Genomic DNA, 57,671 nt, shown 5'->3' with positions numbered 1-57,671 from the left:
CAACATGATGAGCAAATGATTATATCCGCCGCGATGGATTTATCTGCAGTACGCCTACGTGATCCCGCAGTGGATCAATATTCAACGCCATTTCTTTATCTAAAAGGTTTCCATGCACTACAAGCTTATCGTATTGGACACTGGTTATGGAACGAAGGGCGTAAAGCGCTGGCTATCTATTTACAAAATCAAATCTCAGTCTCTTTTAGCGTAGATATTCACCCCGCAGCACGTATTGGTTGTGGCATTATGTTGGATCATGCAACCGGGATTGTCATTGGTGAGACCGCTATTGTTGAAAATGATGTATCGATTTTACAATCAGTGACATTAGGTGGAACAGGAAAAACCTGTGGTGATCGTCATCCTAAGGTCCGTGAAGGAGTGATGATCGGTGCCGGCGCAAAAATACTGGGGAATATTGAGATTGGGCGGGGGGCTAAAATTGGTGCGGGCTCAGTCGTATTACATCCTGTCCCTCCCCATACCACCGTCGCAGGTGTTCCGGCGCGTATTGTGGGTAAACCAAATAGTGATAAGCCATCTTTCGATATGGATCAAAACTTTAACGGTATGATTTATGGTTTTGAATATGGTGATGGAATTTAGTTTTTGATTAACTAACAGTCATCTTTGATGAAAAGGCTCGGTGTAATAATACATACCGCGCCTTTTTTTATACTGAATTTAATTCAATAAATCATATTGTTACAAATAAAGCCTAAACCTATAAATTTTACAGTTAATCTCTCAGCATGGCTCCGGGATAACCGAGCTGGCGCCATGCCTCAAATACTACCACGGCAACAGAATTAGATAAGTTCATACTGCGACTATCGGCTAACATAGGAATACGTATTTTTTGTTCAATCGGCATGTTATCTAAAACATCAGGGGGCAAGCCGCGAGTTTCTGGACCAAACATTAAGTAATCCCCATCGCGATAATTCACATTACTGTGGCTTGGTTTACCTTTCGTTGTTAGTGCAAAAATACGAGCCCCAGAAGACGATTGAGCATTGTCTGAGCTGAGCCCTTCACTGGTTAGAAATGCTTGATAATCATGATGGTGATGTATATCAGCAAATTCACTATAATCAAGCCCAGCCCGGCGTAAGCGTTTATCATCCCATGTAAAACCTAATGGGTGGATTAAGTGCAAGCTAAACCCAGTATTAGCACAAAGACGAATAATATTTCCGGTATTGGGTGGAATTTCAGGTTCGAAAAGTACGATATGTAGCATAGATTTTCTGGCAGAGATAAACCCTGCGTATCAATTAGAGTTCGACAATAAGGTGATTTTACGCTGAAAGTTGCTATGCTGCATTGATTAAATTCGATAAAAAATATCCCATTAAATTAGGTTTTAACGGGATATTTTGGTAATGAGAATAATAACTGGCTATATTATTGAGGGTTATAGCCGTTTGGATTCTTATGTTGCCAACGCCAAGTATCATCAGCCATATCTTGAATCGAGTATTTGGCTTTCCAACCAAGATCGTTCAATGCTTTTTCTGGGCTTGACCAACATTCGGCAATATCTCCTGGACGACGATCAGCCAGTTGATATGGAATTGGTTTACCTGCCGCTTTCTCAAACGCAGCGATCATTTCTAATACGCTAGTGCCTTTGCCGGTACCTAAGTTATAAATATGCAGTCCAGATTGTTGGCTGACTTTATTAAGCGCCGCAATATGGCCATCAGCTAAATCCATGACATGGATATAATCACGCACACCTGTTCCATCGATTGTCGGATAGTCAGCACCAAAAACAGTTAGTTTTTCGCGGCGACCTACAGCAACTTGTGCGATATACGGCGTCAAATTATTAGGAATACCGCTTGGGTCTTCCCCCATCAAACCAGAGGCATGTGCTCCCACTGGATTGAAGTAGCGTAACAATGTAATGGACCAATCTTGTTCCGCAATATGTAGGTCGGATAAAATTCGTTCCACCATATATTTACTGGTACCGTATGGATTGGTGGTCCCGCCCACTTTAGAATTTTCAGTTAATGGAACTTCTTCTGGATCGCCATAGACGGTAGCAGAGGAGCTAAAGATTAAACTTTTGATCCCGGCCTGCTGCATACTCTGTACTAAAACCAGCGTACCATTAACATTATTATCATAATATTCAATAGGTTTACTTACTGATTCACCGACAGCTTTTAAACCAGCAAAATGAATGACTGAGGCAATGGAATGAGCTGCAAAAATGGAATCAATTAAGGCTTTATCTCGGATATCACCTTGATAAAAAATCGGTCTGATGCCAGTAATTGTTTCAATGCGGGATAAAACTTCCAGATTAGAATTACAGAGATTATCTAAAATAACAGGCTGTATTCCTTGTTCTATCATCTGAATACAGGTATGACTACCGATAAAGCCCAGTCCACCGGTGACTAACACCATTGTTTTATTCATTATCAATTTCCCGAGTCTATTTTTTGTGGCTACTTTAAGTCGTTATATTGCAGATAGACGGTCAAGGGCTAGAGAGTCTCTCGAGAAGATAACCGTGAAATAGGTATTTTTCGAGAGACTGAGAATAGCTTAATAACCGTCTATCAAATAGTGCAATAAACCCGATAAAATGCTATCGATTGGATTAATGACTATTATTAATACTCATAAACATAATTATAATCATCTGATCTTGCATCAATACCATTCAAGATCACACCCGTTATTTCGATATCATTTTGTTTAAAGCGTTTTAATGATAACTCAATATCTTTGACGGTATTTACACCATAGTAAGCAATTAATAATGAGGTACCGACATATTTACCAATCACCGCAGCATCAGTTATCGCAAGTATTGGTGCGGTATCAATCACGACAATATCATATTGTGATTTTAGATTATCTAACATGTCTTTAAAGCGTTCGCTCATTAACAGCTCAGAGGAATGAGTGACATTCTTACCACGACAAATTACATCAAGATTTTCGATTACATTGTGATGGATAACGGGTTTATTGCTGTCCATTTGTGACAAATACTCAGATAAACCCAATTTGTTATCTAAACCAAACGCTTTATGAATTCGACCTTTACGTAAATCGGTATCAATAAGCAGGACTTTTTTACCCGCATTGGCTAAAACAACCCCCATATTTGAGGTGATAAAGCTTTTACCTGCACCCGGTGACGCACTGGTGACCATCACGAGATTATTGCCTTGATTCATTACTGAGAAATATACGCTGGTACGTAATGAACGAATGGCTTCTACTGCGGTATCTGCTGGGTTCTCTAATGCTAGTGGCTGCATATTTCCATTCATAATCAATTTTTTCTCATGACTAGAAAATGGAATAGTGGCATATACGTTGACACCTAGAGCATCAATATCTTCGGTACCTTTGATTTTATTATTAAATAGTTCGCGGGCAATGACATACGCACAACCAATAATAAAGCCTAAGATCAGTGACAGCGCCAGAATTAATGATTTTTTCGGGGCAACCGGCTGAGGTTGTGATTCTGCGGAGTCAATCACGCGAACATCGGCAGTAATCCCTGAGTTCATCACACTGAGTTCTTGTTGCTTACCTACAAGCTGATTATAAATTGCTTGCTCAGATTCAACATCACGCGTTAAACGAACAATCTGTTGTTGAGTATTCGGTAATTTTTGAATATTTTTACTGATCAGCGCTTTTTCATTTAATAGTTTTTGGCGTTTATCAATCAGAGATTGGTAAGCTGGGTGATTACGGGTATAGAGTTGTTGGATTTCAATCTCTTTGAAGGTTAACTCATTAAGTTTATCTTCAACTTGTAACGCACTTTCTAACGCCGATTTAGCTTCTAAAGATAAATCAATAGATTCATTCTTTTTACGGAACGTGTTTAGCTGGTTTTCATAATTATCCAGTTTAGCTTTAACTTTAGGTAGATAATCATCGAGGAAAATTAAGGTATTATTAGTAACTTCTTTTTTACGATCAGTATTTTGTGCGACATAGTTTTGAATAATACTGTCTAAAATTCTTATATTTTCAGTTTTATCCGCGCCTTTAATCGTCAGGCTAATAATGCCGGTCCCTTTACCAACTTCAGATAAATTAAGCGTATTACGCAGTTCATCAATAGTTGAGTAACGGCCGTTTTTGGTCAGTGTGAATTCTTCGCCAGTTTCTGCTTCGATAGAAGATATTAATAGGCTGATATCATCATGCTGAACTAACTCGCCAATCTTTCCTTTTAAAACAATAGTGTCTAATTTTAGTGAAAATTGATTATCGCCAAGATAGGTTAAAGTAGCGGGTTCGCCAACTAAGGCATCTGGAATCGAATAATGAGTAATATTGATCTGCGGATTATTGCCCCACAGTTTATTAAAGAAGCCATCGGTTGAAACTTGAGTATCTAGGTTAAGGTCGGTAACTGTTTTGCCTAAAACCATACGCGATTTGATGACTTCAATTTCTGAATCAACTTGATTTCCGCCACCAGAAAACGGGGATAAATCACCCATTTGATCAAAAAATGATACTTGGCTTTGCTTATCAAATTGTAAGGTGGCATTAGCTTGATAAATAGGTGTAGCTAAAAAGCTATAAGCTGCCCCAAGCAGTAAAAAAACCAGTGTTACAAACCCAATAATTAAATAATGGGATTTAAGAACTTTAAATAAGGCGAGCAAATCAATTTCATCTGCTGCTGTCGAAGGTGATTTTGTTGTGTTCATAGTTATTTAATCATATCAATAAAAAAAGGACAAAGGCGCAAAGGCAATCAGACTAGATTTTGCCTTTCCATTGATGAGCGGCCTTTTCCATTAAAAGGTAGACATGCTCGAACATTTCATCGCTGCGTTTATGCGGATCGGGAATTTCTGTTTTATTTAGCCATTGGCCGAAGAGCATCACCTTACCACGGGTTTCCGGAAACTGGGCATGAACCTTATCGATATGGCTATTTTCCATCACCAAGATTAAGTCAGCTTCACGGCAGAGTTCATTAGTTAAACGGCGCGACTGATGGTTATTCAAGGGTAAATTATGCTGTTGAGCAATCCGAATCGTACTCTCATACGCAGGCATATCATTTTTAGCGATAATACCTGCAGAGTGTACTTTTTTGTCTGGGTATAGATTTTGCAGTAACCGCTCCCCGGTAGGGGAACGGCAGATATTGCCCATACAAACTACTAATATATTGTTAAACATATAATCGATTACCAATCTTTAATTCGTTTAGTACCTTCAGTTAACTGATTATAGGCAGCGATGGTCGGTAACAATTGAGTAATCAGACGGTTCCATCTTACGATTGGAGCAGCTGTTACATAGACTAAATCGTAAGGTTTTAATCTAAACTCAGTACCCATAACTAACGAGGTGGCATCAGATAAATCTAACTGATAGATAGCCGCCATTTTTTTCGGTAATAAATCATCCAGCTGTTTATCTCCGGAGGATTGATTTTTTAATGGGCGAATAACAAACACACCCGTTGCATTCGCGGTATTTTGATCAATACCATTTGATTTACTTAATGCTTCGGTGATACTCATTCCAGCACGGTCGATAGTTAATGTTGATGGTTGGCCGACTTCACCCATTACAAACACTTTTTGTCCATCATTACGTGGTACATAAAGCACATCGCCAGGTAGCATCAGATAGTTTTGAGTTTGATCGCCATATTGAACTAAGGACTGTAATGAAATTTTAATTTCTTGCCCATTACGTGTGAGCACCACATTATCCCAATCGGCTTTTTCTGTTAATCCACCAGCATTATTAAATGCTTCTAATACCGTCAATGGTACGTTAGTGATTGGCAGTGTCCCTGGCTTAGCTACTTCACCAGAAACATACATTTTTTGTGAGCGGAACGCTGAAATACTAACGTCGATTTGTGGTGATTCAATATAAGTTGCCAAGCGGTTACTGATTAATGAGCGAATTTCAGTGACTGTTTTACCAATAACGTTGACTGAACCAATATAAGGGTAATAAATAGTACCGTCAGAATGTACCCAGTTACCAGAATCAGCAGCACTACGGTATGAACCGGCAGGAATAGTTAACTCAGGGTGATCCCAAACAGTAATATTCAGGACATCGCCGACACCAATACGATATTCATAGCTTGCCAATTGTTGTTCTAAAAGAGTATTAGGTTTGGCAATATCGTGTGGAATATACAGTTCGTCTAATAATTGTGGCGATATAGGATAGATATCAACAAATTTTGAAATATCACGGTCGCCAGTATCAACAACATTCTTGCCCGTTGTTGACATATAGACACCCGGGGTGACGGTACAGCCCGTCAGTGCAGTTAGCATAAAGACAGCAACAGAAAGGCGTTTCATAAACACTCATTATCCATTTAATTAAATATAAAAAAACTTAAATAGTGTATTAATCTATCTAAATTCGTATAAATCAGTATGGGGTATTCCTTTCTAGCCGATTGGCAAATAAAAGGTATATAACCCATTTGTGGCCTAGAGTCTGACGTAAATTGCGTTTTATGGCAAAACTTTTTAGTACCAAAATTGTTGATAAGGAATTAGTTTTAAGCATTTCCATAACAGGCCGATGAACTTTAATCACCTTAATCTAGGCAATTCAATTGAATGAGATAATACCGCGCTTAAAATTCGACTTAATCGCATGGTAATACTCAGGTTCTTAATGCATCGAAGTTTAGGATTTATCCTTATCGTTTTTTCAGTACTTTTTATTTTAGTACTTTTATTTCAGCACTTTTATTTGAGTATAATAGCAGAAAATTTATTTTATGACTTAACGAATATTATCTTAAATGAGTGTCTATTCAAATAAGATAGCCAACATTATATACATTAGACTGATTAGTTTTAATAAATAGGTAAATTTTAATAAATATGCGGGATTAGTTTCCAGTATCTTGAGTATTGACACCTTAGCTAGAGATTTTATTGGTAAATCTCGTGGGATAATAAAATTGGAGCGATTAAATAAGACCACAGTATAAAACTGCGGTCTTATTTATTATCAATAGGTTACCATTTAAAAGGAACGGTGACAGCAACTGAGACACCGACATCATTATGTGTATCAGTATCTGTTTTGGATAACCAAACTTTTGAGTCAGTAATTACACGGTCATTGAAATTATACCACCAGCCAACATCAACTCCTTTGATAGTATCATCTTTAGGAAAGGCTTTATTTTGCCATTGGCTTTGAGGATTAACTGTCGCGTACATTACTCGGGTACTAACGCGCTGATGATCATCTAAAGTATATTCGACTTTACTGGAAATCATGCGTCCATCACCGCCCATCGCATGGCCTAATGGATAGCCTTGTTGATAATATCCTGCGTGATAAACAAAATGTCTATACATCACACCCTTATTACTCCATTCAGTACGGGTATTGGCACCTTCAATATACCAATTTAATGGCTGGCCGTAGAGAGAATGGTGGCCTTCTATACCTGCCATATAAGCATTATGGGACGGTAAATAACCGGCTTCATCTTCGCCAATATATTGCCCATAAACACTTAGAGGAAGCTCAATAAGAGGAAAGAGTTTTAATTTAAAATCAAAACCAGCTAGTTGATTGCCGGGATCTTTTTTGACATCACCGGTATTTGAGCTACCTGTTGTTGCATCCCAAAACGATTTCCAATTGGATGGGCGCCCATCACCGGACCACATCATTACACGAGAGCCGCCTAATTCAAGATAATCGGTAGGATTCATGGTCATTCGTAAACCGAGCAGCTTGACACCGGATTGTACGGGATATTGTTTTATTTGCCCGGCAGTTAATTGGTATTGCCATGAACCAATCCAAGACAACCATTTGGAATCAAATGGGCTTTGATCTGCACGTTGCATCAAAAAACCGGTAACTGGTCGAGCAGCATCAGTTCGAATTAAGCTACCATCATAGCCAGGACCCCACCATTGAGGTATTTCACCGAAGGCCAGCCATTGATTCCAAATTTTAACGCCCCCGTATGATCCATTGAGATTATAATCCGAACCATTTTCTACCCGAAGATCGCGTTCTGCATTGGCTTTTAGATTTAAATCAACGTTATCAGTACTATAATTGCCTGCTAAGGTATAACGGAAGTCGCTATATTCGCTATCAGCAAAGCCTTGTGGCATTGATGGATGGCCAGAGGAAAGATAGGTTTGTAATTGTAGGGTATTTTTATTTCTATTAAGTTGTTGTTTTATGCGCTGTATAACGTTTTTTTGTTCATCATTAGAGATATTGGCGTTATCCAATGAACGGGTTATTTCTTGAGATGAAAGCGGCCAAGTTGATAGACTGATTTGAATAACATTACGCTCAGATAACCAAGCTAAATCATTACGTAAGTTATTATCAGGGAGTACCAGCCCACTAGCGATTGCACTACTATTAATCGCTCCGAGTAAAGCGAAGAGTGCAAGTTTGTTCAATTTGTATATTTTCATTCGTTTTTCCGCTTACTTAAGTCAATAACCCCGTATTAATTAGTTTAATAACAGGTCAATTAAAGATAATGAAGTTGGATAAATTTATATTCTTCTAATGATACTTGAGAGTAGAGTATATCTATATTAAGGAAAACTACTAAATTATTTATTGTAATAAATCATAGCAAATATAAAGTAAAAGATAATGAAATCTTTGATTTTTACTGTATAGATTTATCAATCATAAGGATTTATTTCCTGATAAATTATAGTGATTAAGATAATAACATTATTTTTTTAATCTCTATGGGATCAAATTTGTCAAATAATATCAAATGAAATTGATATCTTGTTATTAGCTCATACAATAAGTAATCATATAAGTATTACTATCTAAATTTGTATAAAAAACTATTGTCGATAGTTAATGTTAGTTTTTTTCGCCATAAATATAAAAATATACTCTTTTTTTGGTATAAAATAATAAAACGATAAAGTTACTGAAGAGAAATTATTCTTCAGTAACTTTATATGCAGTTTAATAAATGTCTAACAGATAATGGCGCAGTTATTTATCGCCTATATTCTGAGCTAGGTTATTGATAATATTATCGACCATGCTCCGGTAGCCAAATAACTAATCGTAAGCCTCCTAGAGGGCTATCTTCTGCTTTTACCCAGCCTTTATGCTGAGATATTGCTGTTTCTACAATAGCGAGACCTAAGCCTGTCCCCCCTGATTCACGGTCTCGAGCTTCATCTGTCCGGTAGAATGGACGAAATATTTGCTCGCGATCTTCGGGGCTAACACCAGGGCCATCATCATCGACAGTAACCATAATGCCACTATTGCTTTGTTTAAATTCGACCGCAATATGGGTATTAGAGTAGCGTAACGCATTACGGACGATATTTTCAAACGCGCTACCAATCGCCGATGGATTACAATAAATTGACCACGGTCCTGGTGGTGAGGTCACATCTAATGTTTTATGCATTTGCTCAGCTTCAAAGCTAGCATCAGCTAAAATATCTCCCCACAAATCATCAGCAGTGATATTTTCACGCAAGATTTCATTTTTATGCTGGCTACGAGATAACACAAGTAAATCATTGATCATACTATCTAAACGGAGCGTTTCAGTCTCTATACGCTGTAGCTCTCTACTTTCCCCATGCCGACGACGCAATAATGCAGTGGCTAATTGTAAGCGTGTCAACGGCGTTCTTAGCTCATGAGAGATATCAGAAATCAAACGTTGTTGTGCACTGACCATACCATCCAATGCACTGATCATTTGATTAAAACTGTAGCCCGCGGAGACAAATTCTTGAGGGCCGGATTCTAATTCTGGATGTGGGCGCAGATTACCTTTCGCGACATCATCAGCTGCCATTTTTAATTTACGAGCTGGTTTAGCTAAACTCCATGATAACCATAGTAATAGAGGTGCACTGATCAGCATTGTCGCGATTAATAACAGCAAGGGTCGGTCAAAGAGCAGGTTGATAAAGTCAGATTGCGGGCTATTTGCTGGGCGTACTAGATAGAGTTGATAGTGATCTTCACCATCACGAATTGAAAATGGACCTAATATTTCAGCACGGCCATATTTTTTCTTTTTGGGATAGTCAGCATTATCAGATTGGCCAATAAAATTACGGATCACTTGGGTTTCACTAGGAAGGGCGCCGATAACGCGACCTTCACTGGTGACAATAATTAATCGCTGTCCGGGAGGTGCCCATTTTTGAATAGCCGTTGAAATTCGTCGCCACCATAAAAGATCATTTAACGGTGCTTGAGCTAGTTCAGCCTCGATATGTTGCTCTAGCATTTCACCTTGTCGTTGTTCACTTTCTAATAGATTAGTTAGCTGACGTGAATCAAGTTTTGGCACCATTAGTACCAGCATGAGTACTAGCGCTAAAGTAAACCAGAAAATAGCGAAAATTCTCGCGGTTAGGCTGCTGATCATCATTTGCCCCCGAGACATTCGGCCTGATTAAAGCTAAATGAGTAGACGGTGTATATTAAACTAACCACAACAGTGATTTTAAGCATATGTATTATATACCTATATTGAAATTATATTGTTGAAGCCAACATCTTGTTGCTAAGACAGCGTATTGAAACAGCTGTTGACTGAGCCGATTAATGGTTGTGTTTGGCTACTGAGCCACAGTAAATAATTAGGCTTGATATAATATTTTTAAATAATGCATGTAGAATAATGGCGTTAAAAATAAAAACCCCTTCCACTGGAAGGGGGATGGTTAATTTGTTGACACCATTAAATATCCACGACCTCTTAGCGTTTTAAACCAGGAAAGGCCATCTGAGCGCTCAGGTAATTTGCGGCGCAAATTAGAAATATGCATATCAATAGCACGGTCAAATGGTGTTAAACGTTTACCGAGAACTTCTTGGCTTAAATGCTCACGCGAAACAACTTGCCCTAAATGCTGTGCCAGTAGGTACAATAAGGTAAATTCAGTACCGGTTAAATCGAGAATTTCATTATCAAAGCTCGCTTCTTGACGACCTGGATTTAATTGAAGTTTATCGACTTGTAATATCGGGGTGCTCCCGGTATCTGTTTGGGTTTGTTCACTCCAATTAGAGCGTCTTAATAACGCGCGTATACGTGCCACTAATTCGCGGTCATTAAATGGTTTGGCTAAATAGTCATCAGCCCCAAGTTCAAGACCAAGGACTCTGTCTAACTCACTGCCACGTGCCGTTAACATAATGACCGGGGTCTGATGTATTTGGCGTAGTTCTTTTAATGTTTCGATACCATTTTTTTTCGGCATCATGACATCGAGTAATAATAGGTCGATAGATGCGTCTATTTGTTGCAGTGCCTGTTCACCATCATGGGCAATAACAACATTAAAACCTTCCATTTCTAGTAGTTCTTTTAACAGCGACGTGAGTTCACGATCGTCATCAACTAATAGGATTTTATGCATGAATTAATTCCTCCTGCTGCCAAAATACGATAACAATCACCACGATTCCATGACTTTACGTTATTTTACATGCTCTGACGGTAGTTTGCAGCCGCGGAGGTATAGTTGTCTACATCGAATCAACAGCACCGCCGAGAAAACAGAGGTCAAGAATGCATAAAATAGCGACGCTAGCCTTGATGTCACTGTTAATTGTTGGACCGACGGCCGCTTTAGCAGATACTACCGACAGCCTAATAAATAGTGACACTCATCAAGCTACAAACAGTACCACTGAACAGATAAATAATCGTCAGCTACAGTCTCAGCACGATTCATCTTCTGAATTATTGTCTGGTAATAGAGTGAGTATCAGTCAATATCATCGTGGCGTGATGCGTGGTTATCAAGATAATGCAAGTACGTTTATGTTTAATGGTATCACGTTAAACGAAAAACAACGTCAGCAAATGCGAGATTTAATGGCTACCTTGCGCCTGTCTCGTCAGGATAATCCAGATCTTATTCAAGATCGTGAAATTATTCGTAAATTGGTGACAGCAGACACATTTGATGAATCGGCAGTACGTGCAGAAATAGAGAAGCAGTTACAACGCGATGTTGAACATCGAATTAATATGGCGCGAGTTCATCATGAATTATATCAGTTATTAACGCCAGAACAAAAAGCGCAATTAGAACAACAGCATCAACAGCGTATGAAACAGTTTCAAGCTTTACAGCAGTAAATTAATGCCCTTTTTCTCTCAATTGTAGTAGCACTAGCAACATCTAAGTTTTTCCTTGCCATAGACACCATCCCTGTCTTTTATAGCCCCTTTTAGGGGCTTTTTTTTGTCTAATTAATGGCATGCAAACAGTTAATTTTTGTTATGTAATTTCATCTTAACTTAAATATATTAATTTTTACTCTGCCATTTTTGTTCACATATTGAGAATATTGTGTAATTGATATTCTGTTTATTTTTGACGATTATCTTATTGTTATTTGGCGAGAAAATCGTAGTCTTTGATACGCAAAAATATACTGTCTTGCGAAGTCCAAGGATAAAATAAAATTATGAATATGAAACCTCTTGTTGCAATAGCTTTTTCTGCCGTGCTACTTACAGGTTGTAAGGGAATGGATAGTGGGATGTTAGCCAACTCAGGTATGCAGTTATTTCAAGCGGCAACACTGAGTGATAATGATATTAAACAGCTAACTGATCAGGCATGCCAAGAAATGGATGCACAAAATAAGATAGCGCCTTCTACAAGTGAATATGCTAAGCGTTTAGAAAAAATATCTAAGGCATTAGGCAATAATATTAATGGCACCAAAGTTAATTATAAAGTTTATCTGACTGACGATGTTAATGCATGGGCAATGGCCAATGGATGTGTTCGTGTTTATAGTGGTTTAATGGACCAAATGAACGATAACGAAGTTGAAGGTGTTTTGGGGCATGAAATGGGCCACGTTGCACTTGGTCATACTCGTAAGTCTATGCAAGTTGCTTATAGTGCTGTTGCCGCTCGTAATGCCGCCGCTGCTGCAGGCGGAATAGCTCAGCAACTGAGTAACTCTCAGTTAGCTGATTTGGGGCAAAAATTAATTAATTCTCAATTCTCTCAACATCAAGAAAGTCAGGCGGATGATTTCTCGTATGATTTATTGAAAAAACGAGGTGTTAACACTGAAGGGTTAGCAACAAGTTTTGAAAAGCTGGCGAAAATGGACAACAGCGATAGCAGTATGTTTGATTCTCATCCGCCATCTAAAGAGCGTGCTCAACATATTCGTGATCGTATCGCAGCAGATAAAAAAAATTAATTCTAAATAAGACTAAAAATTGAATATAGCAGTGCCATTGGCGCTGCTTTTTTATGTCTTTTTTCTGCATATTATCTGAGCTTCAGAAGAGAGAGCAATTTTGAGGTAATCGATTATTTTAATTTATCTTTGATACCAATATTTATATGTTTCTAGTAGATAAAGAAAGATAAATAGAGAGATAAAGGCGCGGTTGCTCTCATTTTAGTCGATGGGTGAAATATTCTTTTTTCTTTCGTCACTCATGATGGTTAAATGTTATGATCTATTTGTTGTTACTTTGTGGTACTAAACTTGCAGTTTATGGCATTAAACTTACGATAGATAGCTGGCGGTGTGTTATACAATATTATCAATATTTACCGCTTGGTTTATTCTACTCGTATTGAAACAGTACAGTAATATAATTTGTGGTTGTAATCACACAGTGAAATGAATAGGGCAGTTATATAAATAACTCACTGTAGAATTATCGAAAGGCATTATTTGTGATTTTTATAGGATTTACATTGCGTTTAATTGATCAATGAAATCACGTCGCAGAATATAATAGCAATGCGGAGCCATTACTCGCGATGATTTTGTATCCTATAATTTTTTAATCTTGATCACAATAAAATGAAAAAGGTTGATTGAAAGCAGGTGCATGGGCAATGATTTGCCGTATTATATCTTAGGGTGAATCAATTCAGCACTGACGATTTATAACGCTTAAATAGGCGCATTCATCCCGAGGCGCTTTTCATAGATTTGCAATTCACATTAATAAGTCAGAGGTCATCATGGTCCAACAGATCAAAAGAATCGGTGTATTAACAAGCGGTGGCGATGCGCCAGGAATGAACGCAGCTATTCGTGGTGTGGTGCGTGCAGCTCTAGGCGAGGGATTAGAGGTTTTTGGTATTTATGATGGATACCTTGGCCTGTATGAAAACCGAGTGAAACAACTCGACCGTTTCAGTGTATCTGACATGATTAACCGTGGCGGTACTTTTTTAGGATCTGCGCGTTTCCCTCAGTTCCGTGATGAAAAAGTACGCCAAGTAGCGATTGAAAATCTGAAAAGTAATCAAATTGATGCGCTGGTAGTTATTGGTGGTGATGGGTCTTATTTGGGAGCAAAAGCACTGACTGAAGCTGGTTTCCCCTGCGTTGGTTTACCGGGCACAATTGATAATGATGTCGCGGGCACCGATTATACGATTGGTTATTTTACTGCATTGGAAACCGTAGTAGAGGCAATTGATCGTTTAAGAGATACTTCTACATCTCATAAACGTATCTCTATTGTCGAAGTTATGGGGCGTTATTGCGGTGATCTTACGTTATCTGCAGCAATAGCAGGTGGTTGTGAATTTTTAGTATTGCCAGAAAGTGAAATGGAATTTAATCGTGAAGAGTTACTGGCTGAAATCAAAGAAGGCATCGATAAAGGTAAGCGTCATGCTATCGTTGCAATTACCGAACACGTTTGTGATGTAGATGAACTGGCTCGTTATATTGAAGCTGAAACTAAACATGAAACTCGCGCAACAGTATTAGGTCATATTCAGCGTGGTGGTTCGCCAGTCGCTTATGATCGAATTTTGGCATCGCGTATGGGCGCTTATTCGATTGAGCTACTGCTTGATGGTTATGGTGGCCGTTGTGTCGGCATCCAAAATGAAAAATTAGTTCATCATGATATTATTGATGCAGTAATGAACATGAAGCGTGTATTTAAGAAAGATTGGTACGAAACTGCGAAAAAATTGTATTAATTTTTATCATCTTGGTTTCCTCATGGCGATATTTTAGCCTGATCCGTTGATAATAAATGCATGACTCTGATTGCAAATCTGACCTGTGTAGCACCGAATAGTGCACAAATAGTACTGATTCAGCGCTACGCAGGTTCGATTCTTTCCTATTATTTCTGTTTACTCCCTTGATTTTATATTCCTCGATTGAATAAGACGGCTATTTTTATTATTTCCCGAGAGTGATGGATTCTGTCAGCCTTAAATCTCAATAACGATAATGGGGATTGGGATAATGACGGCATGTTGGCGAGCGAAAATACAATTATTAGCGTGGATATTATTATTAATAACGACAGGTGCATCGGCGAAAAATATCCAATTACTTAATGTTTCTTATGATCCGACTCGCGAGTTATATCAACAATATAACCAGGCTTTTAGTGATTATTGGCAACAAAAAACCGGTGATACAGTGACGGTTCGTCAATCCCATGGCGGATCAGGGAAGCAAGCAACATCCGTAATTAATGGTTTAGAGGCAGATGTTGTCACATTGGCGTTAGCTTATGATGTTGATGCGATAGCCAATACAGGGCGTATAAATCCAAAATGGATATCTAGATTAGCTGATAATTCAGCACCTTATACTTCTACAATTGTTTTCTTAGTACGCAAAGGCAACCCTAAAAATATTCAAGATTGGGATGATTTAATCCGTAATGATGTAGCTATTGTAACGCCTAATCCAAAAACGTCGGGTGGTGCTCGGTGGAACTATTTGGCTGCATGGGGGTATGGATTAGCGCAAAATCAAGGTTCTCAACAGAAAGCCCAGCAATTTGTTAAGCAGCTGTATCAAAATGTAGAAGTGTTAGACCCCGGAGCGCGAGGTGCGACAAACAGTTTTGTTGAGCGTGGTATTGGCGATGTATTAATTGCTTGGGAAAATGAAGCACTGTTAGCGATTAATCAATTAGGCGAGAGTGGACAATTTGAAATTGTTACGCCGAGTATTTCGATTCTTGCTGAGCCGACTGTCGCCGTGGTAGATAAAGTCGTTGATAAACGTCAACGCCGTGACGTTGCTGAAGCTTATTTAGAATATCTATATTCCCCTATTGGACAGGAAATTGCGGCTAAGAATTTTTACCGACCACGCGATAAAGCGATCGCAGAAAAATATAAGCACCAATTTACAGCATTGAAATTATTGACGATTGATCAGGATTTTGGCGGATGGAATAACGCGCAAAATATTCATTTTTCTAACGGTGGAACATTTGATCAAATTATTCGGCGCTAGTTTTAGTCTCAGTGAGAGTAAATAAGGTACAAGGAATAATGAAAAAAGCGGCTAAAGAGGAGCCGCTTTTTTATAAATTACGTCAGTAAGCCGCGTGTATTATTTGGCTTTTTTCGCTTCTGCCGCTGCTTTTACGATCACTGCAAAGGCATCGGCTTTCAGTGATGCACCACCGACTAATGCGCCATCAATATCAGGTTGAGTGAAGAGTTCTGCTGCATTTGCCGCATTCACTGAGCCGCCGTATTGAATTATAACTTGTTCAGCAATTGCCGAATCTTTTTTCGCAATATGGTCACGAATAAATTTGTGCACTGCTTGTGCCTGTGCTGGCGTCGCTGATTTGCCGGTACCGATAGCCCAGATAGGTTCATAGGCAATAACTGCGCCGTTGAAAGCTTCCACGCCGAGCGAGTTTAGTACAGCATCAATTTGACGCGAGCAGACTTCTTCAGTTTTGCCAGCTTCGTTTTCTGCATCAGTTTCACCGATGCACAGAACAGGAATTAGACCTTGTTCTTTAAGAATCGCAAATTTTTTGGCGATAAATTCATCACTTTCATGATGATAAGTACGGCGTTCTGAATGACCGATAATGATATATTTAGCACCGATATCTTTCAGCATTTCAGCAGATGTTTCACCGGTAAATGCGCCTGAAAGATTAACATCAACGTTCTGAGCTCCGAGTGCGATTCGGCTGCCAGCTAACGCATGTTTTGCTTGGTTCAAATAGATTGCTGGTGGTGCGATAGCCACGCCACAGCCATCAACGCTGCTTAATTCTTTACGCAGACCTGTGATCAGTTCGTTCACCATATGGGTACTGCCGTTCAGTTTCCAGTTACCCATCACTAATGGATGTCGCATGTTTCTTCCTCCAACCAGAGAGTTGTTATGATTAATAAATTGATATCCACCCCAGGTTAAGTGGCTTGGTATTTAGACGCGTTTAATATGATATCTATTTCAAACATATTAGAGAAGCGTATCCATACTTTCCGTCCACTCAAATTATTTAGGATAAATAGACTGAGTACAGTATAGAGACGATAAAAAAGAATAGCTTTGCTTTTTGTCATAATCATGACTATTCAAACTGTCATTAGCGTCTATTAGATTAATTTATAAACAGTTTAATAGGTTCAACGGCAAAGGTCAGGATATTATCGGTACTTTTAACTAAAATATAACGTATAGCGCCGAGTCTAGTTTCATCAGCTTGATTATGATTATTGGTTGCCATAAAGTTTTTTAATACTAAATTGAGTTCGGGCGCTTTATCCAGAGGGATGGTCGGATCGACTTGATGAATAAGCGCAATCATATATTGCTCAGCCAGTTTTAAGTCGGCTTGTGCTTGAATCGGGTCATCTGAAGGTAGCAAAGTCAGTTGCAGACTTTTTATTTTTTCGCTGCCCCGTTCTAGAACAGCAGAAGAGTAAAATCGCGGATTTATGCGCGTCGCTGCTCGGATATAGGGGGTAGAGATATCATTATTGGCGATAACTTTATATTCATATAACGGTGTTGCTGGATTGTTAAGATTAAATTTTTCGCGGAAAATAGGGATTGTTTCAGTAAAAGATGGGGCGTCCGGTGACAAATAGGCGACTTCCACATTGCTATCCGGCAGTCGTGGGATCTCCTGCGCTTGACTCAACAGTGGCAAACAATAGATAAAAGCGGTTATTATGGCTTTTATTGTGTGGTGCGCTAATTGGCTCATCATATTCATTTTTTCGCTTTTAATGGCAAATTGACTCGATATTGGAACCCTTTCTAATGACATTACAACAATGGGCATTTTCATTCAAAGGTCGGATAGGTCGCAGGCCTTTTTGGGCGGGTATCGCCCTGTGTTTTATTTTGATGGTCATTATTACCTCATTGCAAACAGCTTTCTCATTGCCCAATACGCTGATTATCCCTTTATTAATTCTAGTATTGTATCCACTTGCTGCAATATTTACTAAGCGTTTGCATGATAGAGGCAAACCTGGCGGCTGGACGGCACTGATTTTTATCGCTTTTTTATTATTTTCTCTAGATGTTAGTCAATTTGCGCCTATCTGGCAGTGGGGAATAGGTCGTTTTTTACCGCTATTTATCACGGTGATTATGTTGCTGGATTGTGGAACATTTCATGGAATGGCCTCTGAGAATCGCTATGGTGAAAAAACGCAACCCGTTGATTATTTATCGTAAAGATTATCCGAATGGCCATTTAGGCTCTCAGTGAGTAGAGAGCCTTATTAAATAGAGCATCCTGTGCTATAAGCAAAAATTCTAACAATATTAAATAATATTACCAATATTGTTCACTGCTAATATGTCCTGGTTTACGGCGTAAATGTTTTTTCATCTCACGGGTTGATTGTAAGATATCTCGGGTATCTCTGACCATTTCGGGGTTTCCACAGAGCATTACATGGCTATTTGAGGGAGAAATAGATAATCCAGCCGCAGCTTCTAAGTTGCCATTTTCAATTAAAGCAGGAATACGTCCCATCAGTGATGAGCCCGTTTTTTCGCGGCTCACGACGGTGACTATTTTTAGCTTGCCTGCATACGATTGTTGTAATTGTTCCATCAGTGGTAGATAACTTAAATCTGAGGAGTAGCGGACTGCGTGAACTAATACAATATGTTCAAAGCGATCTAGATCCTTACCTTGTTGTAATATTGAGAGAAAGGGCCCAATTGCAGTACCTGTTGATAGCATCCATAACGTTTTACATTCAGGTATTTCATCTAAAATAAAGAATCCAGCGGCATCTTCAGTAATTTGTAGAGAATCTCCTGGCTTTAAGGTGGCCAGTCTAGGGCTTAGGCGTCCTTCCGGTACAATGACAAAGTAGAATTCTAAGCGTTCATCGTCGGGTGAATTAACATAAGAGTAGGCTCGCTGAATACGTTCTCCTTCTATATCTAAAGCTAATTTTGCATATTGGCCGGCAATAAACGGTTTTATCGGCGCATTTAGCGTTAGACTGAAAAGTGTTTCTGTCCAGAATCGTGTCTCAATTATTTTTCCTGTGACCCAATTTGCCATATCTTATTCACCTTCTATGAGTTTAATATCTTACTGATTGCTTGAGTAGCTCTCGTGTTTTCATGCTGTGCTGCATTTAACACCGCATTTAATACTATGCTAGATAGTGTTCTCAGGTTATCGATTATGTGTGGCAGCTTATTATTCTGTTTTTATAGGTTTAAGTTAGTGAAATATGTACAGTTATCTTGACAGGTATGGCTGAAAAAGCTGACAAATCAAGATAAAATAAAATTGAAATAAAACAGTAGCCTATCTCGATAATTTTTTAAATTTTGTTATCTTAGTGCTAACCAACTAATACCCTAGGGTACTACATCATCAATAGGTGCTTATAAATTAATATCAGGTTGAAATAGTCTGCGGGCTAAATTAACTCGGGGAATTGATTAATATAAGTCACAAATAGAGGGTGTACCTCAAAAAAGGGTATTAGATTATTTATGCTTAAATAATCGAAATTAATTTCCGGAGTTTTAAATAACCGACAAATATATTGTTTGGGGATTGCGTACGTCGTTTCATACGGGGCATGAGTAATAATAGCCCATGATGATAAACGTAAACTAGTAATTAAGAGTACGGCAAATAGTGTAATAAAGGTGCGAGCCAGTGCAACGAGCCGTGATTATGTTTATTTAAATCGCTCCACTGGTATTGTTCATTCGATGACTGAATAAATTTTTCCGAGATAGCAATGAGAAAGTTAGAAAATTTTAATCTGCTAGTAATGTTAATTGCCTTAGTTGCGGTTGGGCAAATGACGCAAACTATTTATGTGCCCGTAATTGCTGATATCGCTAAATATTTTGGTGAGCCTTCAGGTTCTGTACAGCGAGTTATGGCTGCATATTTGTTTGCATATGGTTTTTCGCAGCTATTATATGGGCCTTTGTCCGATCAAATTGGTCGCCGTCCAGTTATTTTGGCGGGGTTAACTATTTTTTTAGCCGCCACCATAATGGCTATTTTGGCACCTTCGCTAAATTTATTAATCGTGGCTAGTGGGTTGCAGGGATTAGGTACCGGGGTTGCTGGTGTAATGGCCAGAACCATGCCGCGTGATTTATATAAAGGTACGGCGTTACGTTATGCCAATAGCTTATTAAATATGGGTATTCTAGTGAGTCCATTAATTGCACCGATGATAGGTGGAGTGGTAGCACATATTTGGGGCTGGCATGCCTGTTATATTTTCTTATTATTACTGGGCTGTGCAGTTTTAGTCAGCATGTATCATTGGCTGCCCGAAACTCGACCGGTTTCTCCTGAAAAACGTAAGATGTTGTCGTCTTATCATTTATTGCTTTCTAATGGCTCATTCACCTCTTATTTGGTGATGTTAATCGGTGGATTAGCCGGCGTTGCAGTTTTTGAAGCCTGTAGTGGCGTGTTGATGGGGGCTGTTTTAGGGCTAAACAGTATCACGGTCAGTATTCTATTCATTCTGCCCATTCCTGCGGCTTTTTTTGGGGCGTGGTATGCAGGTCGAGAAAGTAAAAGTTTTTATACTCTGATGTGGCATGCTGTATTTTGTTGTTTACTGGCGGGAATACTGATGTGGATCCCCGGTTGGCTTGGGTTTATGAATATTTGGACCTTATTAGTACCGGCGGCGGTTTTTTTCTTTGGTGCCGGAATGCTATTCCCGTTAGCAACTACCGGGGCGATGGAGCCATTTCCTTATTTAGCCGGAGCTGCCGGAGCTTTGGTTGGTGGTTTACAAAATGTCGGCTCTGGTATTGCAACGTGGCTATCTGCGCTATTACCGCAAAATGGTCAATTTAGCTTAGGTATGTTGATGTTTTCTATGTCTATCTTGATTCTATTGTGCTGGTTACCTTTAGCACATCGAATGGATAGAACGGAGAATATGATTTAAATACATTTATTATTCTTTTGATAAAAAAACAGGTGGCTAAATAAGCGACCTGTTTTTTTTTAATTGATGCCAATTACAGATGCTTGATTAGGCGCGATCTTCCCATTCTTGTGCTCGAGCCACGGCTTTTTTCCAACCTTCGTATTTATAATTACGTTCAGTAGTTTCAATACCCGGTTTAAATACTTTCTCAATAGTTGCTTTGGTTTTCAGCTCATCCAAATTATTCCAGAAGCCAATCGCTAGGCCTGCCAGGTAAGCAGCTCCTAATGCAGTACTTTCACGGACTTGAGGACGTTCAACTGAGGTGCCTAAAATGTCTGCTTGGAATTGCATTAAGAAATTATTTGCCACCGCACCACCATCAACTCGCAGGAATGCTAAACGGGTTTCTGAATCAGCTTGCATGGCATCAAGTACATCGCGAGTTTGATAAGCGATAGATTCTAACGTCGCACGAATGATGTGATTACGGTTAGCGCCACGGGTTAAGCCAAAAATAGCCCCACGTGCGTATGGATCCCAATAAGGTGCACCTAAACCGGTAAAAGCAGGAACAACATAGACACCGTTGCTATCTTTTACTTTGGTCGCGAAATATTCGGAATCTTCAGCTTCATCAATCAGTTTTAACTCATCACGTAGCCATTGAATAGAAGCACCACCAACAAATACCGCACCTTCTAAAGCGTAATTAACTTCACCACGCGGGCCGCAAGCGATAGTGGTTAGCAGGCCATGGTTTGAACGAACTGCTGTGTCGCCGGTGTTTAATAGCAAGAAACAGCCAGTACCATAGGTATTTTTTGCCATGCCCGGCTGAACACAAAGTTGACCATAAAGTGCGGCTTGTTGGTCTCCCGCAATACCGCAAATTGGGATACGTGTGCCGCCTTTACCCCCAATATTGGTTTGCCCGTATACTTCTGAAGAGGCACGGACTTCTGGCAACATAGCACGCGGAATATTGAGTGCTTTCAGAATTTTATCATCCCACTCCAGATTACGAATATTGAACATCATGGTACGAGAAGCATTGGTGTAATCAGTGACATGTACACGCCCCTGGGTCATTTTCCACACTAACCAAGTATCTACGGTACCGAATAGCAATTCACCTTTCTCAGCGCGTTCACGTACACCTTCAACGTTGTCGAGGATCCATTTTAATTTGGTGCCTGAGAAATAAGGGTCGACGACTAGCCCTGTATTTTGACGAATATACTCTTCTAAATCGCGATCATTCTGTTTTAGGTGGGTACAAAAATCGGCGGTACGACGGCATTGCCATACGATAGCGTTATACACTGGTTTGCCTGTGGCTTTTTCCCACACAATCGTGGTTTCACGCTGATTGGTAATTCCGATACCCGCGACTTCATCGGTACGAATATCCGCTTTAGCTAATACTTCAACTAATGTCGAGCTCTGTGATGCCCAAATTTCCATTGGGTCATGTTCAACCCAGCCGGGCTTAGGATAAATCTGCTCAAATTCACGCTGAGAAATACTGATAATATTTGCATCGTGATCAAGAACCACGGCCCGCGAACTGGTTGTTCCTTGATCAAGAGCGACAATATATTTTTTTTCGATATTTGTTTCTGTTGTCATAATAATGAACCTGTTCCGGTAATAAATAAAAATAATTAAGCTTGTTTGTCAGTGGCGCTTTTTTCTTCCGACTCACAAACCATACAAGGTAAATGGCGACCGATAAGTTTGCGGTAACCGAATGCGCCAATTAAGCCACCAACAATTGGTGCAATTAATGGGATCAAGAAATAAGGAACTTCACGTCCACCGGTTAGCGCTATATCCCCCCAACCCGCGAAATAAGCCACGACTTTTGGTCCAAAGTCACGCGCCGGATTCAGTGCGAATCCGGTCAATGGGCCAAATGAGCCCCCAATGACGGCAATTAGGATCCCAATTAATAGAGGTGCGAGTGGTCCGCGAGGAACTCCGTTACCATCATCAGTTAATGCCATAATCAGACAAACCAAAATAGCTCCGATGATGACTTCGACAAAGAAGGCTTGTCCTTCAGAAATCTGTGGTGCTGGATAAGTTGAGAAAACACCGGCAGTAAATAAACTTTCTTGGGTTCCCCGGACGATATGATGAATCTGATCATAATCCAGAAATACATTGTAATACATGGAATAAACAAGCGCAGCTGCGCAAAAACCACCTAACATTTGTGCAACAATATAAGGCACAACTTTACGGCGTTCAAAACAAGCAAACAGCCAAAGAGCAATAGTGACGGCAGGATTAAGATGGGCGCCTGAAATACCGGCGGTAAGATAAACGGCTAAGGCAACGCCAAAGCCCCAGATGATACTAATTTCCCACAAACTTAATTGTGCACCAGCGATACGTACTGCGGCAACACACCCTAGACCAAAGAAAACGATTAAGGCCGTCCCGAGAAACTCGGATATACACTGGCCTGTGAGTGTAGTAGAAGTCATTTGGCTCATATGTTTCTATCCTACGAAAATTAAAATTATTGTATGTTTTTTTAAGGTTCAGATTTTATAAAGTAGACCCTTAGGTGTGAATTTATCGTTAATGAGCGTAAACGAGAAATAGCGAAATTGAAATCTGTGTGTTACATCAAAAAAATGTTCGAAAACGCACCAAAATGGTGATCTATACGACTATTGTTATGAGATCCGACCAGTGTTTTGCAACAGAAGAAATACGATATAAGAGGGATGTAGCTGGACAGGAACCGATAGGCTACTTACAATCGTTTTATTACCGATAAAGGGGACGAAAAGAATGTCATTTGAAGTATTTGAGATGTTAGAAGCAAAAGTACAACAAGCAATTGATACTATTGCATTATTACAGATGGAAATTGACGAACTGAAAGATAAAAACAGTTCATTGGCTCAAGAAGTTGAGGCTGCAAAATCAGGTAGTGAATCTTTAGTACGTGAAAATGAGCAGTTAAAACAGGAACAACAAGCTTGGCAAGAACGTTTACGCGTATTGTTAGGCCGCATGGAAGAAGTTAAGTAGTTAATTATATACAAGATAGTTATCGTAAAAGATAAATATCTAAAAAGACCAAAAATATAAGGGCGATATTTCGCCCTTTTTGCTGTCAGTCTTCTCCGCTCAATAGCGACTAAATAATTTCTTCAGAATCGAAATCTTCATCTTCATCATCAACCGCTAACGGTTCTTCAGATAAAATAATCCCAGTATTATCTGCGTACAGATAATCACCAGAGAAGAAGGTGACGCCACCAAAATTTACACGAACATCACTCTCGCCAATGCCTTCATCAGGGCAACCGGCAGGAATAGCAGCGATGGCTTGAATACCAATATCGAGATCCATTAATGCATCAACTTGGCGTACCGCTCCATAAACGACAATACCTTCCCAACCGTTTTCAGTAGCAAGACGAGCAAGGTTTGCATTCACTAATGCTTTACGCACTGAACCGCCGCCATCAACAAGTAGAATACGTCCATCACCGTCTTCTTCGAGCAAATCATACAGTAATCCATTATCTTCAAAACACTTCACTGTGATGATTTGGCCACCAAATGAAGTACGTCCACCAAAGTTGGAAAAAAGAGGTTCTACCACATTGACGCTTTCTTGGTAGATATCGCAAAGCTCGGAAGTATCATATTTCATAGGTTTAAGGTCTTTTGGCTGCAAGGGGAGAGATAGTATATCCCTTTCTGTCTGCTGTTGGCAAAATCATCAATTAAAATAGATAAGGGGGAGGAATTATCATCAGATTTAATCTATCCGTCAGACTTTAAGGCGCGGGTATATAAGCTCAACACCTTAAAGAATGGCGGAGGAAAAAATCAATTTAAAACGAGGCCAATAGAGAACAGTAAGTTGGTTAGCAAGGCTAATTTTACCATATTGACTAACATCGGACGCATGCCTTCTGTGGTAGGGTCATTGAGCACTTTACGGACATGATTCAGTAACAAAGGAACCGCGAGTAAAAATAACCAGCCGCTCCAGCCATGCAAATAAATGAGATTAAAAAAGATTAAGCATAAAATGGCACTAATAATAATAATCGCATGGTAAATCCGAGAGCCTTGGACGCCTAAACGAACCGCTAAAGTATTCTTACCGGCCTTAATATCGTTTTCGATATCACGCATGTTATTGATATTCAATACCGCGACAGACAGTAATCCACAGGCAGTTGCCGGTAAAATAGTAACAATATCGAAACTATTCGCTTGTAAATAATAAGTACCAATAACACTGAGCCAACCAAAAAAGATTAGCACAGAAATATCACCCAGCCCAAGATAGCCGTACGGCTTTTTACCCACGGTATAGGTTATTGCGGCAACGATAGCCACCAGCCCAAGCACGAGGAATCCAAGTGCATCTTCTGGTTTTTCACAGGCAACGATAATCAGTAATAAACCAGAAAAACAGGCTAATGAAATGGTTATTTTTAGCGCTTTTTTCATGTCTTCCTGAGTGATAATGCCTTTTTGCATCCCTCTCAGTGGACCAATACGCTCCGCGGTATCTGAGCCTTTGACAGCATCGCCGTAATCGTTCGCTAGATTCGATAGAATTTGTAAAATGCCCGCGGTGATAATAGATAATAAAGCAACCGGCCATTTAAAGTTATCTGTCCAGTAAGCCAGCGCAGAGCCAGTTACGATAGCAATAACTCCAAGAGGCAGTGTTTTAGGTCGTAAACTTTCTAGCCACGCTTGTTTGCGACTGGTAGCAGTTGATGAGCTCATTCGATAGATTCACAGGTTCGTTATTAATGGTATGTTTTATAAAATAAATGATGGGAGGCAATTGCCTCCCATCAGAATTATAAATGATAAACGTGAGATAGTCAGATTATAAAATAAATCGACTCAAATCTTCATCTGCCACTAATTCATCCAGATGTTGTTTCACATATTCTGCATTAATTTCTATGGTTTCTCCACCCAGCTCGCTGGCATCATAGGAAATATCTTCCATCAAACGCTCAAGTACAGTGTGTAGACGACGAGCACCGATATTTTCAGTGGTCTCATTGACTTGCCATGCTGCTTCAGCAATTTTACGAATACCTTCGGTGGTGAAGGTGATATTTACGCCTTCAGTAGCCATTAATGCTCGATATTGCTCGGTTAGTGAAGCATTTGGTTCGGTCAGTATACGTTCGAAATCATCGGTAGTGAGCGCTTGTAGCTCAACACGAATAGGCAAACGACCTTGTAGCTCGGGGATAAGATCTGCCGGGCTAGAGACTTGGAATGCGCCTGAAGCAATAAACAGAATATGATCTGTTTTAACTACCCCATGTTTGGTTGATACGGTACAGCCTTCAACCAAAGGAAGCAGATCACGTTGTACGCCTTCGCGAGAAACATCAGGGCCAGATGATTGACCGCCACGTTTACAGATTTTATCTATCTCATCGATAAACACGATACCATGCTGCTCAACGGAATCGATGGCTTGCTGTTTCAGCTCTTCAGGATTGACTAATTTTGCCGCTTCTTCTTCAATCAGCAGTTTAAACGCTTCTTTGATTTTCATCTTGCGCGGTTTTTGTTTCTGGCCGCCAAGGTTTTGGAACATAGATTGTAATTGATTAGTCATTTCCTCCATGCCTGGAGGTGCCATAATTTCAACACCCATAGATGTTGCAGCGACTTCAATTTCAATTTCTTTATCGTCTAACTGGCCTTCACGCAATTTTTTGCGAAACGATTGGCGTGCCGGAGATTGTTCATCTGACGGCTCATTTTGCCCCCAGTTATTTTTAGCCGGTGGGATCAATACATCTAAAATTCGTTCTTCGGCTAATTCTTCTGCGCGATAACGATTTTTTTCAATTGATTGATGACGAACCATTTTGACTGCGGCATCGGTTAGATCACGGATAATTGAATCGACTTCTTTACCGACGTAACCCACTTCAGTGAATTTTGTGGCTTCAACCTTAATAAAAGGTGCATTGGCTAATTTTGCTAAGCGACGAGCAATTTCAGTTTTACCAACACCAGTAGGACCAATCATCAAAATATTTTTAGGGGTTACTTCATGGCGTAAGGCTTCATCTAATTGCATACGGCGCCAGCGATTACGTAGAGCAATCGCGACAGAACGTTTTGCTTTGTTCTGGCCAATAATATGGTTATCTAGTTCGCTGACAATCTCGCGTGGAGTCATTTCGGACATACTATCAATCCTTATGATTTTGAAGAAATTTCTTCAAAGTTTACATTATGGTTGGTGTAGATACAGATATCGCCAGCAATCGAAAGTGCTTTTTCTGCGATTTCACGGGCAGTAAGGTCTGTATTCTCAAGCATTGCACGAGCTGCGGCCTGTGCATAAGGACCACCTGAACCTATAGCAATCAAATCATTTTCTGGCTGCACGACATCACCATTACCGGTGATTATCAGAGAAGTGCTTTCATCAGCAACCGCTAATAAGGCTTCCAGTTTACGTAGCATACGGTCAGTACGCCAATCTTTGGCTAGCTCTACCGCAGCTTTAGTTAAGTGCCCTTGATGAAGTTCGAGTTTACGCTCAAACAATTCAAAAAGAGTAAATGCGTCAGCGGTGCCGCCTGCAAATCCTGCAATGACTTTGTCATTATATAATCGACGTACTTTACGGACATTGCCTTTCATGACGGTATTACCCATCGTCGCCTGTCCATCACCACCGATTACGACTTGGCCATTACGGCGAACACTTACGATTGTAGTCATGAGTCAGCCCCTGGTTTCTCAAAAAATTACGCGGCTATTTTTTTAGCTACGATAGCCGCTACGATACATTAAAGAAATAGATGGGGGAGCGAGGGAGATTTTTCAACCCCCACTAGCGCGAAGAATACACCCGGATACGCCAACATCGGATGCACGGGAACGCATTTTATCGGCAGTTTCTTTGCTATAAGGGCCCATCACGATACGATGCCAACCACCTCCAGAGCTAATTCGGCTTTCAATTCCTGAAAATGCCAATGTAGCGCGAACACTTTCTGCTTGATCTGTTGTACGGAAAGAACCACATTGCACCAGCATTTTTTGGATATTTTCAATCGGTTTTTTCTCCGGCTTTACAGCTGTCGCAACTTGCTGCTGAGCAGGGCGGTTTTCAACCTTGGGTTCAATTCTGATTTCAGGTTTTTTTACCGTCGCAGTGGGTGCTGGCGTCGGCTCATTAATAATTACCTGAGAGCGAGGAACTGGTTGCCCATTATAAGGAATTTCTGACAACGTCGTGACTGGACGGCGTCTGTCTGAATCTATTTGCTCCAATAATTGACGCTGTTCTGCGGTTAAATCTGATGGGCGTACGATATTCGCCCCACCGCTATTTAGCTCGGGAATACTTGGAATATCGACACCACGGTTTTCCAGCTCTTTAATATAACGCCAGCGTTCTTCAGGTTTTGGCGGCAAGGTATTTGCTGGTTTTGCCGATTTAATGGCTTCAACCGTTTGGGGGATATCTTGTTTTTTATTTTGGGTTATAAAAAACAGCCCGCCAATAAACATGACGACGATCACCACCGCAACAGCTAATGTTGTTTTAGATAATCCTTGAGGCTGTTTCTTTTTGCCCGGTCCTTTTTTTCGGCGGGCGGCGGTGCGCCCGCGAGCTACGTAATCTCTCTGTGCCACAATGTTAATTCACTGAGTTATTAATAATAAATGTTATATACGGTGACACATGTTACTTAACCTGAGTCATTTTGCCTAGCTTTTAGGCGCTTGAGCACTCCCGCGAATAATTAAATCGGCATCTAACAAGCAAGAACCGACATTAATATTATGCCCTTGTATTTGATCTAACAGCAATTTCATCGCCTGACTACCAATTTCAAAACGCGGTTGGCCAATAGTGGTAAGCGGTGGATCACTGTATTGTGAGAGTTTTAAATTATCAAAACCAACCACAGATAAATCGTTTGGTAATTTAAGCCCCATATGCTTGGCTTGCCACATTGCGCCCAGTGCCATCATATCATTATGGCAGAAAATCGCCGTAGGAGGTTCTGGCATCGTAAGCAGTCTTTTAGTCGCTTTAGCGCCACCTTCATGGCTGAAATCACTACGGATAATATAATCTTCACGCACTTTATCGCCAGTGCGTAGCATGGCTTTTTTATATCCTTCTAAGCGATATTTACACAGCGGCATATCTTCTGGTCCAGTAATGCAGGCGATACGTCGATGCCCGAGCTTCTGAAGATAATGGGTCGCATTAAATGATGAAGTTAGATTATCTATATGCACAGTGGGTAATTTTAGTTCTGGAGTAAATTCATTTGCCATAACCATTGGCGGAAGATTTTTTTGTTCTTCGGTCGATGCATCGAAGGGAATATTTGAACCGAGCAGAACCATGCCATCAATTTGTTTGGTGATAATCAGATTAATAAAAGCATGCTCTTGTTTTTGTTGATGCTTACAGTCACCAATTAAGATTAAATAGCCTTCTTGAGCGGCTACGTTTTCAATCCCACAAATTACTTCACTGAAAAAAGGATCACTGATGTCAGGAACAATAACCAAGATTGTTTTCGATTCATTGCGTTTGAAATTACGCGATAAATTATGTGGAAAATAGCCGACATCCAAAACTGCTTGTTCAACCTTTTGTCGAGTTTGTGAGGAGACTTTTTCAGGATTCATCAGCGTTCTTGATACTGTTGCTGTTGATACCCCCGCAGCATCTGCAACATCTTTCATCGTTGCAGCCCCGCTATCATTTCGTTGTTCCACGACACATCCCTCGCGATTAAGTTAATCGATTGCTTTTTGAATAAACTTAAATGTCATGTTGCTACTCAAGGTAGATAACATGATCCCTATTAGCTAGTTATTCTAAACTTTTTATAAACTTAAACTGTTACTTAGTTTGCATAAAAAGTGTGACTTATGTCATTTATTAGAGCTACTTCGCAAAAATAAAATATTAACTTGCTAAATAGTTAATCACGTTATTACTTTAAATAAGTAGATATCATAAAATTATCCGTCAGTAGGATCGACATCAATATTCCATTTTACTTTACGGCTTTCAGGGTAAGATTGGATTTCTGGGATCAATCGAGTCATTAGGCGTTGTAAATAGAGCCGTGAAGGATGTTGCAGTAATAATTGCCAGCGAAATCGCCCGCCGCGTTTCGCTTGAATTGCAGGTGATGGCCCCATAATCCATAATTTTTCATCACGATCAGGATGCTGTTCAATATAGTGGCGCAGATTGTGTAAAAATTGCGGGGCTTGTTGATTATTATGATCTTCTGAACGGATCATAATATGACTGGTATAAGGGGGTAATTGAACCGTACTGCGTTCTTCTAGGGCTTCTGTTGCAAACGCATCGTAACCTTGTTCTAGTAAGGTTATTAATAATGGATGCTCAGGATGATGCGTTTGTAAAAAGACATCTCCTTGCTTACCCGCCCGTCCAGCTCGGCCAGAAACTTGCACATATAATTGAGCAAAACGCTCAGCAGCTCGAAAGTCGCTCGAAAAGAGTGCGCCATCGACATCTAATAATGCGACTAGTGTCACATCTGGAAAATGATGGCCTTTGGCTAACATCTGAGTACCAATTAAGATACGAGCACCTCCCGTACTAACTTCATTTAATTGCTGTTCTAATGCGCCTTTGCGGCTGGTGGTATCACGATCAATTCGAGTAATGGGAGTTTGTGGGAAGATCTCCTGGATCCCTTCTTCCAGTTGCTCGGTCCCCATCCCGACGGGGACTAATTGGGTTGATCCACATTCTGGGCATTGTTTTGGCACGGGACGTTGGCTGTCGCAGTGATGGCAACGTAATTGCCGGTGATGTTGATGTAGCGTGTAATAATGATCGCAACGTGGGCATTCGGCTATCCAGCCACATTCATGGCAAATAAGAGCCGGCGAATAACCTCGACGATTAAGAAATAAGATTACTTGATTATCGCGAGCGAGATGTTCGCCAATATGCTGGATAAGCAAATGTGACAGTCCATGTTTTAATGGTTGTCCTTTTAAATCAATTAAATGCTGAGTAGCAGGTTTTGCACTCCCTGCACGCTGAGTCAGGTTTAGCCGCTGATATTTGCCTTGTTGCACATTACACAGCGTTTCTAATGATGGTGTTGCTGTTCCCATGACAATTGGAATATGTTCTTTTTTGGCACGGAATACCGCCAAATCACGGGCGTGATAACGCCAGCCATCTTGTTGTTTATAAGAACTGTCGTGCTCTTCATCGATAATAATAATCCCCAAACGTGAGAATGGGGTAAATAAGGCCGAGCGTGTACCAATAACGATGGCGGTATCACCCCGCTGAGCACGCAACCAAACAGCTAATCGTTCGCTATCATTTAAACCGGAATGTAATACATCTACAGGGGCTTTGAAACGTCGACTAAACCGGCGAATAGTTTGTGGTGTTAAGCCGATTTCGGGGACTAAAACTAACGCTTGTCGCCCTTGAGCTAAAATATTTTCCAGTACGCTGAGATAAACCTCAGTTTTGCCTGAACCGGTAATACCGGCTAATAACCAAGGTGAAAATTGATCATCTTGTGCTCGAATAGCACCAACGGCAGTCGCTTGCTCTGTATTTAATCGAAACCGTTCCTCTGACACGGAAAAGTTATCTTGCCAAGCGGTAGCAACCGGTTGTATCGGATATAAATCAGCCAGATTTTTTTTCTTTAATGACTGTAATGCGGTTTCGCTAAGTTCAAATTCACTTACTTGATGGCGATAAATAGGTTGGCGCAGTAATTGAGCTAATGCTTGTTGTTGTTTAGGTGAACGCTTTAATGTTGTGATATCAAAGGCTTTACCTTGTTCCGTTATCTGCCATTGCCAAATAGGCGAAAATTCTGCCGGTTTTCCTTGACGTAATAAGGTAGGCATTGCATGAAATAACACTTCGCCAATCGGATAGTGATAATACTGTGAAGACCACAGCAACAGTTGCCACAGATCATCAGGGAAAAGCGTTACTTTATCGAGTACGGTATCGATAGGTTTGAGCTGTTCGGCAGTGAATTCACTTTTATCCGTGATAGCTGTAACCACCCCTAGAGCCTGGCGCCGGCCAAAAGGGACCATGACCCGAGCTCCTACTACGGGAGCAGGCATATTCTCGGAGAGCAGATAGTCAAAAGAGCGATTTAAAGGTACAGGTAAGGCAACCTGAACGACAACCATAAGTGGATTCCCCGAGCGTTTTTTTTAGCGCCCTTAGACAATTTTGCGAACATAAGCGAATAAGAGTACCATAAAACAAGCACGGTTTTCATTGCAGGGTAAATAGTTTTTCTGTATGATCCGCCGCCTTTGGTATCGATTTTTACCAATAAAAACATCCTAATTTATAATCAACTCGACGTGTGGTGTCCGGCGTTAGGGCGGGATGGCGACACGGCCTTAATAGAGGTTTTCCCATGAAAAAAGGTATTCACCCTAAATATGATGAAGTTACTGCAACTTGTTCTTGCGGTAATGTGATGAAAATCAGATCAACAGTTGGTCACTCTCTGAATCTGGACGTTTGCGGCAACTGTCATCCATTCTACACTGGTAAACAGCGTGATGTAGCAACTGGTGGCCGTGTTGATCGCTTCAATCAGCGTTTCAGCATCCCAGGTGGCAAGAAGTAAGACTGTTTGGCTGAAGAAATATCTTGTTATTGCAGAATACCGCGTTCTAACAAAGCTTGATGCTTTAGTTGAATATCGTCATTTTATGGTATCCAAGATATTTCAAACAGATTTATTGGTAACTCTAGAATTTATAAATTTACCGATACCTCTGATAAAACCCTGGCTAATGGCTGGGGTTTTTGTTTATTTACGATTAGATTATTTTTAATTTTACTCTGGGTTATACCACTACTATGGCTGCTCGATAATTTCTATACCGTATTCCCATCCTGTTATTTCTACTGTGTAATCGTTATAGCGTAATTCCTATTTTGTAATTCTTACTCCATGATTTTTATCGGGGTTTAGTCAACTATTTTATTCATTTTATTCCTCTATTTCGGTATTTTTACCTGTTAATTGGTAATTTTCGTCATTAGAGTCATACTTGTTGCAGTAAGTCGATTAAGCTAAAAATAGATAATGAAGCTAAAGAGAATTCAGTATTAGAACGTGGGCGCATAATGTTCATTCAGAAGAAATTATTAAAAACAGACTGGCATTGAAAAGATCACTGTTAGAAATGATAGCCTTTAAAAGCGATGAGTATGAGTACAGAAAAATAGGGTAGCTTATTTTATGGGAAGTTCTATGGGAAGTTCCATGAGATATTTCTCCCTCAACAAAGTTTAAGGGAGAAATAAGGGGGATAAAAATAATACTTGATTGGAAATCAATATTCCCAATTATTTGGATCGATACCGAGTTCACGCATTATTTCTTTTGCCGCTTCTGGGATCTCATCGCTACGCTCTTTACGTAGATCTTCATCGTTCGGCAAAGGTTGTCCGGTAAACGCATGGAGAAAAGCCTCACACAGCAGTTCACTATTGGTCGCGTGACGTAAGTTATTAATTTGGCGACGAGTGCGCTCATCAGTTAAAATTTTCAATACCTTTAACGGAATTGAAACGGTAATTTTTTTAACTTGCTCACTTTTTTTGCCATGTTCAGCGTAAGGGCTGACATATTCACCATTCCACTCAGCCATGAAGTACCTTAATTATTTTCATTAGTAATAAAGATTGTAAATATATCGATTATATTTCAAGTTACCGCAGTATAAGTGACTTTTATCTCCCCCTATAATTTACTGGCATAAATAGATGGTAAGGGCGAGGTTACTACTTGTGGTACTTGAATTTTTCAGCGTTTATTATCGACCTTATTGCTCATTTTATTATGATCTATTCACGAAAAATGAGAAGTACAGTAGGTCAGATCGATAAATAAACAGCTAATAACATTATTTCTAGTATTGATTATTTCATTTCTTCGTCTAAACGTAAAGAAGTTTAGACGGCTAGACCTGTTGACGTCTATACATCTGGTGGGTATATTTATAGCAGAATTTATTTTATCTGGGGTAATTATGGCTCGCAAACCAGCAACAATCGCAATTCATAGTGGATTAAATCAAGATACACAGTTTGGTTGTGTCGTCCCACCGATTTATTTATCGAGTACTTATAATTTTACCGAATATAATCAGCCGCGAGTCCATGACTACTCCCGTCGAGGTAATCCGGGTCGAGACATGGTGCAAAACGCACTCGCCGCGCTTGAAGGTGGCGCGGGTGCTGTTGTTACTAGTAGCGGTATGTCGGCGATTCATTTGCTGTGTACCACATTTTTAAATCCTGGCGATTGGATAGTTGCACCTCATGATTGTTATGGCGGTAGTTATCGACTCTTTGATAGCCAAAGTAAACGCGGCGCTTATAACGTAATCTTTGTTGACCAAAGTGATGAGTCAGCATTGAAAGCCGCATTAGCCAAAGCGCCGAAATTAGTATTAATTGAAACACCAAGTAATCCATTATTGCGTATTGTGGATATTCAGCATATTGCTGAATTAGCGCATCAATCCGGTGCTTTAGTGGCGGTTGATAATACGTTTTTAAGCCCGGTATTACAGCAACCATTATCTTTAGGCGCTGATTTTGTGATTCATTCTTGTACTAAATATCTGAATGGTCATTCCGATGTGGTGGCAGGCACGGTCATTGCTAAAGATCCGCAGCAGGCTGAGGAATTAGCATGGTGGGCCAATAATATTGGGGTTACTGGCGGAGCATTTGACAGTTATTTATTGTTACGTGGGATCCGAACGTTAGCTCCACGCATTTTATTGCAGCAGAAAAATGCGCAAGAAATCGTAAATTATTTAATAAATCAGCCTTTAGTAAAAAAATTATATTATCCTTCTTTAGTTGATCATCCTGGGCATGAAATCGCGAAACGCCAACAGAAAGGGTTTGGCGCGATGCTGAGTTTTGAACTCGCGGGAGACGAAACGATTATTCGGCGCTTCCTTGCTGCGTTAGAATTATTTACGTTAGCAGAATCATTAGGGGGTGTTGAAACGTTAATTTCTCATACCGCGACTATGACTCATGCCGGGATGACACCAGCAGCGAGAGCAAAAGCAGGGATCACCGATGAGTTACTGCGTATATCGGTAGGAATTGAAGATAGCCAAGATTTAATTGCCGATTTGGAAAATGCCTTCCGGATTGTCACTCAAGGGTAGCGGAGTTTTTTTGATGAGCACACTGACAGTAGTCGAGGCGGGGCAGCATAACCGCCAGTTACACAAATTTGGTGGCAGTAGCCTAGCCGATGCTAAATGTTATCAGCGGGTAGTGAAAATTATGGCTGATTATAGTCAACCCGATGATTTAATGGTGGTATCAGCAGCGGGTAGCACAACAAATCAGTTAATTAATTGGTTTAAAACTAGCCAGAGTGATCGTATATCGGCTCATCAAATCCAACAAACATTACGCCGTTATCAACAAGATTTAATAGCTCATTTATTGACTAAGGCAACAGCGGATAGATTGAATCAGCAACTGGTGGCAGATTTAGAGCGCTTAAGCCAACTTTTAGATCAGCCCGTGAATGAGGCTACTTATGCTGAAGTTGTCGGACACGGTGAAATTTGGTCTGCTCGATTAATGTCGGCAGTATTAGCCGAGTCGGGTATGGCAAGTGTATGGCTGGATGCTCGGCAGTTTTTACGCGCCGAGCGAGCAGCGCAACCACAAGTTGATGAAACACTCTCGCGTCCTCTTTTACAGCAGCTGCTAGCACAGCATCCTAATCAACGTTTAGTTGTTACGGGATTTATCTCACAGAATCAAGCGGGTGAAACTGTATTACTCGGCCGTAATGGTAGTGATTACTCGGCAACACAAGTGGGTGCATTAGCAAATGTCAGTAAAGTGACTATTTGGAGTGATGTTGCGGGGGTATATAGTGCCGATCCGCGAAAAGTAAAAGATGCGTGCTTATTGCCATTATTACGCCTTGATGAAGCCAGTGAGTTAGCGCGTTTGGCCGCACCGGTATTGCATACCCGCACCTTACAACCAGTTTCTATCAGCAATATTGATTTGCAATTACGTTGCAGTTATCAGCCCGAGCAAGGGTCAACTAAAATTGAGCGTGTATTAGCCTCGGGAAGTGGCGCTAAAATTGTAACCAGTCACGATGATGTATGCTTAATTGAATTGCGTGTTGCACAAGGGCGTGATTTTCAAAAAATTTATAAAGATGTCGATCAATTATTAAAGCGAGTGCAACTTCGCCCATTAGCCAGTGGTATCCACCAAGATCGGCATATATTGCAGTTATGTTATACCTCTGAAGTCGCTGAAAGTGCATTAAATATTCTTGAAGAAGCCACGCTACCCGGCAAACTTTCGTTACGCGAAGGTTTTTCTTTGGTGGCATTAGTCGGGGCGGGGGTTGGTAAAAATGCCTTACATAGCCATCGTTTTTATCAGCAATTAAAAGACCAGCCGATTGAATATATTTGGCATTCTGAAGATGGTATTAGTTTAGCTGCGGTTCTGAGGACCAATCAGACTGAGCATATTATTCAAGGATTACATCAGAGTATATTCCGAGCGGAGAAGCGGGTTGGCTTAGTGCTCTTTGGTAAAGGCAATATAGGTGCTCGTTGGCTCGAGTTATTTGCGACGGAACAAAAACCATTATCTGCTCGCAGTGATTTTGAATTTATATTGGCTGGCGTGGTTGATAGCAAACGTAGTTTATTGAATTATCAAGGTATTGATCCCAGTCGCGCCTTGGCTTTTTTCGATGATGAAGCTGTAGAGCAGCAAGATGATGATCTATTTTTGTGGATGCGAGCCCATCCTTATGATGATTTAGTGGTGCTAGATGTTACCGCGAGCGAACAGCTGGCCGAGAGCTATGTGGATTTTGCTAGCTACGGTTTTCATGTCATTAGTGCCAATAAAATTGCTGGCGCTTCTGAGACACCACGCTATCGTTTAATTCGTGATGCTTTTACCAAAACGAATAGCCACTGGTTATACAATGCGACAGTAGGAGCAGGTTTACCGATTAACTATGCGGTACGTGATTTAAAAGAAAGCGGCGATAATATATTGTCGATCAGTGGTATTTTTTCTGGCACCTTATCTTGGCTATTTTTACAATTTGACGGCAGCGTACCGTTTAGTGAATTAGTTGAACAAGCATGGCAGCAAGGATTAACTGAGCCGGATCCGCGCATTGATTTATCGGGCCAAGACGTAATGCGCAAATTAATTATTCTGGCGCGAGAAGCAGGATATGATATTGAGCCAAAAGATGTGCGTGTGGAATCGTTAGTTCCAATGGAGGCGGCAACCGGTTCTCTTGATGCCTTTTTTGAAAACAGTGCGGTGATTAATGAGCAAATGATCCAACGATTAGAAGCAGCTCAAGAGATGGATATGGTCTTACGTTATGTTGCTCGTTTTGATGCGGTAAAAGGTAAAGCCCGAGTTGGCGTAGAGGCAGTAAAACCTAATCATGCACTTGCCTCTCTGCTACCGGGGGATAATGTTTTCGCGATTGAGAGCCGTTGGTATCGAGATAACCCACTGGTAATCCGTGGCCCGGGGGCTGGTAGAGATGTAACGGCAGGGGCGATTCAGTCGGATTTAAATCGATTATCTCAGTTACTTTAATAGTCAATTACCGGTTAGTGATGATTTTCAAAGTGAATTTTTATTTATTATAGTTTGATATAGTTCGATATAAATAGGCTGCTATTAAGTGGCCTATTTTTTATGTCATAGATTCTGATTTTAGCTTTAGCTCTTTAGGCGAACAGTACTCGTTATAGTTATTTGGAACTGGCTATTTAAACTAATTAATAACACGAATTATTTGAATTTTAATTTCATTCATAGGTTATTTGGATAAAACTAAAATAATTCAAATTAATTGTATGGAAAAATACCCAGAGGTTAGAAATTTTTCTGCTACGCCAGTATTAAATAAGAAATATTTAACATAAATAATAGCTGAATCGACGCTATATTCGGCTAAATTGCGCTAGAGCAATGCAGTTAATAAGAAAAACTAATAATAATAGCAATGTAATTAAATTTTAGAAAATTTCCCCAAAAAGATTATTTTCTGTTATGAATATACAGCTAAGGGTAAAGATAGTGCGGGTTATATCCGTCATAGTTTAAGTTACTGCGGCCATATGATCGTCAATCGGCAAAGAACGAATAAGACGATAACTTGGAGTATGACGGGATAAATACATTCTGCCAGATAGATAAGGTCAGGAGTCCAATGAATCAGCAATATTCTGCAATGCGAACCAATGTCAGTATGCTCGGTAAGTTACTGGGAGACACCATCAAAGACGCTTTAGGGGAAGAAATTCTCGATAAAGTTGAAACTATTCGTAAACTTTCTAAATCATCCCGTGCAGGGAATGAAGACGATCGCCAACAGCTACTTGATACGCTACAAAATCTATCAAATGATGAGTTATTGCCGGTTGCTCGGGCATTTAACCAATTTTTAAATTTGACCAATGTCGCTGAGCAATATCACAGCATTTCTCCACACGGAGAAGCTGCGAGTAATCCTGTTGCGCTGAAGAATTTATTTGATCGCTTAAAAGCGAAAAATTTTAGCGATGGTGATATTCATAAAGCGGTTGATGAATTATCAATTGAGTTAGTTTTAACCGCTCACCCAACCGAAATTGCACGCCGAACCCTGATCCATAAGCTGGTGGAAGTTAATACCTGTTTATCTCAGTTAGATCATGATGATTTAGCCGATTATGAACGCAACAATATTATGCGTCGTTTGCGCCAACTAGTGGCTCAATCATGGCATACCGATGAAATCCGCAAGCAGCGCCCTACGCCGATTGATGAAGCAAAATGGGGGTTTGCTGTAGTTGAAAATTCATTGTGGGAAGGCGTTCCTGCATTTTTGCGTGAATTTAATGAACAATTAGAAGAAACTATTGGCACCTCATTGCCGGTTGATTCTAATTTGATCCGCTTTACCTCATGGATGGGGGGCGATCGCGATGGTAATCCAAATGTTACTGCTGACATTACCCGCCATGCGCTATTGTTAAGCCGTTGGAAAGCCGCTGATTTGTTCTTAAAAGATATTCAGATTTTAGTTTCTGAATTATCCATGACTGAAGCGACTCCAGAGTTACAAGCACTGGCAGGTGGTGATGAGGTTGTTGAGCCGTACCGCCAGATTGCTAAAAATTTACGCAGCCAATTATTTTCAACCTTAGAATATCTTGAACGCCGTATCAAAGGTGAAAAAGTGTTACCGCCGGCTGATTTGCTGCTGGATAACGCACAATTATGGGAGCCGCTTTATGCGTGCTATCAATCTTTAATTGCATGTGGCATGAAAATTATCGCCAATGGCCAGTTACTCGATACGCTGCGTCGCATTCGTTGTTTCGGCTTGCAATTAGTCCGTATTGATGTGCGTCAGGAAAGTACTTGCCATACCGAAGCTATTGCTGAACTCACTCAATATTTAGGATTAGGCGACTATCAAGCGTGGTCCGAAGATGAGAAACAAGCGTTCTTATTAACTGAATTACAATCTCGTCGCCCATTAACACCTCGTGATTGGCAGCCAAGCGATCAAACTCGTGAAGTCTTTGATACTTGCCGGGTTATTGCTGAATCGCCGGCAGATTCAGTCGCGGCTTATGTTATTTCTATGGCGAAAGTTCCTTCCGATGTTTTAGCGGTAAAATTATTATTAAAAGAAGCCGGTTGTTCGCTTAAATTACCTGTAGCGCCATTGTTTGAGACGCTGGATGATTTGAATAATGCTGAAAGCGTGATGCAAAAACTTCTGAATATTCCTTGGTACCGTGATTTAATTGATGATCACCAAATGGTGATGATTGGTTATTCGGACTCGGCGAAAGATGCAGGCGTTATGGCTGCTTCATGGGCGCAATACGATGCCCAAGATGCGCTGATTAAGCTCTGTGAAAAAGAAGGTGTTAAACTAACCTTATTCCACGGCCGCGGGGGAACCATTGGTCGAGGTGGTGCACCTGCGCATTCCGCCTTATTATCTCAGCCACCGGGAAGTCTAAAAGGTGGATTGCGTGTGACCGAACAAGGCGAAATGATCCGCTTTAAATTTGGTTTACCACAAGTCACGATTAGCAGCTTAGCCTTATATGCCAGTGCTATTCTTGAGGCCAATCTACTGCCACCACCAGAGCCAAAAGCTGAATGGAAAGAAGTGATGAATTCACTGTCGGCGGTTTCTTGTGATATGTATCGTGATTATGTGCGTGAACAACCCGATTTTGTACCTTATTTCCGTGCGGCAACGCCAGAATTAGAATTGGGTAAATTACCTTTAGGCTCGCGCCCAGCCAAACGTCGTCCGACGGGAGGGGTTGAAACTCTGCGAGCGATCCCTTGGATTTTTGCTTGGACGCAAAATCGACTGATGTTGCCTGCATGGTTAGGAGCGGGTGCTGCGCTGAAACACGAAATTGAAGCCGGTAAACAGTCGATACTCGATGAGATGTGGCATCAATGGCCATTCTTTAAAACTCGAATTGCGATGTTGGAAATGGTTTTTGCCAAAGCCGATTTATGGTTAGCGGAATATTATGATCATCGATTGGTTGAAAAACGTTTATGGCCATTAGGGCAGAAACTGCGTAATCAATTATCGGAAGATATTAAAAGTGTGTTGGCGGTTTCTAAAGATGAACAATTGATGGCAGATTTGCCATGGATTGCGGAATCTATCGCTTTACGTAATGTTTATACCGATCCATTGAACGTATTACAGGCTGAGTTACTTCAACGTTCTCGCCAGCAAGAAGGTGCAGATCCACGAGTTGAACAAGCGCTGATGATTACTATTGCTGGTGTCGCTGCGGGGATGCGTAATACCGGCTAATCGCTGTGCCTATATAATATTGAAGATAATCAATAATATTAAAGAGATATTTATTGGGATCCAAAAAGGCTGTCTGCAATTAAGTCGACAGCCTTTTTTATATACTGAAATTGTTGATATTATTTATGTGGCTATTATTTAGTTTATATCGCTATTTATCGCCACATATATTTTGCGTTATTCGGGCCGCACACCAAGCGTATGGCAAATCGCATAAGTAAGCTCGGAGCGATTCAAAGTATAAAAGTGGAAATCTTTTACCCCTTCTCGGCTCAATATTTTAACCATATCCATAGCAATAGAAGCACCGACTAAATTGCGGCTTTCTGGGTCATTATCCAATCCTTCGTACATTTTACGCATCCAGGTTGGAATTCTCACATTGGTAATTTTAGAAAACTTATCTAATTGTTTGAAGTTGGAGACCGGTAATATGCCGGGCACAATTTCAACATCGATACCGGTTGAAACACAGCGATCGCGGAAACGTAAATAGCTTTCGACATCAAAAAAGAACTGAGTGATTGCGCGATTTGCTCCCGCATCAATTTTCTTTTTCAGATTAATCAGATCGGCCTGCGCACTTTTAGCTTCAGGATGTACTTCGGGGTAGGCGGCGACAGAAATATCAAAATCTGCTTCAGATTTTAATAATTCCACCAGATTTGCAGCATACAGATTAGGTCGTTGACTGTTATCTGGTAGATCGCCGCGCAAGGCGACGATATGACGTATGCCATTTTTCCAGTAATCTCGCGCTATTTCACGTAATTCATCTTGTGACGCATCAATACAGGTTAAATGCGGCGCCGCTATTAAACCGGTGCGATCTTTAATATCTTTAATGATACTGTGTGTTCTATCGCGTTCACCCGAATTAGCCCCGTAAGTGACAGAAACAAATTTTGGTTTTAGTGTTTTGAGGCGATCAATGGATTTCCATAAAGTGAGTTCCATCTCTTCGGTACGAGGTGGGAAAAATTCAAAGGAAACATTAATTTGGCCATCAAGCTCTGCCAGACTTTGGTTCAGCGCTTCTCGCTGATTTGCGTGAAAAAAACTCATACCCTGTATCCTCTGTATCTTTATGGCATTTCATCACCCGTCATATTTCAAGTTGTAGGCTTAGTGATTTATTTTTTGCTTACAATTCAAATTATTTAGAGTTCGTATTGATATTTTTGCTTCTCTTATCATGAGGCTATTTGTTCATTTATTTTTATCCGTGTAAACGCCTATACGTTTAGACGTCTAGATAGAGATTACCTGATATTATTTTTGAGTCAATACTTAACACAAATAACGCGCTGAGAGTTTTTCAATATCAACAAGAAAAAAATTCATCTAGCCAATAGACTTTAAGATACACACAAGATAGATGATAAGAGCAAAGAATAAGTGCAGAGGATAGGGAAATACAGGGATGAGGCCAGCCAATACAAAGCTGACCTCACACAGATGTAGCATTTACGCGGATTCTGTCAGGCAAAAATGTTCGATTAGCTGGGTCATTAATTGACGAGTTGGCTCGATAAATTTCATATCGATAAATTCATCGGGCTGATGAGCTTGCTCAATAGAACCGGGACCAAGAACTAATGTCGGGCATAATTGTTGAATAAATGGCGCTTCAGTACAGTAATTGACGCTATCGGCTTTTTGCCCTAGCAGTGTTTCAATCACTGCTACTTTTTTATGGTTTGTTGGGCACTCATACCCTGGAATAGGTGGATGCATAGCTTCAATTTCTAATCGACCTGGCCAGCGCTGTTTCACGGGCTCAAGGGCTTCATTTAATAACTCGTCAATATCCTGCAAAGTTAATCCCGGCAACGGTCGAATATCCATATGTAGTTCACAACAGCCACAAATCCGATTTGCCGCATCGCCGCCATTAATGTGACCAAAATTCATGGTCGGGTAAGGAATAACAAACGCAGGATTGTTATAACGTTCTTTCAGTGTATTACGTAGGGTCATTAAGTGACTGATAGATTCATGCATTAATTCAATCGCATTGACTCCCCGAGCGGGATCGCTGGAGTGTCCAGATTGTCCAGTAATTCGGATTGCATTAGACAGATGTCCTTTATGCGCGCGAATGGGTTGTAACGATGTAGGTTCGCCAATAATCGCGAAGTCCGGGCGTAATGTGGTATTTGCCGCAAAATAGCGCGCTCCGGCCATGGACGTTTCTTCGTCAGCGGTTGCGAGAATATACAGTGGGCTTTGTAATTTCTGTATATCTATATCTCTGAGTGCATCAATAATAAAGGCAAAAAAGCCTTTCATATCCGCCGTACCTAATCCATATAACTTGCCATTCTGTTCGGTCAGGGTAAAGGGATCTTTGCTCCAGCGTCCATCATCAAAAGGAACGGTATCAGTATGGCCACATAGCAGTAAACCTCCTGAACCTTCTCCTATTGAGGCTAATAGATTGTATTTATCTCGAGTGTCGGGAACTGGTTGGATATTGACGTTAAAACCGAGATCTTTGAGCCATGATCCCAGCAGTTCGACTAAGACTTTATTACTTTGATCGAGTTTAGCGTCAGTAGCACTAATTGACGGCGTGGCAATTAATTGACGATAAAGCTCAATAAATGCAGGTAATTTAATATTCACTGTTGACAGCCTTTATCCTTAATAGTATCAATATTCATGCACTTTATTTGAATAAAAATACACATTAAACTGTTTGGGTACTGAGTACAAGGTAAAGAAAGCTTATGTTGAACACTCTAATTATTGGTGCCAGTGGTTATACCGGAGCAGAATTAGCTGCATATCTGCAACGTCACCCTGAGATAAAACTGCAGGGATTAATGGTCTCAGCACAAAGTACTGATGCAGGTAAATCGCTGTCAGATCTCTATCCGCAGTATAAAGGCGTTATCGACATGTCTTTACAGCCATTGACTGATGTCAGTGAGGCTGCAAAAGGTATCGATATCGTCTTTTTGGCGACAGCACATGAGGTGAGCCATGATATTGCCCCACAATTTTTAGCAGCAGGCTGTGTAGTTTTTGATCTCTCAGGTGCTTATCGTGTTCAAGATGCTAATTTTTATCCAAAATACTACGGATTCGAACATAAAAACAACCATTGGTTAATGAATGCAGTTTATGGACTAGCCGAATGGCAGGCAGACAAAATTAAACAGGCTCAATTAATCGCGGTACCAGGTTGCTATCCAACGGTTTCTCAATTGGCGTTAAAGCCTTTATTGGTTAAGAAATTATTAGATAACAGTATGCCGCCTGTGATTAATGCGACGAGCGGAGTTTCTGGTGCGGGGCGTAAAGCTTCAATGACTAACAGCTTTTGCGAAGTTAGCTTACAGCCGTACGGAATTTTTACTCATCGCCATCAGCCGGAGATTGCGGCTCATCTTGGCACTGATGTTATCTTCACGCCACATTTAGGCAATTTTGCGCGGGGTATTCTGGCAACGATTACCTGCAAAGTTAAGTCGGGGGTTTCCGCTGAGCAGATTAAAGCCGCATATCAGTCGGCTTATCACAACAAGCCCTTAGTGCGGTTATACGAGCAGGGAGTACCCGCGTTGAAATCTGTGGTTGGATTGCCTTTTTGCGATATTGGTTTTGTCTTGAATGGTGATTATCTGATTATTGTAGGCACAGAAGATAACTTATTGAAAGGTGCGGCCGCACAGGCTGTTCAGTGTATGAATATTCGTTTTGGCTTTAATGAAACTCAGTCATTACTTTAATTAACCCCCTTTGCCAGAAGCGTTATTAGTCAGATTAAGGATCAGTGCCATGGAACCATTAGTTATTAAGTTAGGTGGTGTTTTACTGGACAGCGAAGAAGCGCTGGAAAGATTATTTACGGCCTTACAAACCTATCGTCAATCGCATCAACGGCCGCTAGTTATCGTTCATGGTGGTGGTTGTCTAGTCGATGAATTAATGCAAAAACTGCAATTGCCAGTGATTAAAAAGCAGGGGTTACGCGTTACGCCAGCAGATCAGATTGACATTATTACCGGGGCTCTGGCTGGAACTGCGAATAAAACCTTATTGGCATGGGCGACTAAATACCAATTGCACGCAGTAGGTTTATCTTTAGGTGATGGACAAAGTGCAGTTGTTAATCAATTTAATGATGAGTTAGGGCATGTTGGTCATGCGCGTCCCGGTGATCCTAAACTACTTAATTTATTATTAACTGCGGATTATTTACCGATTATCAGTTCTATCGGGATCACGCTTGAAGGTCAATTAATGAATGTTAATGCAGATCAGGCGGCAACCGCGATAGCACAAGCATTAGGTGCAGATTTGGTCTTACTTTCTGATGTTAGTGGGATTTTAGATGGCAAAGGACAAAAGATTGCTGAAATGACAGCTAAGAAAGCAGAAATGCTGATTAAACAAGGCATTATAACTGATGGCATGATTGTGAAAGTTAATGCGGCATTAGACGCGGCAAAAATCTTACAGCGCCCAGTAGATATTGCGAGCTGGCGTCATGCAGAGCAATTACCTGCACTATTCAACGGCACGGCGATTGGTACCCGTATTCTGGCTGAATAATAGCTGAATACAACTCATATCGAAGTGTAATTAAATCATATATTCTAAAGAGTTAAGATAAGGTCATATTATGAAAAAAGGTATCAAAAAAATTGTTCTAGCATATTCTGGCGGCCTAGATACATCTGCAATCATTCCATGGTTAAAAGAAAACTATAACAACTGTGAAGTTGTGGCATTTGTAGCAAACGTCGGCCAAGACCCTGAAGAGCTGGTGGGTGTTGAGCAAAAAGCACTGCAATCGGGTGCATCTGAATGCCATATTGTTGATTTACGTGAAGAGTTTATTAAAGACTACGTTTATCCGGTGCTGAAAACAGGAGCGCTGTATGAAGGCAGCTATTTGCTAGGCACCTCTATGGCACGTCCTATTATCGCCAAAGCACAAGTTGAATTAGCATTGAAAGTCGGTGCAGATGCTTTGTCCCATGGGGCGACAGGTAAAGGTAATGACCAAGTGCGTTTTGAGAGCGCCTTCGCAGCATTAGCACCGCAACTGAAAGTAATTGCACCATGGCGTGAGTGGGATCTACGTTCAAGAGAAGCACTATTGGATTATCTAAAAGAACGTAATATACCAACCACAGCCTCGTTAGAAAAAATTTATAGCCGCGATGAAAACGCATGGCATATTTCGACAGAAGGTGGTGTTTTAGAAAGTACATGGAATGCAGCAAATAAAGATTGCTGGGTTTGGACTGTTGCACCAGAAGACGCACCAAATGAAGCTGAATATGTCACTGTTGGTGTGAAAAAAGGCGAAGTGGTTTCCGTGAATGGACAAGAATTATCACCATTACATTGTTTAGAAACTTTAAATCAATTAGGCGCCAAGCACGGTGTTGGGCGTATCGATATTGTTGAAAACCGGTTAGTCGGCATGAAATCCCGTGGTTGTTATGAAACGCCAGGGGGAACCATTATGATGGCTGCACTGCGTGGTATCGAGCAGCTAGTTCTGGATCGCGACTGCTTTAAATGGCGTGAACAGCTGGGATTAGAAATGTCTTATGTGGTTTATGACGGTCGTTGGTTTGCTCCATTGCGTAAATCAATTCAAGCTGCCGCAGAATCATTGGCTGAAGATGTCAGCGGTGAAGTTGTGCTGAAATTGTACAAAGGCCAAGTAACGGCGATTCAGAAAAAAGCTGACAGCAGCTTATATTCTGAAGAATTTGCGACTTTTGGTGAAGATGATGTTTATGATCATAGCCATGCAGGTGGTTTTATTCGTTTATATTCTTTGTCTTCACGTATCCGTGCGTTAAAAGAACAGAAATAGGTCAGAACAAAATAAGTTATTATTATCTCAATTTTTCTGGTTCGTTATCGCTATATTTTGGGTAGCGAACCAAAGAATTACAGAAATTAATTATTGTTAGATTATTAATCGAATAGGAAACAGTTATGGCACTTTGGGGCGGGCGTTTCAGTCAGGAAGCCGATCAACGGTTTAAACAGTTTAACGATTCATTACGTTTTGATTATCGTTTAGCCGAGCAGGATATTACCGGCTCTGTCGCGTGGTCAAAAGCGTTGGTGACCGTTGGAGTGCTTAACCAGAATGAACAACAACAATTAGAATGCGCGCTGAATGAATTACTGAAAGAAGTACAAGCAAACCCAAAGGCTATTTTGCAAAGTGATGCGGAAGATATCCACAGTTGGGTTGAAGGTAAATTAATTGAAAAAGTTGGCGATCTCGGGAAAAAACTGCATACCGGACGTAGCCGAAACGATCAGGTAGCTACCGATCTCAAATTATGGTGCAAAGACCAAACACTAGAATTATTACATGCCATTGAACTGCTACAACAGGCTTTAGTGATCACCGCTGAAGCTAATCAAGACGCGGTTATGCCCGGTTATACACATTTACAGCGAGCGCAGCCGGTTACGTTTGCGCACTGGTGTTTAGCGTATTGCGAAATGTTAGCGCGTGATGAAAGCCGACTAAAAGATACCTTAAAACGTTTAGATATCAGTCCATTAGGCTGTGGGGCTTTAGCGGGAACCGCATACGATATCGATCGTGAACAACTGGCCGGTTGGTTAGGTTTTTCTTCTGCCACGCGTAATAGTTTAGATACGGTCTCTGACCGCGACCATGTACTGGAATTGCTTTCTAATGCCAGCATTAGCATGATCCATTTATCGCGCTTTGCTGAAGATTTAATTTTCTTTAATAGTGGAGAAGCCGGTTTCGTTGAATTATCAGACCGTGTTACTTCAGGCTCATCATTAATGCCACAAAAGAAAAATCCAGACGCACTTGAGTTGATTCGTGGAAAATGTGGTCGTGTCCAAGGGGCATTGACTGGCATGATGATGACGCTAAAAGGATTACCGTTAGCCTATAACAAAGATATGCAAGAAGACAAAGAAGGCTTATTTGATGCTTTAGATACTTGGTTAGATTGCTTGCATATGGCGGCATTGGTGCTCGATGGTATTCAAATTAAACGTCCACGTTGTGAAGAAGCCGCTAAACAAGGTTATGCGAATGCCACTGAATTAGCGGATTATTTGGTCGCTAAAGGAATACCATTCCGCGAAGCTCACCATATTGTTGGCGAAGCAGTTGTTACTGCCATTACACAGATGAAAGCGTTGGAAGAATTATCACTGAGTGATTTGCAAAAATTCAGTTCAGTCATTCAATCCGACGTTTATGATATTTTATCATTACAATCGTGCTTAGATAAACGTTTAGCGAAAGGCGGTGTTTCTCAGCACCAAGTTTCCACCGCTATTATGGATGCAAAATTGCGTTTAAAAATGTCATAAAAATAATGAAAAATAAAAAGTAACCGAGTTTATATCATAATTCTTGGTTGCTTTTTTTTATATATATGAGGTATTTTAGTTTATGCTCCAGTTGCGGATTCAAATAGTTTTTTCTAATTAAAGAACTAAAGGTGTTATTTTAGTATTTATTTTTATTTTATCCGGTTTAATCTAATTCAATAATTCCATTAAAAGTATATATTTATATTATTAGAAATAAATCAACATAAAAAGTTTTTATAAAGACATATTTTTAATGGCTATAATAGTTACTAATTTTTGCTATTGATAGCTTACTGTTAATAGTGTCCTCTGTTGATCTTTATCAATCGATTTAAATCAGATATCTTCTTTATTATTAGTTGGTTGATAATATTTTATAAATTTAATGGATTGAAATTTAATTTATTAACTTTTCTTTTTTCATTTAATTAATTGAATTTATAATTATTATTTATATTTTCTTAATTAAAATAATATAAAGTATAGATAATTGCTTCGATAAAATCTCTTTATACTATGAATATATTTATATTTCCTACAGTATTTGTGAGAGTAGCAAAATAAGTGTTACTCTAATTAAGATATAGATAAATATTCTTTTTAAAAATTATATATCCTCCTTATTGTAAAAGCATAACTAAGTTAATAATTATTTATATGATTATTCCTTTTTATCTATTTTTATTACAGGAGTTTGTTCGTATAATTTTATTTCTAGATTGAAAATATGTAACATAAAATTTCAGAGTTATCTTTTTAGGATTTAGCTGATTTGTCTTTATGGTTAGGTAGTATTAAATAATAAATTATTGGATTATATAATAATGTTATTATTTTTTGAAAAAAACATAACAATAAATAGTTAAAAATGTTTCTTTATTGTTAATAAAATTTAATTTTAATATTATCTAGTGCTAATTAATTATCTTTATTCCTATCGAGTAATTTCTTTAGTTCATTTATTCATAAATTGATCCACAAAAAATATAAATAAAGTTAAATACTTTTAAATATTATTTGCTGACCCTAATAAGCAAAATTTATTTTGTTGATAGTTTCTAGCATGTTATTAATCTATAATGATTGGTAAATTCTATCGTCTTCTGAGGAATATATGAATATTCGTGATTTAGAGTATCTGGTTGCGCTTGCTGAGCATAAACATTTTCGTCGCGCTGCTGATTTTTGTCATGTTAGCCAACCTACATTAAGTGGACAAATCCGTAAATTAGAAGATGAACTGGGTGTTATGCTTCTTGAGCGTACCAGTCGAAAAGTATTATTTACTCAGCAAGGATTATTGCTTGTAGAGCAAGCAAGAACCGTGTTGAGAGAAGTCAAAGTGTTACAAGAAATGGCCTCTTTGCAAGGTGAAAGTATGTCAGGACCATTACATATCGGATTAATTCCGACTATTGGTCCATATTTATTACCGCATATAATTCCAGAATTACATAGTTTATACCCTAAATTAGAGATGTATTTGCATGAGGCTCAAACTCAACAACTGCTGGCGCAGTTAGACAGTGGTAAATTGGATTGTGCTATTTTAGCGCGAGTCAAAGAGACCGCTAACTTTATTGACGTTCCATTATTTAATGAGCCGATGAAATTGGCTGTTTATGAAAATCATCCGTGGTCTCATCGTCAAGATATTGGGTTTTCCGAATTAGTGGGTGAAAAATTATTGATGTTAGAAGATGGTCACTGTTTACGTGATCAAGCGCTGGGCTTTTGTTTTCAAGCGGGAGCAAAGGAAGATACACATTTTAGAGCAACCAGTCTTGAAACTCTGCGCAATATGGTTGCAGCGGGAAGTGGTATTACTTTATTACCCGATTTATCTGTACCAAATGAAACTCGTCGTGATGGTGTTTGCTATCTTAATTGTTCTGACCCCGAGCCACAGCGTACGGTTATTTTAGTTTATCGTCCAGGATCGCCATTACGTGGTCGTTATGAACAATTAGCAGAAGCTATTCGTAGTTTAATGCAGAATTATTATGAAGATAAAAAAATCTCTGCGTAATTTTATTGAGAAATAACAATGACGGGATCGTCGGATCAATTTATATGACTCCCGTCATCGATAAGATATATTCAAAACAATCGATTTAAACCATTGAGAGCGGCTACTCGATAAGCTTCTGCCATGGTTGGGTAATTGAAGGTAGTATTAACAAAATATTCAATCGTATTACCTTCACCTTTTTGTTCCATAATGGCTTGCCCAATATGAATAATTTCAGCGGCTCTTTCGCCAAAACAGTGAATACCCAAAATTTGAAGCGTATCTCGATGAAATAAGATTTTTAAACTGCCAATATTCATTCCTGCAATTTGAGCGCGAGCTAAATGTTTAAATTGTGCACGCCCTACTTCATAAGGGACTTTCATCGAAGTAAGTTGTTGTTCTGTTTTCCCCACTGAGCTAATTTCTGGAATGGTATAAATACCCGTAGGAATATCATCAACTAAATGAGGCCCATCAATTTCTGAATTCATAGCGCGAGCAGCGATTCTGCCCTGATCATATGCCGCTGAAGCTAAACTTGGATAACCAATAACATCACCTACCGCATAGATGTGTTCATTTGTAGTACGGTATAGATTATCGACTTTAATTAAGCCACGGCTATCGGCTTCTATTCCAACATTTGCTAAGCCCAGAGTATCAGTATTACCGGTTCGACCATTAGCATATAATAAGCAATCAGCTTTGACTTTCTTGCCTGATTTTAAATGGACGATGACACCATCATCAACGCCTTCTATTTTTTCATATTCTTCATTATGGCGAATAACTACCCCACTGTTCCAAAAATGATAAGACAGCGCATCGGACATTTCTTGATCAAGAAATGCCAGTAAATGATCTCGAGTATTAATTAGATCAACTTTTACACTTAAGCCACGGAATATAGAAGCATATTCACAGCCAATCACTCCGGCGCCGTAAATAATGACGTGGCGTGGTTCATGAGAAAGACTGAGGATAGTGTCACTATTATAAATACGCGAATGGGTAAAATCGACATCGGGGGGAGTATAAGGGCGCGAACCTGTCGCGATAACAATTTTTTCGGCGCTTAAAATATCACAACTACCATCGGCATAGCGCACACTGAGTCGATGTTCGTCAATAAAGGACGCTTCTCCAGAAAACATCGAACAGCCATTACGTTCATAAAAGCCTTGGCGCATACGGGTTTGTTGATTAATAACGCTTTCAGCGTGAAGAAGAATTTCTGCAAAGGAAGAACGAAGAATTCGTGAGTTATCGCTATAAAGTGGATTTTGATTAAATTCAATAATACGACTTACAGCATGACGGAGTGACTTAGAGGGAATGGTCCCCCAATGGGTACATCCTCCACCGACGCTATCATAACGCTCAATAACAGCGACATTCTTTCCTTGCTTAACGAGTCCCATGGCGGCACCTTCTCCGCCAGGACCAGAGCCAATTACGATGGCATCAAAATGGATATGTTGCATGAGATATGACCTGTTGGAAAACAAAATGACAACTGTATATTAACATTGGCGGATTAATTAGCCTAATAGGTAGCGGCATTTTTGCGACATGGACGAAAATAATGGAAAGGAAAATTATTAGTCATATTTAACGGTATGGCCTACATCTGTATGGATTTTATTTTTTGTCGTCCGAAGCAAATAACACGAAGATTGAAAAATTTGATATATTAATTGCTGTCCAATGAATAAATATTAGGATCACTGTGAGTAACGTTACTGGCGTAAGAGCAAAACAAAAAGAAAAAACTCGTCGCTCATTGATTGAAGCTGCTTTTAGTCAATTGAGTGCCGAAAGGAGCTTTACCAGCTTAAGCTTGCGTGAAGTTGCTCGTGAAGCAGGAATTGCACCAACTTCATTTTATCGCCATTTTAAAGATGTTGATGAACTCGGGCTTACAATGGTCGACGAAAGTGGTTTGATGTTGCGTCAATTAATGCGACAGGCTCGTCAGCGCATTGCCAAGGGCGGGAGTGTGATCCGTACATCAGTCTCAACTTTTATGGAGTTTATTGGTAATAACCCAAATGCCTTTAGGTTATTATTGCGTGAGCGTTCAGGCACTTCTGCGGAGTTTCGTGCTGCGGTAGCGCGAGAGATTCAGCATTTTATTGCTGAATTAGCAGATTACCTCGAATTAGAGAAACGGATGCCGCGTTATTTTACTGAAATGCAGGCTGAAGCAATGGTAACCATCGTTTTTAGTGCCGGTGCTGAAGCTCTGGATATTGATATAGAAAAAAGGCAACGACTCGAAGAACGTCTTGTATTACAGTTACGTATGATAGCTAAAGGTGCATATTACTGGTATAGGCGTGAACAAGACAAACATCATTCTTACCCCGGACCGACAAATTAAGGAGACCTCATGATGGAACACAATCGGCAAGAAAAAAGTACTTTATTGCTTGCCTTCGTGATAGGACTATCAACTCACGGTACTTTCTCTGTATTTTTTAATTCCTTTGTTTCTTTCTCCATTTTCCCTATTTTAACGTTGATACTTTCTATTTATTGTCTACATCAACGTTATTTGCATGCTCCAATGCCGGATGGATTACCGAAAATTGTGGTTGGCGTTTTCTTATTAGGCTTGTTCCTGTATGCCACTATTTTAAGAGCCGAGTTCAGTGAGATGGGTTCTAACTTTGTGCCTGCTACGTTCTCAGTAATTATTGCATTGTGGTTATGTCGTGCATGGATAGCACGGAAGCGTGAACAGCAAGAATTGCTAGCGGAATCAGAACAAGAATAATTTCGTCGTAAGATGATAATAACTTAATAGTAAGCTTGTTATCGGAACAAGGATGAAATAATAAAGGGCCCGTTGAGGGCCTTTATTTATCCAGTTAGCTCGAAATATTAGTCCGTAATTGCTTTACGCTCCAGTAATACGCCACATTCCATATGGTGGGTATAAGGGAATTGATCAAACAGTGCCAGTTTCTTAATATCATGAGTCTGGCTAAGCACTAATAAATTTTGACTTAACGTTTCTGGGTTACACGAGATATACAGAATTTTATTATAGCCCTGAACTAATTTTACCGTGTCATCATCTAGCCCACTGCGTGGGGGATCGACAAAAATAGTTTCACATTGATAACTTGAGAGATCAATGCCTTCTAAACGATGGAACTGTCGAGTTCCTTGCATCGCCTGAGTAAAGTCTTCCGCCGACATTCGGATAATTTGCACATTATCAATATTATTGGCTTCAATATTATATTGCGCCGCAGCTACCGACGGTTTAGCTATTTCAGTGGCTAAGACGCGCTGAAAATTTTGCGCTAATGCCAAAGAAAAATTCCCATTTCCGCAATAAAGCTCCAGTAAATCGCCTTTAGAATGTTGAGTTGCCGCAATTGCCCACTCTAACATTTGAATATTTACCTGGGCATTAGGCTGAGTGAAGCTATTTTCAACCTGACGATAAATCATTTTTTTACCGTTAATTAATAATTCTTCATCAACATAATCATGATCTAACATGATTTTGGTTTTCGATGCACGGCCAATAATCTGCACATCAAACCCTTGGGCTTCTAATGCTGCTTTAAGTTGCTTGGCGTCAGCTGTCCACTCATCATTCAGTTTCTTATGATAAAGCAGAGAAACAATCATCTTGTTGCTCAACGTAGATAAATAATCCACTTGAAATAACTTAAAGCGTAAAATTTGATTATCTTTTATTAAGGATAAAAGAGAATACATCATGTTATTAATCAACTGGCTGGCAACAGGAAAGTGATCAATCCGAATCCGTTGCTTGGTTTGTTGATCAAACATAATATGAAAAATATCATCATTTTCATGCCATAAACGGAATTCTGCGCGCATCCGATAATGCGATTCAGGCGAGCGATAAACATCAGGTTCCGGCGCATTGAAAGGGATCATCAACTGCTTCAGACGAGTTACTTTTTCTGCCAGTTGCAGTTCGTATTGTTCAGTTGGCAAAGCATTTTGCATATGTATGACCCCATTATTCACTAAAAATCAATTTTCTGACGCGAAATTGTAGGGAAAGCTGACAAGATGTCCAGTTTTCATTGTGTACGCATGGACATAATCGCACGTGCCTTTTAGGATATAGCCCGCTAATGGTCTCCGTAAGGAGTTAATAGGGAACCCAGTGTGAATCTGGGACTGACGCGCAGCGGTAATAGGAATTTGTATCTATTATATTGTTGAACTGTAGCAGTGTTGGCTATTTTTATGATCTTCCTACACTCAGCTTATATAAGAACAATTAATTTTCCTTGAGTCCGAATATCTGCCATTGAAAGTCGCCTTGCTGAATATTTGCGCGCATCTTATATTCCGCCTTGCGGCATCCTGATTTTAAAAATGATTACTCTGGATGCTTTAAAAATGAAAAATAAAAAATTGTTGCCACTGTCGGCAGCAGCTATTGCAGTATTTGGTGGTATTTCTTCTTTGGCATGGGCTAATAATGCGGATCAGATGGTGGTAACTGCCAATCGTTTCGAGCAGCCAATTTCTTCGGTATTAGCCCCCATCACTGTAGTGACTCGCGAGGATATCGACCATTGGCAGTCTAATACAGTGGTTGATGTATTAAGACGATTGCCGGGAGTGGACTTTTATCAAAGTGGGGGAAGAGGGCAATTAAGTTCGATCTACATTCGAGGGGCTAATTCAGGTCATGTTTTAGTTTTAGTTGATGGGATTAGACTTAATCAGGCGGGCATTAGTGGTTCTTCAGATATGAGCCAAATTCCAATCTCTCTTGTTCAGCGTATTGAATATATTCGTGGTGCGAGATCTGCGGTATATGGATCCGATGCGATAGGAGGGGTCATTAATATCATTACAGGGCGGACGGAGCCGGGGACAACATTAGGGGCGACCCTTGGAAGTTATAGTTATCAAAATTATAATGCCTCTACTCAACAACTTATTGGTAAAAAAACGAAAGTTACAGCTTCGGCCTCTTATGATTACACATCGGGCTATGATATTGAAGCCAGAGGTAATACAGGGAATACTCCTCAACCTGATCGCGATGGCTTTATGGCGAAATCCTTATGGTTAGGCATTGAGCATCAGTTTAATGATGAGTTTAATGGATTTGCCAGAGGCTATGGTTATGATAATAGAACTAAATATGATAGCTATTATGATAGCAACTATCCTGGACCCTTAGTTGATACACGAGAGCTTTCGAGCAGAACAATTGATACTGGCATGCAGTTTTCGCGAGGTATTTATTCAACACAACTGTTGGCAAGTTATAGCCACGTTAAGGATTATAATTTTGATCCTAGAATAGGACGCTATGATACAAGTGCCAGATTGAATGATTCTGAACAGTACAATCTACAATGGGGTAATAGTTTCCGTATTGAAGATGGTGGCATTAGTACTGGGATTGATTGGAATCGCCAATCGGTAGAGCCAGATACCAATGGTATGGTAAAAAAAGAAAATACTGATAATACGGGCTTATATTTAACAGGACAAAAACAGATTCAGGATATCACAATAGAGAGTGCTATCCGTGGCGATCATCATTCTGAATATGGTTGGCATACCACCTGGCAAGTAGGTGCCGGCTGGGAATTCATTGAAGGTTATAAATTAATAGGCTCTTATGCGACAGCTTATAAAGCACCGACATTAGATCAACTCTATGGAAAATGGGGAGCCAATGAAAATCTTAAGCCAGAAGAGAGCAAGCAATGGGAAGGTGGAGTTGAAGGAGTTACAGGTCTTCTTTATTGGAGCCTTACCGCATATCGCAATCAAATCACAAATTTAATTAATTACGATCCTGATTTTACTTATAGCAATATTAAGAAAGCCACAATCAAAGGGATTGAATGGACCGGTGATTTAGATACTTGGATTTTTCATCACCAATTAACGTATCAGTATATTGACCCTAGAGATGATGAAACCAATAAAGTGTTATTACGCCGTGCTAAACAACAAGTTAAATATCAATTAGATTGGAATATAGAAAAAGTCAACATGGGGCTGACTTATCAATATATAGGTTCGCGTTATGATACGGATTATCCTAGGACCATTAAACAAGGTGGCTTTAGTTTATGGGATGCAACTGCGGCATATCCAGTGACTGACCATCTGACAATTCGTGGTAGAATAGCCAACCTGTTAGATAAAGACTATGAGACTGCGTATGGCTATCGCACCCCTGGAAGAGAATTCTTCCTCACTGGAAGCTATAACTTCTGATAAAAATCCATTCAGCCGCCCAACAATTCTAGTATTTGACTCTGGTGTTGGGGGGCTTTCTGTCTACCGAGAGGTTAGGAAATTACTGCCTAACCTTCATTACATCTATGCATTCGATAATGAAGCTTTCCCTTATGGGGAAAAAACCGAATCCTTTATTATAGAAAGAGTGACTTCTATTGTTGAAGCTATTCAGAAAAAACATCCATTAACTCTGGCGATTATTGCTTGTAATACCGCGAGTACAATAAGCCTTCCTCCTTTACGTGCTAAGTTTAGCTTTCCTATTGTTGGAGCAGTACCAGCGATAAAACCTGCAAGTAAATTAACACGCAATGGGATTGTGGGCTTGCTTGCGACTAAAGGCACAGTGAATCGTTCTTATACTAAAGAGCTGATTAGCCGTTTTGCGGCAGACTGCAAAGTAGAATCCTTAGGGTCATCAGAACTCGTTGAACTGGCAGAAGATAAATTACATGGCATACCTATATCGCTACAGCGACTCTCCCAAGCGCTTAAACCCTGGTTACGCATGAAGGAGCCACCAGATACAGTTGTTCTGGGCTGCACCCACTTCCCCTTAATTCTTGATGAGCTTGCACAAGTACTACCTTCAGGAACGCGATTCATTGATTCTGGGGCGGCGATAGCCAGAAGAACTCAATGGCTGGTCAATAATCAACAAACAGCTTCTTTATTAATAGAACAACCCCTTATTGAATCTAAACAAGGGGCAGAAAATATCGCTTATTGTTTGAGGATTGATGAAGCGATCGCTAAATTGACCCCTGTATTAATTACTGAAGGGTTCGAAAAGCTCGAAAAACTAGCTATTTAAGTGCAATTTGATGAATAATAAAGCGAACAGTAAATTAATTC

Annotated in this window: 46 protein-coding genes and 1 riboswitch (1 of these 47 running past the window's edge); of the genes, 21 read left to right on the top strand and 25 right to left on the bottom strand. The window is 40.0% G+C overall.

Annotated elements, in window-relative coordinates:
• Positions 1-609, top strand: partial view of a serine O-acetyltransferase gene (gene cysE / locus M992_RS02730; RefSeq protein ID WP_047255841.1) — the 3' portion only. Its footprint begins 213 nt before the window's first position; the window shows 609 of its 822 coding nt (coding positions 214-822); its start codon lies beyond the left edge, outside the window; it ends in the stop codon at positions 607-609.
• A gap of 133 nt (positions 610-742) precedes the next feature.
• Here the strand turns inward: cysE and trmL are convergent, their stop codons facing one another.
• The 8 genes from trmL to cpxR form a co-directional block, all read right to left on the bottom strand.
• Positions 743-1,246, bottom strand: a complete 504-nt coding sequence (gene trmL / locus M992_RS02725) for a tRNA (uridine(34)/cytosine(34)/5-carboxymethylaminomethyluridine(34)-2'-O)-methyltransferase TrmL (protein ID WP_047255840.1) — start codon at positions 1,244-1,246, stop codon at positions 743-745.
• Between the two features lie 164 nt (positions 1,247-1,410).
• Positions 1,411-2,439: a UDP-glucose 4-epimerase GalE gene (gene galE / locus M992_RS02720; protein ID WP_047255839.1), complete on the bottom strand. Its 1,029-nt coding sequence runs from the start codon at positions 2,437-2,439 to the stop codon at positions 1,411-1,413.
• Between the two features lie 197 nt (positions 2,440-2,636).
• On the bottom strand, positions 2,637-4,715 hold the full coding sequence (locus M992_RS02715; RefSeq protein ID WP_053907223.1) for a polysaccharide biosynthesis tyrosine autokinase: 2,079 nt from the start codon (positions 4,713-4,715) through the stop codon (positions 2,637-2,639).
• 52 nt (positions 4,716-4,767) lie between these two features.
• Positions 4,768-5,196: an arsenate reductase/protein-tyrosine-phosphatase family protein gene (locus M992_RS02710; RefSeq protein WP_053907222.1), complete on the bottom strand. Its 429-nt coding sequence runs from the start codon at positions 5,194-5,196 to the stop codon at positions 4,768-4,770.
• Positions 5,197-5,204: 8 nt separating this feature from the next.
• Complete coding sequence (locus M992_RS02705; RefSeq protein ID WP_053907221.1) at positions 5,205-6,350, bottom strand: polysaccharide export protein; 1,146 nt, start codon at positions 6,348-6,350, stop codon at positions 5,205-5,207.
• A gap of 675 nt (positions 6,351-7,025) precedes the next feature.
• Positions 7,026-8,465 carry a capsule assembly Wzi family protein gene (locus M992_RS02700; protein WP_053907220.1) on the bottom strand — a complete coding sequence of 480 codons (1,440 nt, stop codon included), beginning with the start codon at positions 8,463-8,465 and terminating at the stop codon, positions 7,026-7,028.
• A 590-nt stretch (positions 8,466-9,055) separates the two neighbouring features.
• A complete protein-coding gene (gene cpxA / locus M992_RS02695) occupies positions 9,056-10,426 on the bottom strand; it encodes an envelope stress sensor histidine kinase CpxA (protein WP_053907219.1) in 1,371 nt (456 codons plus the stop codon).
• A 298-nt stretch (positions 10,427-10,724) separates the two neighbouring features.
• Positions 10,725-11,423, bottom strand: coding sequence for an envelope stress response regulator transcription factor CpxR (cpxR, locus tag M992_RS02690; RefSeq protein WP_047255833.1), 699 nt, complete (start codon positions 11,421-11,423; stop codon positions 10,725-10,727).
• Positions 11,424-11,575: 152 nt separating this feature from the next.
• On the opposite strand from cpxR, the gene M992_RS02685 reads away from it, so the two are divergent.
• From M992_RS02685 to M992_RS02670, 4 genes are all read left to right on the top strand, one after another.
• A complete protein-coding gene (locus M992_RS02685) occupies positions 11,576-12,151 on the top strand; it encodes a Spy/CpxP family protein refolding chaperone (RefSeq protein WP_053907218.1) in 576 nt (191 codons plus the stop codon).
• 332 nt (positions 12,152-12,483) lie between these two features.
• A complete protein-coding gene (loiP, locus tag M992_RS02680; protein ID WP_053907217.1) occupies positions 12,484-13,239 on the top strand; it encodes a metalloprotease LoiP in 756 nt (251 codons plus the stop codon).
• A gap of 782 nt (positions 13,240-14,021) precedes the next feature.
• Positions 14,022-14,999, top strand: a complete 978-nt coding sequence (pfkA, locus tag M992_RS02675; protein ID WP_053907216.1) for a 6-phosphofructokinase — start codon at positions 14,022-14,024, stop codon at positions 14,997-14,999.
• A 274-nt stretch (positions 15,000-15,273) separates the two neighbouring features.
• Positions 15,274-16,284, top strand: coding sequence for a sulfate ABC transporter substrate-binding protein (locus tag M992_RS02670; RefSeq protein WP_134473592.1), 1,011 nt, complete (start codon positions 15,274-15,276; stop codon positions 16,282-16,284).
• 99 nt (positions 16,285-16,383) lie between these two features.
• Here M992_RS02670 and tpiA read toward each other — a convergent pair whose 3' ends face one another.
• Entirely contained in the window at positions 16,384-17,154 is a 771-nt protein-coding gene (tpiA, locus tag M992_RS02665; RefSeq protein ID WP_053907214.1) for a triose-phosphate isomerase, read from the bottom strand.
• Between the two features lie 250 nt (positions 17,155-17,404).
• Positions 17,405-18,022 carry a DUF1454 family protein gene (locus M992_RS02660; protein ID WP_315970583.1) on the bottom strand — a complete coding sequence of 206 codons (618 nt, stop codon included), beginning with the start codon at positions 18,020-18,022 and terminating at the stop codon, positions 17,405-17,407.
• Between the two features lie 47 nt (positions 18,023-18,069).
• Between M992_RS02660 and M992_RS02655 the strand changes: the two genes are divergently transcribed.
• Positions 18,070-18,492, top strand: coding sequence for a DUF805 domain-containing protein (locus M992_RS02655; RefSeq protein WP_053907213.1), 423 nt, complete (start codon positions 18,070-18,072; stop codon positions 18,490-18,492).
• A 100-nt stretch (positions 18,493-18,592) separates the two neighbouring features.
• Here the strand turns inward: M992_RS02655 and fpr are convergent, their stop codons facing one another.
• The gene (gene fpr, locus M992_RS02650) at positions 18,593-19,339 is read right to left on the bottom strand and encodes a ferredoxin--NADP(+) reductase (protein WP_053907212.1); all 747 of its coding nucleotides are present in this window, start codon (positions 19,337-19,339) and stop codon (positions 18,593-18,595) included.
• A gap of 697 nt (positions 19,340-20,036) precedes the next feature.
• Between fpr and emrD the strand changes: the two genes are divergently transcribed.
• On the top strand, positions 20,037-21,221 hold the full coding sequence (gene emrD, locus M992_RS02645) for a multidrug efflux MFS transporter EmrD (protein ID WP_053907211.1): 1,185 nt from the start codon (positions 20,037-20,039) through the stop codon (positions 21,219-21,221).
• A gap of 87 nt (positions 21,222-21,308) precedes the next feature.
• Here emrD and glpK read toward each other — a convergent pair whose 3' ends face one another.
• Positions 21,309-22,835, bottom strand: a complete 1,527-nt coding sequence (glpK, locus tag M992_RS02640; protein WP_053907210.1) for a glycerol kinase GlpK — start codon at positions 22,833-22,835, stop codon at positions 21,309-21,311.
• A 35-nt stretch (positions 22,836-22,870) separates the two neighbouring features.
• The gene (locus tag M992_RS02635; RefSeq protein WP_053907209.1) at positions 22,871-23,707 is read right to left on the bottom strand and encodes an MIP/aquaporin family protein; all 837 of its coding nucleotides are present in this window, start codon (positions 23,705-23,707) and stop codon (positions 22,871-22,873) included.
• Between the two features lie 304 nt (positions 23,708-24,011).
• Here M992_RS02635 and zapB point away from each other — a divergent pair, with 304 nt between their 5' ends.
• A complete protein-coding gene (zapB, locus tag M992_RS02630) occupies positions 24,012-24,254 on the top strand; it encodes a cell division protein ZapB (protein ID WP_047255822.1) in 243 nt (80 codons plus the stop codon).
• Between the two features lie 109 nt (positions 24,255-24,363).
• Here the strand turns inward: zapB and rraA are convergent, their stop codons facing one another.
• The 7 genes from rraA to priA form a co-directional block, all read right to left on the bottom strand.
• A complete protein-coding gene (gene rraA / locus M992_RS02625) occupies positions 24,364-24,885 on the bottom strand; it encodes a ribonuclease E activity regulator RraA (RefSeq protein WP_053907208.1) in 522 nt (173 codons plus the stop codon).
• 179 nt (positions 24,886-25,064) lie between these two features.
• Positions 25,065-25,982, bottom strand: coding sequence for a 1,4-dihydroxy-2-naphthoate polyprenyltransferase (locus tag M992_RS02620; protein WP_053907207.1), 918 nt, complete (start codon positions 25,980-25,982; stop codon positions 25,065-25,067).
• Between the two features lie 106 nt (positions 25,983-26,088).
• A complete protein-coding gene (gene hslU / locus M992_RS02615; protein ID WP_047255819.1) occupies positions 26,089-27,423 on the bottom strand; it encodes an ATP-dependent protease ATPase subunit HslU in 1,335 nt (444 codons plus the stop codon).
• Positions 27,424-27,434: 11 nt separating this feature from the next.
• The gene (hslV, locus tag M992_RS02610) at positions 27,435-27,965 is read right to left on the bottom strand and encodes an ATP-dependent protease subunit HslV (protein WP_047255818.1); all 531 of its coding nucleotides are present in this window, start codon (positions 27,963-27,965) and stop codon (positions 27,435-27,437) included.
• A gap of 102 nt (positions 27,966-28,067) precedes the next feature.
• Complete coding sequence (ftsN, locus tag M992_RS02605) at positions 28,068-28,886, bottom strand: cell division protein FtsN (RefSeq protein WP_053907206.1); 819 nt, start codon at positions 28,884-28,886, stop codon at positions 28,068-28,070.
• Between the two features lie 75 nt (positions 28,887-28,961).
• A complete protein-coding gene (cytR, locus tag M992_RS02600; protein WP_053907205.1) occupies positions 28,962-29,990 on the bottom strand; it encodes a DNA-binding transcriptional regulator CytR in 1,029 nt (342 codons plus the stop codon).
• Between the two features lie 249 nt (positions 29,991-30,239).
• Positions 30,240-32,438, bottom strand: coding sequence for a primosomal protein N' (priA, locus tag M992_RS02595; protein ID WP_053907204.1), 2,199 nt, complete (start codon positions 32,436-32,438; stop codon positions 30,240-30,242).
• Between the two features lie 236 nt (positions 32,439-32,674).
• Here priA and rpmE point away from each other — a divergent pair, with 236 nt between their 5' ends.
• Entirely contained in the window at positions 32,675-32,890 is a 216-nt protein-coding gene (rpmE, locus tag M992_RS02590; protein ID WP_053907203.1) for a 50S ribosomal protein L31, read from the top strand.
• 715 nt (positions 32,891-33,605) lie between these two features.
• Here the strand turns inward: rpmE and metJ are convergent.
• Complete coding sequence (gene metJ, locus M992_RS02580) at positions 33,606-33,923, bottom strand: met regulon transcriptional regulator MetJ (protein ID WP_053907201.1); 318 nt, start codon at positions 33,921-33,923, stop codon at positions 33,606-33,608.
• Positions 33,924-34,304: 381 nt separating this feature from the next.
• Here metJ and metB point away from each other — a divergent pair, with 381 nt between their 5' ends.
• The 3 genes from metB (at position 34,305) to ppc (ending at position 41,176) form a co-directional block, all read left to right on the top strand.
• Complete coding sequence (gene metB, locus M992_RS02575) at positions 34,305-35,465, top strand: cystathionine gamma-synthase (RefSeq protein ID WP_053907200.1); 1,161 nt, start codon at positions 34,305-34,307, stop codon at positions 35,463-35,465.
• A 13-nt stretch (positions 35,466-35,478) separates the two neighbouring features.
• Positions 35,479-37,920 (top strand): bifunctional aspartate kinase/homoserine dehydrogenase II, encoded by a 2,442-nt coding sequence (locus M992_RS02570; protein ID WP_053907199.1) that lies wholly within the window; start codon positions 35,479-35,481, stop codon positions 37,918-37,920.
• 619 nt (positions 37,921-38,539) lie between these two features.
• Entirely contained in the window at positions 38,540-41,176 is a 2,637-nt protein-coding gene (gene ppc, locus M992_RS02565) for a phosphoenolpyruvate carboxylase (protein WP_053907198.1), read from the top strand.
• 177 nt (positions 41,177-41,353) lie between these two features.
• Here the strand turns inward: ppc and metF are convergent, their stop codons facing one another.
• Together metF and argE are read right to left on the bottom strand one after the other, a co-directional pair.
• The gene (gene metF / locus M992_RS02560; protein WP_053907197.1) at positions 41,354-42,241 is read right to left on the bottom strand and encodes a methylenetetrahydrofolate reductase; all 888 of its coding nucleotides are present in this window, start codon (positions 42,239-42,241) and stop codon (positions 41,354-41,356) included.
• Between the two features lie 402 nt (positions 42,242-42,643).
• A complete protein-coding gene (argE, locus tag M992_RS02555) occupies positions 42,644-43,804 on the bottom strand; it encodes an acetylornithine deacetylase (RefSeq protein ID WP_053907196.1) in 1,161 nt (386 codons plus the stop codon).
• A 104-nt stretch (positions 43,805-43,908) separates the two neighbouring features.
• Here argE and argC point away from each other — a divergent pair, with 104 nt between their 5' ends.
• The 5 genes from argC to oxyR all read left to right on the top strand — a co-directional run bounded on the left by argC (position 43,909) and on the right by oxyR (position 50,558).
• Positions 43,909-44,913, top strand: a complete 1,005-nt coding sequence (gene argC, locus M992_RS02550) for an N-acetyl-gamma-glutamyl-phosphate reductase (protein WP_053907195.1) — start codon at positions 43,909-43,911, stop codon at positions 44,911-44,913.
• A 49-nt stretch (positions 44,914-44,962) separates the two neighbouring features.
• A complete protein-coding gene (gene argB / locus M992_RS02545; RefSeq protein ID WP_053907194.1) occupies positions 44,963-45,739 on the top strand; it encodes an acetylglutamate kinase in 777 nt (258 codons plus the stop codon).
• A 70-nt stretch (positions 45,740-45,809) separates the two neighbouring features.
• Positions 45,810-47,021, top strand: coding sequence for an argininosuccinate synthase (locus M992_RS02540; RefSeq protein ID WP_053907193.1), 1,212 nt, complete (start codon positions 45,810-45,812; stop codon positions 47,019-47,021).
• A 125-nt stretch (positions 47,022-47,146) separates the two neighbouring features.
• On the top strand, positions 47,147-48,526 hold the full coding sequence (gene argH / locus M992_RS02535; RefSeq protein WP_053907192.1) for an argininosuccinate lyase: 1,380 nt from the start codon (positions 47,147-47,149) through the stop codon (positions 48,524-48,526).
• Positions 48,527-49,643: 1,117 nt separating this feature from the next.
• Positions 49,644-50,558, top strand: a complete 915-nt coding sequence (oxyR, locus tag M992_RS02530; protein WP_053907191.1) for a DNA-binding transcriptional regulator OxyR — start codon at positions 49,644-49,646, stop codon at positions 50,556-50,558.
• A 71-nt stretch (positions 50,559-50,629) separates the two neighbouring features.
• Here oxyR and sthA read toward each other — a convergent pair whose 3' ends face one another.
• On the bottom strand, positions 50,630-52,027 hold the full coding sequence (gene sthA, locus M992_RS02525) for a Si-specific NAD(P)(+) transhydrogenase (RefSeq protein WP_053907190.1): 1,398 nt from the start codon (positions 52,025-52,027) through the stop codon (positions 50,630-50,632).
• A gap of 245 nt (positions 52,028-52,272) precedes the next feature.
• Between sthA and fabR the strand changes: the two genes are divergently transcribed.
• Together fabR and M992_RS02515 are read left to right on the top strand one after the other, a co-directional pair.
• Positions 52,273-52,926, top strand: a complete 654-nt coding sequence (gene fabR, locus M992_RS02520) for an HTH-type transcriptional repressor FabR (protein WP_053907189.1) — start codon at positions 52,273-52,275, stop codon at positions 52,924-52,926.
• A 9-nt stretch (positions 52,927-52,935) separates the two neighbouring features.
• Positions 52,936-53,322, top strand: coding sequence for a YijD family membrane protein (locus M992_RS02515; protein WP_053907188.1), 387 nt, complete (start codon positions 52,936-52,938; stop codon positions 53,320-53,322).
• A gap of 107 nt (positions 53,323-53,429) precedes the next feature.
• Here the strand turns inward: M992_RS02515 and trmA are convergent, their stop codons facing one another.
• Complete coding sequence (trmA, locus tag M992_RS02510; RefSeq protein ID WP_053907187.1) at positions 53,430-54,539, bottom strand: tRNA (uridine(54)-C5)-methyltransferase TrmA; 1,110 nt, start codon at positions 54,537-54,539, stop codon at positions 53,430-53,432.
• A gap of 115 nt (positions 54,540-54,654) precedes the next feature.
• Positions 54,655-54,865, top strand: a riboswitch (cobalamin riboswitch).
• A 76-nt stretch (positions 54,866-54,941) separates the two neighbouring features.
• On the opposite strand from trmA, the gene btuB reads away from it, so the two are divergent.
• Both btuB and murI read left to right on the top strand, forming a co-directional pair.
• The gene (gene btuB / locus M992_RS02505) at positions 54,942-56,792 is read left to right on the top strand and encodes a TonB-dependent vitamin B12 receptor BtuB (RefSeq protein WP_053907286.1); all 1,851 of its coding nucleotides are present in this window, start codon (positions 54,942-54,944) and stop codon (positions 56,790-56,792) included.
• The gene (gene murI, locus M992_RS02500; protein ID WP_053907186.1) at positions 56,737-57,630 is read left to right on the top strand and encodes a glutamate racemase; all 894 of its coding nucleotides are present in this window, start codon (positions 56,737-56,739) and stop codon (positions 57,628-57,630) included. Before btuB ends, murI begins: the two co-directional genes overlap by 56 nt.
• Positions 57,631-57,671 lie beyond the last annotated feature (41 nt).

It is taken from the genome of Moellerella wisconsensis ATCC 35017 (assembly GCF_001294465.1).
GTDB lineage: Bacteria > Pseudomonadota > Gammaproteobacteria > Enterobacterales > Enterobacteriaceae > Moellerella > Moellerella wisconsensis.
Note: the sequence above shows the minus strand (reverse complement) of the source record. Positions and strands in the feature narration are given on the sequence as shown.

Coding starts and splice junctions, on each gene's coding strand:
- M992_RS02660 (WP_315970583.1), bottom strand. CDS start 18,022: ATGAATATGATGAGCCAATTAGCGCACCACACAATAAAAGCCATAATA.
- cpxR (WP_047255833.1), bottom strand. CDS start 11,423: ATGCATAAAATCCTATTAGTTGATGACGATCGTGAACTCACGTCGCTG.
- M992_RS02635 (WP_053907209.1), bottom strand. CDS start 23,707: ATGAGCCAAATGACTTCTACTACACTCACAGGCCAGTGTATATCCGAG.
- M992_RS02700 (WP_053907220.1), bottom strand. CDS start 8,465: ATGAAAATATACAAATTGAACAAACTTGCACTCTTCGCTTTACTCGGA.
- priA (WP_053907204.1), bottom strand. CDS start 32,438: ATGGTTGTCGTTCAGGTTGCCTTACCTGTACCTTTAAATCGCTCTTTT.
- M992_RS02705 (WP_053907221.1), bottom strand. CDS start 6,350: ATGAAACGCCTTTCTGTTGCTGTCTTTATGCTAACTGCACTGACGGGC.
- M992_RS02685 (WP_053907218.1), top strand. CDS start 11,576: ATGCATAAAATAGCGACGCTAGCCTTGATGTCACTGTTAATTGTTGGA.
- M992_RS02715 (WP_053907223.1), bottom strand. CDS start 4,715: ATGAACACAACAAAATCACCTTCGACAGCAGCAGATGAAATTGATTTG.
- glpK (WP_053907210.1), bottom strand. CDS start 22,835: ATGACAACAGAAACAAATATCGAAAAAAAATATATTGTCGCTCTTGAT.
- M992_RS02540 (WP_053907193.1), top strand. CDS start 45,810: ATGAAAAAAGGTATCAAAAAAATTGTTCTAGCATATTCTGGCGGCCTA.
- M992_RS02670 (WP_134473592.1), top strand. CDS start 15,274: ATGACGGCATGTTGGCGAGCGAAAATACAATTATTAGCGTGGATATTA.
- M992_RS02515 (WP_053907188.1), top strand. CDS start 52,936: ATGATGGAACACAATCGGCAAGAAAAAAGTACTTTATTGCTTGCCTTC.
- cpxA (WP_053907219.1), bottom strand. CDS start 10,426: ATGATCAGCAGCCTAACCGCGAGAATTTTCGCTATTTTCTGGTTTACT.
- argH (WP_053907192.1), top strand. CDS start 47,147: ATGGCACTTTGGGGCGGGCGTTTCAGTCAGGAAGCCGATCAACGGTTT.
- metF (WP_053907197.1), bottom strand. CDS start 42,241: ATGAGTTTTTTTCACGCAAATCAGCGAGAAGCGCTGAACCAAAGTCTG.
- loiP (WP_053907217.1), top strand. CDS start 12,484: ATGAATATGAAACCTCTTGTTGCAATAGCTTTTTCTGCCGTGCTACTT.
- hslU (WP_047255819.1), bottom strand. CDS start 27,423: ATGTCCGAAATGACTCCACGCGAGATTGTCAGCGAACTAGATAACCAT.
- trmL (WP_047255840.1), bottom strand. CDS start 1,246: ATGCTACATATCGTACTTTTCGAACCTGAAATTCCACCCAATACCGGA.
- argC (WP_053907195.1), top strand. CDS start 43,909: ATGTTGAACACTCTAATTATTGGTGCCAGTGGTTATACCGGAGCAGAA.
- argB (WP_053907194.1), top strand. CDS start 44,963: ATGGAACCATTAGTTATTAAGTTAGGTGGTGTTTTACTGGACAGCGAA.
- trmA (WP_053907187.1), bottom strand. CDS start 54,539: ATGCAAAATGCTTTGCCAACTGAACAATACGAACTGCAACTGGCAGAA.
- zapB (WP_047255822.1), top strand. CDS start 24,012: ATGTCATTTGAAGTATTTGAGATGTTAGAAGCAAAAGTACAACAAGCA.
- sthA (WP_053907190.1), bottom strand. CDS start 52,027: ATGCAACATATCCATTTTGATGCCATCGTAATTGGCTCTGGTCCTGGC.
- rpmE (WP_053907203.1), top strand. CDS start 32,675: ATGAAAAAAGGTATTCACCCTAAATATGATGAAGTTACTGCAACTTGT.
- hslV (WP_047255818.1), bottom strand. CDS start 27,965: ATGACTACAATCGTAAGTGTTCGCCGTAATGGCCAAGTCGTAATCGGT.
- M992_RS02620 (WP_053907207.1), bottom strand. CDS start 25,982: ATGAGCTCATCAACTGCTACCAGTCGCAAACAAGCGTGGCTAGAAAGT.
- oxyR (WP_053907191.1), top strand. CDS start 49,644: ATGAATATTCGTGATTTAGAGTATCTGGTTGCGCTTGCTGAGCATAAA.
- ppc (WP_053907198.1), top strand. CDS start 38,540: ATGAATCAGCAATATTCTGCAATGCGAACCAATGTCAGTATGCTCGGT.
- metJ (WP_053907201.1), bottom strand. CDS start 33,923: ATGGCTGAGTGGAATGGTGAATATGTCAGCCCTTACGCTGAACATGGC.
- emrD (WP_053907211.1), top strand. CDS start 20,037: ATGAGAAAGTTAGAAAATTTTAATCTGCTAGTAATGTTAATTGCCTTA.
- galE (WP_047255839.1), bottom strand. CDS start 2,439: ATGAATAAAACAATGGTGTTAGTCACCGGTGGACTGGGCTTTATCGGT.
- murI (WP_053907186.1), top strand. CDS start 56,737: ATGGCTATCGCACCCCTGGAAGAGAATTCTTCCTCACTGGAAGCTATA.
- btuB (WP_053907286.1), top strand. CDS start 54,942: ATGAAAAATAAAAAATTGTTGCCACTGTCGGCAGCAGCTATTGCAGTA.
- fpr (WP_053907212.1), bottom strand. CDS start 19,339: ATGGCAAATTGGGTCACAGGAAAAATAATTGAGACACGATTCTGGACA.
- metB (WP_053907200.1), top strand. CDS start 34,305: ATGGCTCGCAAACCAGCAACAATCGCAATTCATAGTGGATTAAATCAA.
- M992_RS02710 (WP_053907222.1), bottom strand. CDS start 5,196: ATGTTTAACAATATATTAGTAGTTTGTATGGGCAATATCTGCCGTTCC.
- M992_RS02570 (WP_053907199.1), top strand. CDS start 35,479: ATGAGCACACTGACAGTAGTCGAGGCGGGGCAGCATAACCGCCAGTTA.
- pfkA (WP_053907216.1), top strand. CDS start 14,022: ATGGTCCAACAGATCAAAAGAATCGGTGTATTAACAAGCGGTGGCGAT.
- M992_RS02655 (WP_053907213.1), top strand. CDS start 18,070: ATGACATTACAACAATGGGCATTTTCATTCAAAGGTCGGATAGGTCGC.
- rraA (WP_053907208.1), bottom strand. CDS start 24,885: ATGAAATATGATACTTCCGAGCTTTGCGATATCTACCAAGAAAGCGTC.
- tpiA (WP_053907214.1), bottom strand. CDS start 17,154: ATGCGACATCCATTAGTGATGGGTAACTGGAAACTGAACGGCAGTACC.